The sequence below is a fragment of the Streptomyces griseus genome (assembly GCF_001715295.1).
GTDB classification, from domain to species: Bacteria; Actinomycetota; Actinomycetes; order Streptomycetales; family Streptomycetaceae; genus Streptomyces; species Streptomyces griseus_G.
On the sequence record NZ_MDKB01000001.1, the window covers coordinates 1,364,708 to 1,421,934 of the forward strand.

A 57,227-nucleotide genomic window follows, 5' to 3' on the forward strand; every position below is an offset into this window, starting at 1 on the left:
CAGGGACGCGCTCACGGGACGGGGCAAGGGTTCCTGACGGGCCCCGCAGCCGCGCAATCCCGCCGGTCGCGGTGGGCGGCCCGCAGGACGTCACCCCGGGGGAGAGGGGTGCGCCCGGTGCCCCGGGGGTAGGTGCACGTGCGTCGGCCCACGGTCCGGGCCGGCGCACGGATCGCGGGGCCGGCACGTCGTCATCCTGCCCGGCCGCCTCTCGCTCACGGAGGAGTCAGTACGTGGAATCAGGCGAGCACGAGGGACACGACGACCACCGGACGCAGGTGATCGTCGTGGGCGCGGGGCCCGCGGGATCGGCCGCGGCGTTGTGTCTGGCGCGTGCGGGTGTGGAGGTGGTGCTGCTCGAGAAGGGCGCCTTCCCCCGGGACAAGGTGTGCGGGGACGGTCTCACCCCGCGCGGTGTGCAGCAACTGGTCCGCATGGGCGTCGACATCGACGCACCGGGCTGGACCCGGACCAAGGGCATGCGGTGGGTGTGTCAGGGGCGCCAGGTGCACATCGACTGGCCCCGCTCGGGTAGCCAGCCGGACTTCGGTCTCACCCGCTCCCGGTACGACTTCGACGACATCCTGGCCCGGCAGGCCGTGGCCGCCGGAGCACGCCTCCATCTGGAGACGAAGGCGACAGGCCCGCTGACCGACCGCGCCGGGCACATTGTCGGGGTGAGTGCCGTCGCCGGGCCGGACAGGCAGCCGGTGACGTACCGCGCCCCCGTGGTGATCGCCGCCGACGGCGCCTCCGCACGCACCGCCCTGGCCATGGGCCTGGAACGGGACCGCAGCAGGCCGGTGGCCACCGCCGCTCGCCGCTACTACCGCAGTGAGGCCCGCAGCAACGACCCCTACCTGGAACTCTGGGCCGACCTGCTCTGCTCCCGAACCGGCCGCGACCTGCCGGGATACGGGTGGATCTTCCCGCTCGGTGACGGCCGCGTGAACGTCGGCCTCGGCGCCCTGCCCCACCGCGGCCACGGCACGGTCGATCTGCGGGCCACCCTGGAGCAGTGGCTGACCCGGTTGCCCCCGCAGTGGGGACTCCGGGAGGAGAACGCCGACTCTCCCCTGCGCAGCGCCGCGCTGCCGATGGGGTTCAACCGCCGACCGCAGTACCGCCGCGGACTGCTCCTGGTCGGCGACAGCGGCGGCATGGTGAGTCCGTGGAGCGGTGAAGGCATCGTCCAGGCCATGGAGGCGGGCGAGGTCGCGGCCGAGACCGTCGCTCTCGCTCTGCACCGGCCGGGTGGACCCGGGCGTGAACAGGCCCTGCACCGGTACGCGAAGGAGGTGAACCGCCGCTGGGGGCGCTACTACCGGCTCGGCAACACCGTGGCCGATCTGGTGTTCGCCCGCTACGGCTACCGGCCGCTGCTCAACCGCCGCGTCATGGCCTCGCCCGCTCTGGTCCGAACCCTCGCCCGGCTGCTGACGCACGGGACGGACGCACCCTCCGACGACCTGATCGACACGGTCGTCCGCGGCCTCGTCCGGATGGTTCCGGCGCCGGCGCCGGGGCCGGGCACGCGGGCCCGCGGAACGCGAGGTGGGGACACGGGGCGGCGGTGACCCGTGACGGCGAAGGCGTCGAGTCCCTCCGATACAGCCGGCAAGCGTCTTTCCGTGCTTTGATTCCCAGAACTGACAAAACGTCATGAAAGGGAACAGATATGCCGTCTCGCCTCAATCCCTACATCAGCTTCTCCGGTGACGCACGGCAGGCCATGGAGTTCTACCGGGGCGTTCTGGGTGGCGATCTGACGCTGCACACCTTCGGTGACATGGGGGGAGTCGGCCCGGGCCACGACGAAAAGATCATGCACGCCCAGCTCGAGACGGCCGGCGGGTTCGTGCTGATGGGTGCCGACAACCCGCCGGGGGTGGAGCACCGGCCCGGCACCGGCATCGCGGTGAGCCTGAGCGGGGACGATCCGGAGGAGCTGCGCGGCTACTGGGAGGGACTGACCGACGGCGCTGACGTGTTCATCCCGCTGGAGAAGCAGATGTGGGGAGACGTGTTCGGTATGTGCACGGACAAGTTCGGCGTCCGATGGATGGTCAACATCAGCGGCCGCTGATCTCGGGAAGCGCGCCCCCCGGCCCGCTAGGATCACGCCGGCCCCGCGCGTTCCGGCGTCCGCACGCGCCCGTGCCGTCCCGTGGCCGGACTCCTTCTGGTGCTACTCCAAGGTCGTCCCGCTCCTCACCGATCCCGGTGCGCACGGTGCGGACCCCGCAGACACGTTCGACGTGGTGGTGCCCGACATGCCTGGCTACGGGTACTCCGACCGCCCCTCCGGCCCGCCCCTGGACTCCATCGCCGTCGCCGCTCTGTGGGCCGAACTCATGGACGTACTCGGCTACTGCCGCTTCGGCGCGGCAGGCGGTGACATAGGCGGGCAGCCACGTGAGCCGCTACCTCGGCCTCGACCACGCCGACCGCGTCGTGGCCGTCCACCGCACCGACGGCGGCCTGCCCGTCCACGACGGCGACCCGGTGGATCTCGTCCGCTTCCCCGAGCATGGCCGCGCCCGGCCGGACCACCGGTACCGCACGCCCGAGGTGCCGATGCGAGCCGGTGAGGCGGTAGATTCGCACCATGCGATCACAGAGTGGCTCCGCCCCTCGTCCGCCGGAGGGGCGGGGCAAGCTCCTCGCCGTGAGCGACCTCCACGTCGGAATCGCCGACAACCGCCCCCTCGCCGACCGTCTCCACCCGACGTCCGACGAGGACTGGCTCATCGTCGCGGGAGACGTCGCGGAGCGGGCGGAAGAGGTGGAGAACACGCTCGCGCTGCTGGCGGGGCGCTTCGCGCACGTGGTGTGGACCCCCGGCAACCACGAACTGTGGACGGTGGAGCGGGACCCCGTACGGCTGCGCGGGCAGGCCCGGTACGAACACCTCGTCCAGGTCTGCGCGGAATTGGGCGTGACGACTCCCGAGGACCCCTACCCCCTGTGGCACGGAGCCGGCGGACCCGTCGCCGTGGCCCCCCTGTTCCTCCTGTACGACTACACGTTCCGCGTCCCCGGAACGGCGACCAAGGAGGAGTCCCTGGCCCGCGCGCACGAGGCGGGCATCGTCTGCACAGACGAATACCTGCTGCACCCCGATCCGTATGCCACCCGGGACGACTGGTGCCGGGCACGGGTGGCGCGGACCGAAGAGCGGCTCGCCGCGCACGATCCGGACATCCCGCTCGTCCTCGCGGGCCACTGGCCGCTGCTGCGCGAACCCACCGCCGTCATGTGGTACCCGGAGTTCGCCCAGTGGTGCGGCACGGAACTCACCGCCGACTGGCACCGCCGCTTCAACGTGGCGGCCGTCGTCTACGGCCACCTCCACATTCCGCGGACGACGTGGCACGACGGAGTCCGCTTCGAGGAGGTCTCCATCGGCTACCCCAGGGAATGGCGCAAGAGGGGTCACCCCCGTGGCCTGCTGCGGCAGATCCTTCCGTACGAGGGCGAGCAGCCCCCCGTCCCCGAGGAAGAGGCGTCATGATCGAACGGCTGCTCCCCGCCGAAGTGGCCTGCGCGGACACCCACGAGACCGAGGCTCCCGCAGGAGCCCTCTACCCCGAGGAAGCCGCACTGGTCGCCACGAGCGTGGACAAGCGCAGACACGAGTTCGCAGCCGTACGAGTCTGTGCGCGGCGGGCCATGGGGGCACTCGGCCTGCCACCGTCCCCGGTGCTGCGCGGTCATCGGGGCATGCCGCTGTGGCCCGAGGGATGCGTCGGAAGCATGACGCACTGCGAGGGCTACCGTGCCGCGGTACTGGCCCGGGCGTCGGAGGTGCGCGGGCTGGGCATCGACGCCGAGCCGAACGAACCGCTTCCGGCCGGTGTATGGGACGTGATAGCACTGCCGTCGGAGAGGGAACGGATACCCCCGGCGGCCCCGGACGCGACCCACCACTGGGACCGGCTGCTGTTCAGCGCCAAGGAGAGCGTCTTCAAGGTCTGGTTCCCGCTCACCAGGGTCGAACTCGGCTTCGACGAGGCCGACATCACCTTCCACCGCGGTACGGAGACCTCCTCCGAGGGCACCTTCACCGCCGAACTGCTGCGCACCGCACCCGGGGTGCCGCGGTCGCTGCGCGGGAGATGGCTCATCGACGACGGCTTCGCGGTGACCGCGATCGCGCTCCCGGCCGCCTGACGCAGGGGCCGGCCGGCCGTGTCAGCCGAGAGGCCGGCCGCACCGCAGGTTCCACCGTCCCGCCCGACCGCTGAGTTCGGTGAGGCCGAGCGGCGCCACGTCCAGCCGCCAGAACGCCGTCACGGGGAGGGCCAGGGCGTGGACCACCGCGGCGCGCACGACGGCGGGTTCGACCACGGCCAGCACCCGGTTTCCGGCCGCCCCGGCCGTGCTCCCGGGCACCTGGACCGTCCCGGCGGCGGTCGCATCCAGGAGGTCTCCGACGCGGGCGGTCAACTGCAGCAGCGACTCGCCGCCGTGCGGAACGGCAGAGGGATCGGCCAGCCACTCGGACACCGCCTCCGGCTCCGCGGCGCTGACCTCCGACAGCCGCCGCCCGCTCCAGCGGCCCAAGTCCCAGTCACCGAAACGGGGTTCCGCACAGGCAGCGAGACCGAGCACTTCGGCGGTCTGACGGCACGGCTCGGAGGGACCGTGCGCGTACACATCGGCGGCGGGCACCTCACCGGCCGCCGCGACCGCCGCAGCGCCGCGTACCCCGGCCGTGTCCAACGGGGCGTCGTGCGCGAAGCGTGCCTCCCGCACCCCCGGGTTCAGGGCCGGTGCGATCAACATCAGCCGTACCGTCATCCTCCGGCTCCCCTCCTCGAACAGCGGCCGCACAGCCACCTCGCCCCATGGGACCACGGACCGCGTCACCGGCCTTTGCGGCCCACGCACCGTGGCGGGGGCGGAGCCGCAGGCGGTATGGTCACGGCAACCACGACGAAGGTGTGACGGAAGCCCGGTGAGAGTCCGGCACGGTCGCGCCACTGTGTACCCGTTTCGCTGCGGGAAGTCAGACCCGGCATCTTCGTCTCAGGCACCACGACAGGGACGCGTGTTCCCGCAGGAGGTTCTGCCATGGCTCAGTCAGCCAACCCCACCACCGTCACACCCGCCATCACCCCCGTCCCGGCCAGGGCCATCGCCCCCTGGGCCGTCTTCTTCGGCGTCCTCATGCTCGTCCTGCTGTACTTCGTCGGCGCCGAACAGGGTGCCACCGCGGTCATCTCGGGCGAGGCCGTGCACGAATGGGTCCACGACGGCCGGCACCTGCTCGGATTCCCCTGCCACTGAGAGCCGGCGGCACAGGAGAAGCTCCCATGAACTCCGTACCGATCCGAGCCCTGCTCGTCCGCGGCATGATCGCCGGTCTCCTGGCAGGAGCGCTCGCCCTTGCCGTGGCCTACTTCCTCGGCGAGTCCCACGTGGACGCAGCCATAGCCTTGGAGGAGTCCCACGCCCACACCCACACCCACGAACACGGCGAGGAACTGGTCAGCCGTACCATGCAGGCCACCGGCGGGCTCGCCACCGGCGTCCTGGTCTTCGGCGTCGCCGTCGGAGGCATCGCCGCACTCGTCTTCTGCTACGCCCTGGGACGGATCGGCGCCTTCGGTCCCCGGGCCACGGCCGCACTGGTCGCCGGAGCGGCCCTCCTGACGGTGTACGTCGTGCCGTTCCTCAAGTACCCCGCCAACCCGCCGGCCGTCGGCGACCCCGACACGATCGGGCAGCGCACCGGGCTGTTCTTCCTGATGATCGCCCTCAGTGTCCTGCTGGCCGTGGCGGCCGTCCTCGGGGGCAGACGCCTCGCCCAGCGCCTCGGCAACTGGAACGCCACCGTCGCCGCCGGTGCGGGCTACGTCCTGGCGATCGGGCTCGCCTACGCCTTCCTGCCCTCGTTCGACGAGGTCGGAGCGGACTTCCCGGCCACTCTGCTGTGGCGGTTCCGGCTGTCCACACTGGCCGTCCAGGCCACGCTGTGGACCGCTTTCGGACTTGTCTTCGGCTACCTCACGGAGCGGTTGCTGCCGGCGGGGGCAGGGGGTGGTACAGCAGTCCGCCCGGTCCCCCACGGGGTGGGGGCGGGCTGAGGAGCCACGCTGACGGTCGAGGACCGATGGCGGACGGACGGAACACCGAGGACCTCCGTCGGCGGCCTCCGTGGGACGGGCGGGACCCGCCGGGCCGACCCGGCGGGTCCCGCCCGTCACGGCGGGGCCGAGCTCCGGGGCCGCGTCGCGGGGGGCCTGCCGGACCGTGGTACGGCGGCGGGGGTGGAGACCGAGGCCTTCACCCCCGCCGTGCCGCTGTCAGCGGTCGGACCGGCCCTGCGGAGTCGCGTCCGGGCCGAAATCGCCGGTCATGGCGGCGGCGATCCGCAGGTAGGGGGCCGCGTCCGCCTGCCTGCCCTGGCGCTCGAGGGTGCGCCCCAGCATGAGCTGCGCGTAGTCCTCGACAGGGTTCAGCCTCAGGACCTCACGCAGCTCCGTCTCGGCCTTCGCGAGCCGCGCCGAGTGGTAGTAGGCGCGCGCCAGCAGCAGACGCGGCGCGACCTGCTCCGGCGCCTCCTCCACCAGCCCGCCCAGAATGCGCGCCGCGGTGAGGTACTCCTTCGCCACGAAGAACAACTGCGCCCGGTCCCAGCGGTCGGCGGGGGTACCGAACTCGTAGTAGGTCTCGCTCACTTCTCCTCCTCGGCCACAATGTCCAGCAGACCCGTCAACCGGTGGGCATAGTTTAATATTCCACTAACTTCTCGGCGTGGGGACCGTTGCTCCGCGTCCGCACGGGAATAGGTTGAACGCCATGAGCAATCTCGATCGTCAGGCCGCACTCTCCGTCTGTGGCGGCCGGGGGTTCGTCGTCGGCGAACCGGTACGTGAACTCCTCACCCCCCGCCACGTGCAGCTCGGAGAGTCCACCGAGGTCCGCAGGCTGCTGCCCAACCTGGGGCGCCGCATGGTCGGCGCGTGGGCGTTCGTGGACCACTACGGCCCTGACGACATCGCCGACGAGCCCGGCATGCAGGTGCCGCCGCATCCGCACATGGGCCTGCAGACGGTGAGCTGGCTCCACGACGGCGAGGTTCTCCACCGGGACAGCCTGGGCAGCCTCCGTACCATCCGGCCGCGTGAGCTGGGCCTGATGACCTCGGGCCGGGCCATCAGCCACTCCGAGGAGAGCCCGAAACCGCACGCCAGGTTCCTGCACGGCGCCCAACTCTGGGTAGCCCTGCCCGACGCCCACCGGAACGTCGAACCCCACTTCCAGCACCACACCGACCTGCCCACGGTCACGGCGCCCGGTCTGGAGGCCACGGTGATCCTCGGTGAACTCGACGGCGCCAGGTCGCCCGGCACGGCCTACACCCCGATCATCGGCGCCGACCTGGCCCTGACAGCCGGCGCCGAGGCCCGGCTGCCCCTGGACCCCGACTTCGAGTACGCGGTGCTGTCGATGTCCGGTGAGGCCGAGGTGGACGGCGTCCCGGTCCTCCCCGGCTCCATGCTGTACCTCGGCTGCGGACGCGCCGAACTGCCGCTGCGGGCGGGCTCGGACGCGGGCCTGATGCTGCTCGGCGGGGAGCCGTTCGAGGAGGAGATCGTCATGTGGTGGAACTTCGTGGGGCGTTCGCACGAGGAGATCGAGCAGGCCCGTACGGACTGGACGACCGGCACACGGTTCGGTGAGGTGGAGGGGTACGACGGGGGTCGCCTCCCCGCTCCCGCGCTGCCGCCGGTGGCGCTGAAGCCGCGGGGTCGCGTTCGCTGACCTGGGGTGATGCGCCCTTGAGCGGTCCCGCCCCGCAGGACCGGGCTGCCTCCCCCGTCGACACGGCGGGGGAGGCGGTGCGCTTTCTGCGGATCGGCGTCCCGGCCCGCCGTTCACGTCCGAGACCGAAGCCGGCCCTTGCCTCAGGCAGCACGGTGAGGCGTCGTACGCGGACCGGGTCCGTGCCCGACGCCTCACCGTGCTCAGGGGATCAGCCCTTGACGGGGCCGCCGTTGATGGCGACGCGCCGCCCGTAGCGGGCGTAGGGGTAGTAGTCGTACGTCGCATGGTGCTGGACGCACCGGTTGTCCCAGAAGACGAGCGTGCCGGGGGTCCAGCGGACGCGGCAGTGCAGCACCGGCCTGCGGGCGATCATGTCGAAGAGCATGTCGAGCAGGGCCCGGCTCTCGTCGGCGGAGAGCTGCGGGATGCGGCTGGTGTAGGCCTTGTTGACGTAGAGCAGTTTGCGGTCGGTCTCGGGATGCCGTGCGACGAGAGGGTGCTCGCTCTTGGGGATGACGTAGTCCGCAGGCGGTGTGTACCCCGCCAGAGCCTGCGCGCCGTCGTGGATCGCGGTCAGCGGGTCCAGCAGGGCGCGCATCGCCGGTGAGAGCATGCCGTAGGCGAGGTGCATGTTGGCGAAGAGCGTGTCGCCGCCGCACCCGGGTTCGGGAGTCTCGGTGATGTAGAGCATCGAGCCCAGTGACGGTTCGGCGTCTGCGGTGCCGTCCGCGTGCCAGCCGTTGCCCGCCACATCCGCCGCGGCCGACTTCGTGCGGATCTCCAGGACACAGGGATCGCCCTCGGGCGGCGGCGGGTTGACGGGACGCAGTTCACCGAAGGCGCCGGCGAAGCGCTTGTGCTGCTCGGCGCTGATCGTCTGATCGCGGAAGACGAGGACGTGATGGTCCAGGAAGGCGGTCCGAATCTCCTCCAGTTGCTCCGCCGGAATCTCCCGCGACAGGTCGACGCCCGATACCTCCGCTCCCAGGACGGGCGTGATCCGTTCGACGGTGAGCGTGCGGTAGGCACGCGCGGGACGTGTGGTCACCGCTTCCAGTGCTTCGAGTTCGTATGACTCCATGCCATCCTCCAAAGACGGGGCGGAATTTACAGGTCAGTGGTCCCGTGGACACCGGCACCGGGGGACGCCAGCGTCGCCCTGATGGTCGCGGCCACCGTGTCCACGTGGGGTGCCGCGACGATGCCGTAGTGGTCCGTGGGCAGATGACTGCGTACGGCGGACGGGGGCAGGCAGTCGTTCCACTGCCCGTCCAGGGCCTGAGGGTCTGCGGGAGCGGGCATGCCCGCCGTGGGGTGTTCGGCCAGCCAGAGATACGTGGGCACGGAGACGATCGGCCGTACGTGGTGCTCCCCGAGACTGCGCAGATTCGCGCGGCAGCAGCGAGCCAGCCTCTCGGCGTACACCTGTGCCTGCTCGGTCGGCAACGAGGACGCCCCCGCGCCGAGTTCGGCGGCGAACACCTTCTCCAGGTCAGCCTCGGCATAGGAGGTGACCAGCGCTTCTGCCTGGGGCGGGGGAGGATCCAGAAGGTATAGGGCCTCCAGTGGCCGGCCGGCCACCTCGGCGAGGCCCGCCATCTCCATCGCCACACGGGCGCCGTAGGACCATCCGGCCAGGTGCAGCCGGTGGGCCGGTCCGCCGAAGCGCGCACGCAGCGCCACGTCGTAGTGATGGGCCCGCTCGGCCAGCGACCACGCGGGCATCCCGGCGTCGCGGAGTGCCGGGTCGGCTATGAGGCACACCGTCGGTGCGGGTCCGAGGGCTGCCACCAGGGAGCGGTACGCCTGGATGTCCCCGCCCACGGGGTGCACCAGGCACAGGACGGCCGCACCGGTCCCCTCCTGCCAGATGTCGAGGACGACCCGGGAAGCGTTCGCGGCCGTCCCGGCGGGGGGCTCGGCGCAGGTCAGGGCCTCCAGGTGCTTCAGGATCTCCGTGAGACTGACGCGGTGGCTGAAGGAGGCCAGGTCGACCTCGACGCCGTAGTCGTCCTCGATCTGGGCGATCAGGCTGATCAGGGTCAGTGAGTCGGCCCCCAGGTCGTAGAGGGAGTCCTCAGGGTCCAGCTCGTCCACGCCCAGCAGACCCTTGACCACCCCGGCCAGGGCCTCCGCCCGCTCCAGGCTGCCGCCGGTGGCGGAGGCGTCCTCCTCTCCGCCCGTCGGGTGCACCCCGGAGCGCGAAGGCCGGCCCTCGGCCCCGGCAGGAGCGTAGAAGGCGCGTGAGGCATCGATGTCGGTGGTGGATACGAGGAGTTGAGGCAGTTGCAGGGCCAGGGCGTGGGCGAAGACGGCTTGGCCCTCCTCGACGGTCAGCCCGATCGCGAGGTGCGCCTGATGGCGGCTGTCCGCGTCCAGGACCCGGGTCGCCATTCCGGTCTCGCGCCAGATGTCCCAGTCGATGCCGATCCGTACGGTCGTCTCCGTGTCGCCGGCGCGGTGGTGGGCGAATCCGTCGAGGAGGCTCGCGCCGGCTGCGTAGTCGCTCTGGCCGACGCCGCCTAGCAGGGCGGACATGGACGAGCAGTAGACCGCGATCTCCGGGCGGAAGGCTGCGATCAGGTGCTCGACGACGAGTGCGCCCCTCTCGCGGACCGCGGCGGCGTCGCGCATCGCAGCGGCGTCACGGCGTACGAGCAGCCCTCCGTGTCCGAGCCCGGCTGCGTGGACGACTCCGTCCAGCCGTGACGTGTGGGCGGCGACGGCCTCCGCCACTTCCTGCACCGTCAGGGCCGTGAGATCGGCCGGGACGAGGCCGACGCGGTCGGACCATCCGCTCAGCTCCTCGGGCAGCCGCGGCTCTCTCGACAGCAACAGGACGCGTCCGCGGGTGTGCTCGAGCAGCCAGGCGGCGACGGCGCGGCCTATGCCGCCCGTGCCGCCGAGCACCAGGTGGACGGTGTCCGCTCCGGCCGGTACGAGGGGCCGCGCACCCTCCGGCTCCGGTATCGCCGTCGTGCCCTGCCGCCACCAGTAGCCCTGCCGCAGCGCGAGCTGGCGCGGTAGGACCGTTCCGTCGCCCGGACCGGCTTCATGTGTCTCGGCGACGATCGAGGCCACGTGTCCGGCCCAGCGCGTGAGGTCGCCGTCGGGGAGGTCGAGCCAGTGGCCGTGCAGGACGGACTCCTGAGGGGCGACCTCGACCGGCCCGGCGAGGAGCCCCAGTTCAGGTCGGTCCACGGTCCCCGTCACGGGCCGTGCGCCGTAGGACAGCCACCACACCCGAGGGGATCCGTTCCGCCCGGTCAGTGCCTGGACCAGTGCGGCCGTGGTGTCGATGCAGGTGTGACGGGCGAGCTCCAGGGTTCCGGGACCCACCGGGCCTGTCACGTCGAGGGGCAGCGCGTGCACCCATTCCAGGTCGGCACAGGCGGGAACGCCGTCCTCGGACAGTGCGTCCAGCAGCTTGCGCAGAGACACCGGATCGGCGGGGTCCACGTCGTAGGCGTCCGGTCCTCCGCGGGCGAAGGCGCCGGCCGGGCGCACCCGGATCACTCGCGACGCCACCGCCTCGAAGGGCGCGAGCGCTGTCCGTGGAGTGTTCCCGGAGGCCACCACGACCACGGTGGGCGCGCGGCCGGCCGGCACGGTGGTGTCCGCGACGGCGGCACGGCGCACTCGGACCCAGTGCGGTTGGTGCAGCCAGTTCTCACGTGGGAGCCGCCGGGGTGTGGCGGCCGGAGCCTCGCGCGGCTCCTCGGGCAGCCGGCCGAAGTCGTACGCGGCCAGGGAGAAGGACGGGGGTGGGAAGTCCCAGGGCGCCGGAGCGGAGCCTGCCCCCCAGTCGACGGAGTGCCCGGCGGCCCAGTCCCCGGCGAGGTCCCCGGCCGTGCGACCGGCCGCGGAGACCGTTACCGCATCCGGGTCCGCGGTACCGGGCGGCACCTCTCCCGCGGCCACCGCGCGCAGCCACTGTTCGGCCGCGGCGGCGTCCGTCACGGGTGCCGCGGTCCGCAGACGGCGAGCGACCCGGCCGGACTGGAGGTGACGCAGCACCGGTTCGAGCCCTTCCGGGTGCAGCCGGAGGTAGTCGGCGATCCGGGCGGCGTCGGAGGCGAGGGCGTCCGCGCCGGAGGCCGACAGCACGAGGCACCCGGGCACCTCGCGGGCCGCCACCGGTCCGGGCGCGGTGTCCTGCTCGACGATGACGTGGGCGTTGGTGCCGCCGATCCCGAAGCTGCTGACCGCGGCGACCCGTTCGTGTTCCCCGCGCCAGGGCGTGGCCTCGGCCGGGATGTAGAAGGGGGTGGGATCGGGGCCGATCTCCGGGTTGAAGGAACGGAAGTTGAGATGGGGCGGGAGCGTGCCGTGGTGCACGGCGAGGACCGCGCGTACGAGTCCCACCACGCCGGCGGCCGCGCCCATGTGGCCGAGCTGGCTCTTGACGGAGCTCAGAGCGCAGCGGCCGGACTCGCTCACGCCGAACGCCTGCCGTAGCGCCCCCACTTCGATCGGATCGCCCAGCCGGGTCCCGGTGCCGTGGGCCTCCACGTATCCGAGGTCGGCGCCCGTGCGTCCGGCGCGGGCCAGGGCGGTCCGGATCACCTCGCGCTGTCCGGCCAGCGACGGCGCGGTGTAACTCATCTTGGCCGCACCGTCGTTGTTGATCGCAGAGCCCGTGATCAGTGCGTAGACGGTGTCTCCGTCGCGCCGTGCCTGCCGCAGCGTCTTGAGGACCACGACACCGACGCCGCTCGCGCCGACCGTGCCGGTGGCGTCGTCGCTGAAGGGGCGGCAGTCGCCGTCCGCGGAGAAGATGTGCTGCGGGCGGTAGCGGTAGCCGCCGGTCAGCTTGGGGTCGATGAGTACTCCTCCGGCGAGCATCACGTCGGCTTCGCCCTGCCGGAGCAGCCCGGCGGCGAGGTGCACGGCCACCAGAGAGCTGGAGCAGGCGGTCTGGGCGCTGAAGGCGGGACCGGTCAGCCCGAGGTGGTACGCCACCTTGGTGGCCAGGAAGTCCTTCTCATGGTGCAGGGCGAGCTGGAAGCCGTCGGGCAGGTGCTCGGGGTCGGCCTCGCGCAGCAGGGACTGGAAGTAGGTGTTCTCCCCTGCGCCGGCCACCAGGCCCACCCGGGCGGCCGCGGTGTCCGCCACTCCCGCGTGTGCCAGGGCCTGCACCGCGGCCATCAGCAGGTGCCGCTGCTGGGGGTCCATCAGACGGGCCTCCTGCGGGCTGATGCCGAAGTGGCCCGGGTCGAAGTCGAGCATGCCGTCGAGCGTGCTGTGCGCACCGACGAATCCGTCCGGCGCGTCGATGCGGCGGATGCCGGTGCCGCCGGAGACCACGAGTTCCCAGAAGGCGGCCAGGTCCGGGGCGCCGGGCACCCGTACCGCCATGCCGACGACCGCGATCGGCTCGGTGGGGCCGGTGGCACCGTTGTCCTTCTCCGCAGGCGGGGTGAGTGGCCGCGGGGCGGTGAGATGGCGGGCCAGGGAGCGGACGGTGACGTGCTCGAACAGGTCCGCGACACGGAAGCGCAGCCCGAGTGCCGTGGTGCAGCGCAGGTGGAAGCGCATCAGGGCCAGACTCGAGGCACCCGCCTCGAAGAAGGTCTGGTCCGGTGCGATCGAGGACCCGGTGACCTCCTCGAAGGCGGTGGTGAGGCGTTCCTCCGCGGCCGACAGGCCCGTACGGGCGCTCGCGGAACGGCGTATCTCTTCCCCCGGTGCCCGGATCACCGCCTGCCGGTCCAGCTTGCCGCTGGGTGTGCGGGGAAGTCTCTCCAGCCTGCGGTAGCGGTCCACGCGCACGTAGGACGGCAGCAGACCGGACAGATGGGCGGTCAGGTCGTCGGCGGACGGCGCTTCGCCACGGATCTCCAGGCCGGCCGTCAACCGGTCTCCCTCACGAGTGACGACCGCGTTGACCACCGCCGGATGGCGCAGCAGGGCCGCCTCGACGGAGCCGAGTTCCAGCCTGTGCCCGCTCAGTTTGATCTGGTCGTCGTCGCGGCCCGCGTGGTGCAGCAGGCCCGCACGGTCGAAGAACGCCAGGTCACCGCTGCGGTAGAACAGGCCCGCGCCGGGGAGTTCGACGAAGCGGGTGTCGTCTTGTGCGGTGTCGGTGAGGTAGCAGCGGGTGGCCATGGTGCCGCCGATCAGCAGCTCGCCGGTGCACCCGGCCGGGACCGGGTCGCCCTGGGCGTCGACCACGCGCAGGTCGGCGCCTGCCACCGGGAGTCCGACGGCAGGCCGCTCGGGCCACTGCTCAGGATCTCCCTCCAGGCACAGCGCGCTGACCACATGTGTCTCGGTCGGCCCGTAGTGGTTGAACAGGCGCGCTCCGGGAAGACCGGCGAACCAGCGCCGGATGCTGTCGGTGCACACCAGCTGTTCCCCCGCGGTGACCACGTCGCGCAGCCGGGAGGGATACCTGTTCAGGCGGACGGCGTACTCGGCGAGCAACTGCAGGGCCACGTACGGCATGAAGATCCGCTCGACACCCGCGGATTCCAGCCGGTCCAGGAGCGCGGGCGCGTCCTGACGCCACTCGGGCCGTACGAGCTGGAGGCTGCCCCCCGTGCACAGCGTCCCGAAGATCTCCTGGAAGGACACGTCGAACGACAACATGGAGAACTGCTGGGTGACCGCGGGGCCTGTCAGGCCGCCGGGACCGGACTGCCACCTGATCAGGTCGCACAGAGTGCGCTCGTGGATCTGTACTCCCTTGGGCACGCCTGTGGAGCCGGAGGTGAACAGCGTGTACAGGGGGCGGATGCCGTCGGGTGCTGCCGCGTCGGCCGTGCGCCGAGGACACGGGTGCCCGTCGTACGGGGCACTCGTGTCGTCGCTGTCGCCTTCGCCCGGCACCGGGTCCACCGGTGCGACGAGGTGGCGCACCACACCCTCCGGGAGCAGCGGGTCCAGCGCCGGCGAGCCGTCCTGGGTGACCAGGACGCACAGCGGGTCGATCTGCGCCAGTACGCGGCCCAGCACGTCGGCAGGGTAGGAGGGGTCCAGGGGGACGGCGGTGACGTTCAGCCGTGCCAGTGCGAGCAGCGCAACCACGTGTTCGGCGGAGGGGGTCAGGTACAGGGCCGCCCGGCAGGGGCTGCCGTCGTCCGGGATCGGATAGCGGTCGGCCAGCTCCGCGGCCAGGGCTGCGGCGCGGGCGTCGAGGGTCGCGTAGCTCAGGGTGACACCCTCGGCCGTGACGACGGCGGGGGCCTCCGGCGTGAGAGCGACCTGCCGGGCGAAGCCCTCGGCGACGGTGGTGAAGCCGGGGTCCGGGGCGGGCCCACGCCCGTGCTGCGGGAGGGAGTGCCGGTATCGCGCGACGAGTGCGCGAGCGGTGCAGTCGCCACCGGCCGCGAGGGCGTCCACGCCCCGCCGGAACAACTCCGCCATCGCCTCGACGTCCTCGCCGGTGAACCGGTCCTCGGCGTACTCCCACAGCACGTCGAGTCCGTTCGCATGCTCGACCACGGAGACCGTCATCGGGCACTTGGCCTCCGGACCCGCCCACCACAGGGGTTCCTGGGCACAGCCGGGCAGCCGCAGCGCCCCGAAGTCGGTGTTCTCCAGGACGAACAGGAAGTCGAACGGTGTGCTGTCGCCGACGCCCTCCCAGCCGGTCAGCACGTCCGAGAGTGCCACGTCCTGGCGTCCCAGGACCTGCCCTGTGGCGGTCCCGGCGCGGGCGAGGTGCGAGCGCAGGTCCGCACCGGGCGTGACGGTCAGGGGCAGCAGCACGGTGTTCGCCATCATGCCCGCGGTGTTCTCGAACTCGTGCACCGGGCGGCCCGCGACCGGAGCGGCGATGCGCGGGCGGACCAGGCCGGTCACGCCGTAGAGGCACCAGGTGAACACGGTCAGCAGCACCTGGAACCGGGTCAGTCCGAACGCAGTGCACAGCTGGTCGACCTGGGCCCGCCGCAGCACGTCGAGCGACGTGTGCAGCAGGCGCGCCCGCGGTGCCGGTCCCGCCGCCCGGGCGGGCAGCGGCTCCTGCGGGTCCTCCAGACCCTGGTAGAACGTGAGCAGTTCGTCGCGCTGCACCTGGTAGTCCGTGCTCGCGAACCGATCCCGCTGCCAGACGGCGAAGTCCAGCGGGGTCGGTCCCGGCTCGGCGGGCCGGTCGCTTCCGGCGTAGGCCGCCGACAGGTCGTGCAGCAGGACGCTCAACGACCAGCCGTCCACGGCGATGTGGTGCAGGTGCAGCAGGAGCGTTCCGCCGCCGTCACGGGGCAGCCAGCAGGCTCTGAGCATGCGGGGGACGGCGAGGTCGCAGGGCTCGGAGAAGAAGGTGTCGGCGAAGGAGTGCGCTTCGTCCTCGCTCCAGGACTGCCGGTGGCCGGGCTCGTACCAGGGGTCGTACGGCTCGCCGACAGTCTGTTCCAACCCGTCCGGCCCGAGGCCGAAACCCGTCCGCAGCGCCGCGTGGCGATCCACCAGGCTGCGCAGGGCTCGCCGGAGGACAGCGGCGTCGACGGGACCGTCCACGCGGTAGGCCTGGCCGACGGAGTAGGCCCGGGAGCCCGGGGTGCGGCGCTGTACCAGCCACAGCCGCTCCTGCTCGCTGGTTGCGGGCGCCGTGCGGGCACCGGAGACCACCGGCCCCCGCAGGGTGCTCTCCGCACCCGGGGAGACCGTCACGAGGGACCGGGCGACGGCGGCCAGGTCGCCGTGGAGGACGGCCGCCGGCGTCAGCTCGCGGCCCCAACGCTGTCGTACGGCGAAACAGAACCGGAGCGCCTTCAGCGAGTCACCGCCGCTGGCGATCCACCGGTCACCGAGCCCGAGGCCGGTGGCGCCGAGTATCTCCTCGGCCAGCTCGACGACCCGGCGCTCCGTCTCTGTCGCGGCCGGTCCCTCGGAGGGGGAGGCGGCGGGCCGCCAGGGCTGCCCGGCCTGCCGCAGCAGAGCGGCCTGGTCGACCTTTCCGTTGGCGTTGAGTGGCAGCTCGGCCACGCGATGGATGTGGTGGGGTCGCATGTAGCTGGGCAGGTGAGCCGTCAGATGGCCGTCGAACTCCTCGTAGGACAGCTCCTGACGCAGGACGACGAACGCCAGCAGTTCGTTGGGCCCCTCCCGGCCCGCGCGGCGGGTGCACACGTGGGCCCGCCGGACCGCCGGGTGGGTGAGGACGCGCCGCTCCACCTCGCCGGGCTCGATCCTGAAGCCACGGACCTTGACCTGGCGGTCGGTCCGTCCGATGTAGACCACCAGACCGTCGTCGTCGGCCCGTACGAGGTCTCCGGTGCGGTAGTGCGGCTCCTCGCCGCCGTCGAGCCACGGCAGGCGTACGAAACGCCGCTCGGTCTCCTCGGTGAGGTTGCGGTATCCGGCGGCGAGTCCGGCTCCGCTGAGCAGGAGTTCGCCGACCTCACCGGGCGCTGCGACCCGCTCCTGGCCCGGCACGACCACGACCGCGCCGGTCTGCGGCAGCGGTCGGCCGATCGGCACCACGTCCCCGTCGAAGTCCCGCGGGATCGGATGGCACAGGGCGAAGGTGGTGGACTCCGTCGGTCCGTACGCGTTGAACAGACGCGTGCTGCTGCCCGCGTTGTCCCGGTACCAGCGGCGCATCACCTGGGCGTCGAGCTGCTCACCGCCCACAAGGACCTCGCCGGCCGCGGCGAAGCAGTCCGGCACGGCCGTGACCATCGCGTCGAACAGTGCCGTGGTGATGAAGACGGTGTCCACGCGTCCGTCCCGCAGGGCCGCGGCGAGCCGCTCGGGAGTCTGCACGTCCTCCTCGCCCAGGATCACGCAGCAGCCACCGGTCAGCAGGGGCACCCAGACTTCGAAACTCAGCGCGTCGAAGGCCGGATTGGCCAGGCAGGCATAGCGCAGACCGGGGTCGACGCGGATGTAGCCCGGTTGTGCCAGTCGCCGGACTCCTGCGTCACGGACCTCGACTCCCTTGGGCTGCCCCGTCGTTCCGGAGGTGTAGAACAGGAAGGACACCTCGCCGGGGACGGACGGAGCCTCCACGGTGCCGGAGGCCCCCGCACCGGGGGGAAGGGGCAGAAGGGTCTCCACGGTGAGGGCCTGCACGTCCTGCGGCAGCCCGGTGACACTCTCGCCCGGCCGGTGCACCAGGGCGACCGCCGCGGAATCCCTGAGGATGAAGTGACGGCGTTCGGCGGGGCTCTGGGCGTCGAGCGGCACGACCCGTGCCCCGAGTCGCAGTACGCCCAGCATCACGCAGACCAGCCGCCACGACCGCGGCAGCGCCACTGCCACGGCCTGTCCCGCGGTGACGCCCTGACGCCGCAGCTCCCGGGCGACCGCGGCGGCTGCCGTGTTCAAGGTCGCGTAGTCGAGGCTGACGTCGCCATCGACCACCGCTTCGGCGTGTGGTGCGAGAAGAGCTCGGCGGTGGATCTCGCGGGCTGTCCCGGTCGGGGCGCCCACGCTCTCGGCCACGTCGGTGGGGGATGTCTCGACGTGCGGTTTCATCGTGCCTCCGACGTGCCCGAAGGCATGGTGCGTTCCAATGTGCGCTGATCGTGTTCGGTGGTCAGCCGGTGCAGTTCCGCGGTGAGGACGGCGGCGACGCGCGGTAGTTCGTCGCTCTCCAACATGTCCCAGTGACCGCAGGCGACCGGCTCGGCCACGAACTCACCGCTGACACGACGCCTCCAGAACGCGCGTAGGCGAGCGGCAGCACCCTCGGCGTCCGCGTCCTCCACGGCCGTCGCCTGCATCAGCACGACACGGGCGGGTGAATCGGGTACGGCGTAGTCGCGCGTCGTCTCGCGATGGTGGTTGTACACGTTCAGGTACCGGGCCACCTGGTCGTCGTCGATACCCGGGTACATGCCGTTGAAGCGCACCAGTTTCTCCCTGAACTCCTCCATGCCGACCGGCGCGATCGCGGTGCGCTGCTCGTCGTCCTCGGCGCCGTGGGTGTCGAGGAGGACCACGCTGACCTTTCCGTGTCCGGCCGCCATCAGGCGGCGGCCCATCTCGTAGGCGATCAGGCCGCCGTAGGAGAGCCCGCACAGCACCACTGCCTCCTCGGGACGGGGGTCGACGAGCCGCAGATACTCCTCGGCCATCGCCTCGATACCGGGCAGAGTGGATTCACCGGGATTGATGCCGGGCGCCTGAAGCCCCACCACGCCGACCTCGTCGGGCAGTTCGGTGGACAAGGGCAGGTAGCAGAACGCGGTTCCGCCGGCGGGGTGCACACACACCACGCGCTGTCCGCTGCCGCCCGGGCGCAGTTCGACCAGGCTGCTGAGTTCCGAGGACTGCGCGGCATCCCCGCCGCCCGTGCGCACCCGCTCGGCGAGCGTCTCGATGGTGGGGTGCAGCATGACGGCCCGGACGGGCAGGACGACGCCGAGTTCCTCCTGGACCGCGGACGCCATCTTGATCGCCGAGATCGACGTGCCGCCCAGGTCGAAGAAGTTGTCACCTATGCCTATGTCCGGGTGCAGCAGCACCTCGCGCCACACCCGGTACAGCGCCATCTCCACGTGGTCCCGGGGCGCGGCCGCGTTGACCCGCCCCGCACGGGTGGCCGCCGCGACGCGCAGCACCTCTGCCCGGTCCACCTTGCCGCTGCGGTTCAACGGAAGCCGCGGGAACTCGGCCACCACGGTGGGGATCATGTAGTCGGGAAGACGGTCCTTGAGGGCCGTACGCCACTCGTGCGGCATCCGCGCACCCTCGGCGTCACACCCCACGCCGGCGACCAGGTGGGGGCCTCCGGGGGTGTCCCGATCGGCCAGGACGACGGCCTCCCGCACCCCCGGGACCGCGAGCAGTGCCGCCTCGACCTCACCGGGTTCGACACGGAAACCGCGCAGCTTGAGCTGGTCGTCGCGGCGGCCGACGTACTCGGCGTTTCCGTCCGGCAGCCAACGCGCCAGATCACCGGTGCGGTAGAGGCGTTCACCGGGGACGAACGGGTCGGGCACGAAGAGTTCGTCGGTGATGTCGGGCCGGTTCAGATACCCACGGGCCAGACTCGCTCCACCGAGGTAGACCTCTGCGGGAACTCCCACGGGTACCGGTCGCATCCGGCCGTCGAGCAGGTAGAGGCGTGTGCCACGCAGCGGCCGTCCGATGGGACACGGCCGCTCGTACGGCTGTGGGTCGGTGTAGGCGGTGGAGTAGAGCGTGGCCTCGGTCGGGCCGTAGCCGAAGCAGATGCGCAGGGAGGGCAGCAGCTCCCGCATGCGGTGCAGGGTGCTCTCGGGCAGGGATTCCACTCCCGTGAGGAGCTGACGCAGGCTGGAGCCTGCCAGGCGTGCGACCGGATCCTCGCCTATCCACAGGACGTAGGAGGGAGGCAGAAACGCCTGGACGACGCTGCGTTCGTGCATCCAGTTCATCAACGCCTCCGGGTCCCCACGTAGTTCGTCGGGGACCAGATGGAGCACGGCGCCGGTGGTCAACGGGACCAGGAGTTCGTGCACCGATGCGTCGAAGCCGATGCTCGACCAGGCCGACGACGCCTCACCGGGGGTGTCCCCCATGAGTTCACGCCAGTGGTCGAGGAGATTGACGATGCTGCGGTGCGTCACCGCCACGCCCTTGGGGCGGCCGGTCGATCCCGAGGTGTAGATGACGTAGGCGAGCCGATTCGGGTCGACGTCGAGGGCAGGCGCCTCGTCGCGCGTCCCCTCCGCCTCCACCTTCGCCAGGTGTTCCCACAGCTGTGTGTCCTCGTCCGTGGTGTCCTTCCGGTCGGTCAGGACGAGGAGCGCTGCGGCGTCGCTCACCATGGCGGTGAGCCGCTCCGGGGGCTGGGCGGGATCGAGGGGCAGGTAGGCGGCTCCGGATTTGAGGATCCCGAGCACACCGACGACGAGTTCGGCCGTACGTCCGGCGTGCAGGCCCACCACGCGATCGGGGCCGGCACCGCGCGCGACGAGCGCCTGGGCGAGGTGGTTGGCGCGGCGGTCGAGTGCCGCGTAGTCCAGCTCCGCCTCGCTGGCCACCACCGCACACTGCCCGGGTCGTTCGCGGACCTGCGCGGCGAAGCGCTCCAGTACGCCCGGCGACGCCGGGCCGGTCACGATGGGCCCTGTGCTGAAGGTGGCGAGGAGCGCCTTCTGCTCCTCCTCGTCGAGCAGCGTCAGTTCGGCGATCTCGGCATCGGGTTGCTCGGTCATCAGACGCAGCACCCGGAGGAATTGACGTAGGTACCGTTCGATGGTCTCCCGGTCGAAGAGCGCCACCGCGTAGTCGATCTCCCCGGCGAGGTGCCGGCCCTCATCGGCCAGGGCCAGGACCGTGTCGAACTTCGCCGGGACGTGGGCGGCGTCATCCCGCAACGCGACGTCCAAGTCGGGGAGTTCGAGTTCCCTCCGCATGGAGGGCACCCAGGCGAACATGGTCTGGAACAAGACTGTGCAGGCGGGACTCCGCGGCGGGTTGACCAGTTCGACGACGCGCTCGAAGGGGAGGTCGACGTGTTTCAAGGCGTCACGGATCCGTGTGTTCACCTGCTTCAGTACATCCTTGACCCGGGGCGAGCCGGAGAGGTCCGCGCGCAGGGCGAGGGTGTTGACGAAGAAGCCGATCAGCCCCTCGACGTCCCCGCGCCGGCGATTCGACGTAGGGGCGCCCACCACGACGTCCTCCTGCCCGGAGAGCAAGGACAGCAGCACGGACCAGCCGGTGAGTACGGTCGCGTAGAGGGTGACATCGTTGTCCGAGGCCAGGTCGCGCAGGGCCTGCGTCAGGCTCTCGTCGACGGTCACCGGCAACCGGGCGCCGCGGAAGTCCTGTTCGGGCGGGCGGAGCCGATCGGTGGGGAGGGTGGTCACAGCCGGCGTCCCGGCCAGTGTGGTGGTCCAGTAGTCGGCGTGCGGGACCGGCTCGTCTCCCGACATCCACTCCCACTGCCAGCGCGTGTAGTCGCTGTACTGCCACGTCAGTTCCGGCAGCGGGACCTCCTGCCCCTGGAGGAGCGCGGAGTACACCTGGCCCAGCTCTTTCAGCAGCAGGGAGCGGGACCAACCGTCGAAAACGATGTGATGTACCGTCAAAATCAGGACATGGTGGTCGGCTCGGAGCGCTACCAAGCAGCCGCGCGCCATGGGTTCCTCGCCCAGACGGAACGGGGTGCCCTCCACCTCCCGCCGTATGCGCGTGAGCCGTTCGGCCGCGTCGGCCAGTCCTGTCAGATCCTTGAAGGTCACCGGGAACCGGGTGTCCGGCGGATCGACCAGTTGAAGCGCCGTGCCCTCCGAGGGGACCAGTCGGGTGCGCAGGGCCTCGTGCCGGGCCGTGAGGACGTGGAGCGCCTCGACGAGCAGATCCCGGTCCAGGGGTCCCCGGATGTCGAAGGGCATGGGCTCGTTGTAGGCGGCGCTGGCGTCCCCGTCCATGCGCGCCATGACCCACAGGCGTTCCTGCGCCAGCGACAAAGGCGCGGAATTCTTCTCCTCGCCGGAATGGTTACTGACTGCGATGCGGGGTAAAGACACGAATTGCCCTTCACGAGAGGAGAGCGTGACGGAAATCGGATGCGAATTTCTCGGAATCGTCGCGCCGAAGTCCGGAACGTATGCGCTGTCATGGAAGTGTGTGTGCTTTGAAACAACGCCTTACGGATTCAGGGTCTTCGACGGGGCCCGGGTCGGGGTCGTCGGCTGAGCTGCCTGGTCCGCGCTCCGTCCGCGCTGGTGTGGGGGCAGCGCGGAGGGCGTGCTGATTCAGGTTTCGAACCGGACTTTTACGGACTCGGCGGCGTATCGCGCCGCGCTTCTGGGAATCGTCACCTGTCTGCCCAGGCTCCATAAAGTTGCGCGAGGTGCACGAGGAGTAACGGTTGCGTACGCTCCTGTCCAATTCGGCCGTCCGTGCGGTGGCTCATTTCCGTTGATGCTATGTGCGCTCGGATTGCATGGTCAACTGTGACCAACGCCACACCGATTCGGCGACGGAATACTGTTTGGGCTCGCCGTGCGAGGTCAAGGGGGGTGCCCGAAGAGGTTGGACCGCATGAGGACACGTGCGTGGGTGTCGCCGTGCCTCGCTCGGCCGACCGGGCGGTGGCGTGGACGGCCGTCGCCGGGGGACTCCTCCCTGCCGCCCGCCGACCTCGGCTCCGGCCCCGGGTCGGACGCCTGAGGGCCGTCCCGCACTGCACGGCGGGCGCGCGACCACAGCCCCGGCATCGCGCGACGTTGACGGCACGTCCGCTTCCGTCAAGATGCGGACATCCCTCCGCCGTGCGATGGGCCGCATCCGATGCCATGCACTGATCCACCGGGACCTGCGGGGCAACCCGTGAGCTGCTGAACGCGCCGCGGACGGGTTCTGACCGGCCGGCTCCTCCCCGGCGGACATACGCGAACTCTCCCGGGCTTCCGCGCACCGGCCTGATCCCCGAGCTTCCGGTACTCGGGCGCCCTCCCCTCACCCGCGACAGAGGTGCTGCCACGTCAGGTGTGGGGCGCCGCTTGCCTCTCCGGTGCGGATCCACCGGCTTCGGACGGCGGTCCCCCCTGCCCACGGCGTCCAGCCGAACCGGTCGCCACCGAACGCCCGGAGGGGTTCAAGGGGCGGCCGGGTGGTGCAGGACGCCACACATGACGGGGGAACGTCCGGATCGCGCACGCCCGGCGGACTCCACGGGGGCGTACTCCGACCGGGAGCGGGTACACGCAGGGGCGGCGGTACACGCGACGACGCGTTGCCCGCATCCGGAGTGATCGATCACCGAAGGAGAACCTGCTGTGCTGACACCCAGTCCTCAGGACCTGCGAGTAGCTCTGGCACGCTACGCCGACGCCCGTATCGAGGACGCACGCCGTTCCACGGACGTCACGGTCCGGGCGGTCGAGGACGCCACCCGCACCCTGTGCGTCATGACCGGCACCTGCGAGATCTCCGAGGCGCTGCACGCCGCCGACACCAGACTCGGTCTGCGTGCCGCCGGTGTCTCCGGTGGCGAGACCCTGACGGGGTCTCAGCAGGACAAGCGCCTTCGGGCCGCCTGATCGGCCGTCTCCCGTTCCGCCGTCGGCGGCGCGCCTGCGCCCACCGTTCGGGAAGCACTACGGCGCCACCGCCATGCTGTCGGTGGCGCCGCGTCATGTCTACTGCGAGACGGTGACCAGGGATGCGTAGTACGCGCCCAGCGAACGCAGGTAGAAGAGGTCGCCGGTGTCCTGATCGCGCTCGAAGCGCGGGGCGTCCATGATCTCGTCCTTGGTGCACGAGACCGTGATCACGCGCGCGGAGTCGTCGACGGCTGTCACCAGACCCACCGGTACGACGACGCTCCTGCCGAACTTCCAGACTCCTGCATCGACCACCACGTGGTCGAAGCCGGGAACCTGGGAGACCCTGACGACACTGCCCAGACCGCCGTCCTGGGTTTCCACTCCGTAGCCGATCATGTCCTCGCCCAGTACGCGGTTCAGATGCGCCGGGTAAGCCCAGACCGTGTCCATTGTCGCCTCCTCACGGCGGCCGCCGAATCCGGCCGCGGGACTTCCATATGCCCCTGCATACGGAAGTGAAGCGGCCTGGAAGCCGACCTCTGCCCAATTCACTCCGATGCGCCGCCGTGTACGCCGAGCCCGAGCCCGAGACCCGGCCGCGCGGGCACTCCTGGCGGCGGCCGGGCCCGGCCACGACTCCCTCATTTCCGCCCGCCGCTCGTCCCGCCCCCCGCGATCCCGTCGGCCCGGCCCGGGGGGCGTCGGCATCCCCCGCCGAGCCCGCACATGCGGTCCGCGCCGCTGCGGGTACCGCGCGGGGTGCGGGGCAACGGGTCCGACGGCACGATCACATGACCGACCGCCCCCGGATCGGTCGAACGACAGCCCGGCCCGCCGCTCTCGGTGCGCCCTCCGCCCACCCGGCTGTATAAGGTGTCACCCGTGCCTGGCGAGACTGACCTGCAACGACTTCTGACCTACATGCGGCCCGAGATGAATCCGGGACGCTACGTGTTCACCACCGTGGCCGGAGGCATTCCTCCCGGGGTGACTCCGGTCGTCACGGTGGCCGAACTCGAAGGCCTCACCCTGGTGCTGCGGCAGGAGGATGCCGAGGCGGCGGGGCTGACGTACGACTACGTGGCCGGGTGGTTGGTCCTGCGGGTGCACTCCGCCCTGGACGCGGTGGGCCTGACCGCCGCGGTCGCCCACGAACTCGCGCGTGCCGGCGTCAGTTGCAACGTGGTGGCCGGATTCCACCACGACCACCTCTTCGTGCCGTACGAGGCGGCGGAGCGTGCCATGGAACTGCTCGAAGGGCTCTCCCGGAGATCCGCGGCAGGCGTCGCGTAGTAGCCTCAGTGGTTCTCCGGGAAGGGCATTCGAGGTGCTCGGGACGAGAATGCCCCGGCTCCCGCCGGGCGCTCCGGACCCCGTACGTTCCCCTTCCCGCCGTCGGGAGAGGACTGAAGACATGACAGAGAACGCGCGTACCTCGGAGTCCATCGAGGTGGTGGGGGCGCGGACCAACAACCTCCGCGATGTCACCGTGAGCATCCCCAAAGGACGGGTGGTGGCCTTCACGGGGGTCAGTGGCAGCGGCAAGACCTCGTTAGCGATCGACACGCTGCACAGCGAGGCCCAACTCCGCTACCTGGAAGGGCTTTCCCCGTTCGTCCGGCAGTACATCACCCAGCGCAACCGCCCCAAGGTGGACCGGGTCCTCGGTCTCGGCGCCACTCTCGCCGTCGACCAGCGCCGGCTCAACCGCAACCCTCGTTCCACCGTCGCCACCATCACCGGCATCGACGGCCACCTCGGACTGCTGTACTCCCGGCTGCCCGGCATCGGCCCGGACGTGGTTCCCGGCGACGGCCATCTCAGCACGGCCCACTTCGACCGGCACAGTCCGGAGGGCAGCTGCCCGGACTGCCACGGCGTCGGCGGACGCTGGCAGGCACGGGAAGAACTCGTCATCACACACCCGGAGTTGCCCCTCTTCGACGGCGCCTCTCCCTGGTACGCGAAGTGGCGCTCCGGCGAACACGCCTTCATTCCCGCGCTGGCCGAGAAGCGCGGCGTGGACCTGGCACAGCCCTGGCAGTCGCTGCCCGAAGGCTTCCGGCACAACGTGCTGTACGGCACGGGTGACGAGAAGATCGAGGCGACCGTCGAGATGCCGAACAAGAACGAGACCTCCTCCTGGACCTACACCTCCAGCGAGCCGCTGCGCGGGGCACTCGCCGAAGTGGAGAGGGTCTTCGCGAACGCGGCGACACCCAGCGCCAAGGAGCGGTACCTGCCGTACATGCGCAAGATGCCCTGCACCACCTGCGGCGGCACCGGCTACGACGCGATCGCCCGGTCGGTACAGCTCGGCGGGCTCGCCTACCCCGAACTGCTGGAGGTCGACGTCCGCGAGGTCCGCGCCTGGGGGGACCGGGTCACCTCCGGCCTCGGCACCGGACAGCGCGCGGTCGGCGAACCCCTCCTCCAGGACCTCGCCCGCAGACTCCGGGTGCTGGACCGTCTCGGCCTCGCCCACCTCCAGCTGTCGCGCGGCGCGGCCACCCTGTCCGGCGGCGAACTCCAGCGCACCCGGCTCGCCGCCCAGCTCAGCACCGAACTCAGCGACATCATCTTCGTCCTGGACGAGCCGGGCACCGGCCTCCACCCCGCGGACAAGGCCCATCTGCTGGACATCGCGCTGGAACTGCGCGCCGCCGGGAACACCGTGCTGCTGGTCGAGCACGACCCGGAGCTGATCGCCCGCGCCGACTGGGTGATCGACATGGGCCCCGGCGCCGGACGGCTGGGCGGCGAGGTGCTCGTCTCCGGCACTCCGGCGGACGTAGCCGCGCACCCGACCTCGCTCACCGGCCACTACCTCGCCGGGAAGGGACCGCGCCTGCGCCGCGCCCGCCGGCCGGTCGGGGACGGCACCCGCTGGGTCGAGCTGCACGGGCTGTCCGCGCACAACGTGACCACCGACCTGGTCCGCTTCCCGGTGGGCCGGCTGACCTGCCTGACCGGGGTCAGCGGCAGCGGCAAGAGCAGTCTGCTCGGCGCGCTCGGCGCAGGGACGGAGGCGGCTCTGACCGGAACGGCGGCCGACACCGTCCGCCGGGTCACCGGCAGCGAGAGCTTCAGCTGGGTCGCCGTGGTCGACCAGGAGCCGATCGGCCGGACACCCCGTTCCAACCCCGCCACGTACAGCAAGGCGTTCGACATCGTCCGCAAACTGTTCGCGGAGACCGACGAGGCACGCAAGCGGGGCATCAAGTCCTCCTGGTTCTCCTTCAACGCGGCGAACGGCGGACGCTGCGAGACCTGCACCGGATACGGCCGCAAGCTGGTCAACATGCACTTCCTGCCGGACGTGTGGGTGGTCTGCGACGCCTGCGAGGGCCGCCGTTACACAGCGGAGGCCCTGGAGATCACCTACCAGGGTCTGAGCATCGACGGGGTGCTGGAACTGACCGTCGCCGAGGCCGTCGAACGCCTCACGGACCACCGCCAGCTGGCGGAGGCCCTGGAGGCCATGGACCGGGTCGGGCTCGGCTATCTGCAACTCGGGCAGAACGCCACCGAGCTCTCCGGCGGCGAGGCGCAGCGCCTGAAGCTGGCGTCGGCGATCCAGCGGGGATCCGCGGGCCGTAAGGCCGGACTGGTCGTGCTCGACGAACCCGTCTCCGGACTGCACCCCTCCGACATCCAGCGCATGGTGGACGCCTTCGACCTGCTGCTGGACTCGGGCAACACCGTGGTCGTCGCTGAGCACGACATCCCCGTCGCCGCCTCCGCGGACTGGGTGATCGACCTGGGGCCGGGCGCCGGCCCGGACGGGGGCGCGGTCGTGGCCGTGGGAACCCCGGACCAGGTCGCGGAAGCCGACACCCCGACCGCGGGCTTCTTCCGCCGGTACGCGGCCGGGCTGCCGCTGCTGGGCGGGCCCGCCGGCCACTGAGGCACCGGTGGCGCCCCGCGCCCGGCCGTGGGCGTGCACGGTCAGGCGTGGGGCGACACCAGCTCCACGACGGTGATGTCCGGGTCGGCGCCCAGCCGGACGGGCGGCCCCCAGAAGCCGGTGCCCCGGGTCACGTAGAGCAGGGTGTCCCGGTACCGGCTCAGCCCCGCGACGTGCGGTTCGGCCAGGGTCGCGAGCTGGGTGAAGGGCCAGAGCTGGCCGCCGTGGGTGTGCCCGGACAACTGGAGGTCCACCCCGTACCGGGCAGCCTCCGTGACCTGCGCGGGCTGGTGCGCGAGGAGGACGACGGCCCGGTCCCGGTCGCGTCCGCCGAGCGCGGCCTCGTAGTCGGGGCCGTCGCCGTGGTCGACGCCGCTCGCGTCCTCGACCCCGGCCAGGTCGAAGCCGGGCAGAGCCACCCGCTCGTTGCGCAGGGTGCGCAGCCCGAGTCCGCTCACGAAGCGGACCCACTGCTCGGCACCGGAGTAGAACTCGTGGTTCCCGGTGACGTAGTACGCGCCGTGCCGCGCCCGGAGGTCCGCGAGCGGTTCGGCGGCCCGCCCTTGGGTGGCCACGTCGGCGTCCTCCACCAGATCGCCGACCAGGGCCACCAGATCGGGTTCGATGCCGTTGAGGAGGTCCACCAACTGCCGGGTCCGGGAGCGCCCCACCAGCACGTTGAGATGGATGTCGCTGATCAGGGCGATCCGGAAGCCGTGGGCCTGCCGGCCGAGCCGGGCGAGCGGCACGGTGAGGTGCTTGATCCGCGGCGGCCCGAGCGCGGTGTACGCGCCGTACCCCACCGCTGCGGTGGCGGCGGTCCCGGCGGCCAGGGCGACGGCCCGGTTCACGAACATCCGGCGGGAGGGGGTGAGGTGGTCGACGGCCGTACGCCCGGGGGAGTCCGGAGGGGACGAGGGCTCCTCGCCGGTCACGGACGCCCTGCCCGGGTCCCCGGGCGCCGTGTCACCGGCGGAACGCCTCCGCCGGGCGCGCCGCAGGAACGGGCGGACCACCTCACCCACCAGCAGGGCCAGCGTCAGATAGAGGATTCCCGCCATCCAGGTGAAGCCGGGCCAGCCCACCGCCGTGGCCAGCGGTGCGGGCAGCGCGCGCTCCCCGGGCGGCGCGGCGACCAGCAGCAGGGCCAGCAGGACGATCAGCGCCGTGCCGGCCCGGCGCCACCACGAACCGGGAGACGTGGTGTCGCGGACCGTCCGCCGCCACACGTAGTAGTGGACACCGGCCAGTACCGGCAGTACGAGCGCGACGAACAACGCGGAGGACACCGGACCCCCGGATCAGCCGGCGAGCGGGCGCGGGGCTCCGCACCAGCGACGCAGAGCCCTCGTCAGCCCCCGGCCGGGTTCGACGCCCGCCCAGGCCACATATCCGTCGGGCCGGATCAGCACATGGGGGGGCCACCTGTCGCCGAGGGGTTCGGCGAGCACGCCCGTACGCAGCCGGGCCTCCCAGCCCGTGGCGGCGGGCGGACAGCCGTGCGTGCCGGTCAGCACGAAACCGCCTTCCCGGAACAGCTCGTACAGCCGCTCCGGGCCGCCGGGAGCAGCTACGAGGGGCCGGTCCGGGACCCGCAGGCCCGTCCACCGGTCCTGCCCTCCCGCCGGGTAGCGCAGGGCCAGCCCCGACAGGTGCAGTACGTTCAGACGGTGGACCGGCTTGATCCGCATCGACCACATCGCGGCCTTCCGCAGGGTCCGTGCCGGAAGACTGTCGGAGGTCTCGAAGCGGAAGGAGAGATCCGTCTTGCGCAGCGTCTCCGCCGCGATCGGGTACCGCTCCGCCTCGTAACTGTCGAGCAGCCCCTCCGGCGCCCACCCGTCGAGTGCCGCCCGCAGCTTCCAGCCCAGGTTGAACGCGTCCTGGATACCGGTCTGGAGCCCCTGCCCACCGGACGGGATATGGGTGTGCGCGGCGTCCCCGGCGAGCAGCACCCGGCCGACCCGGTACTTCTTCGCGTGCCGCTGCGAGCTGCGGAACCGGGACAGCCACAGGGGATCGTGGATGCCGATGTCCAGGCCCAGGATGGCGGCGCAGCTCTCGCTCAGATCCTCCAGTGTCAGCGGCTCGTCGGCGGGGACGGTGAACTTCTCCCGGTCCAGCACGATGACCCGGTACGTGCCGTCGCGGAACGGGAACAGGGCCGCCATGCCGCGCCGGGTGATCCGCGCGTACTCGGCGGGCCCCGGCGGACTGCTCAGCCGGGCGTCGGCCATCATCAGCGACTGGTCGTAGTTCCAGCCGTCGAAGCTCACGCCGATGGCGTCGCGGACGGTGCTGTTCACCCCGTCGCAGCCGACGACGTACCGGGTCCGGACGGTGGTCTGACCCTCCGGTCCGGTCAGTTCGACGTCCACCCCGTCCTCGTCCTGCGACAGCCCGGTCATCTCGGTTCCGGGCAGCAGGACCGCGCCCGCCTTCTCGGCGGCGGCCTGCAACGCCTCCTCGGTCCGCACCTGCGGGATGGACAGGCTGAACGGGAATCCGGTGTCGAGCAGTCCGTAGTCCAGATAGCCGTCCTCGTTGCCGAGCGGCGGATGCGGGCACTCCCGGCCCCCGGCCAGCACGTCGCCCACCCGCCCCCGCATGTCGAGGAGTTCCAGCGTGCGGGGCTCGACCGTGCAGGCACGGGACAGCCGGCTGCGCCCGGTGCGCTTGTCGACCACCTGGCAGGAGACGCCGAAGCCGGCCAGCTCCGCCGCGAGCGCGAGCCCGGCGGGTCCCGCGCCGACGATGATCACCTGTGGGGACGGCGGCATCTTCTGACTCCTTCGGATCGGCCGGACCCGCCGCACGGGGGGTACGCGGGTGTGCCGGGCGCAGATCGACGGCAGGGGCGGCCGGACGAGGACCACGGAGCCGCTTCCCGTCGGGATGCGAGCCAGTTAACGGGCGGGTCCGTGGCGGGCGCAACCACGTTGAGAACGAGGTGAGAGGCGCCGGAGAGCGAGGGCCCGCGGATGAGACCGGATCGAGCACCGGATTGAGAACGGGGAGTCCTAGCGTGGCGACCGATCAGGTGGTGTCCATGTAGTCCAGCCCGCAGGGGGAGTCCCGCCATGACCGCGCGTCCGCCGGAACCACGCCGCACACCGGCCGCCCCGGCCCCCGCGCACCCACCGGGCGCCCTGTCCCTGGCGGAGTCCCCGGCCGTTCCCGGCCGTGAGGACCTCGAATCGCTGCTGGTCATCCGTCACTTCGAGAACCTGCTGCTGCGGATGTTCGCCGAGGGCAGGCTCAACGGCACCACGCACACCTGTTTGGGACAGGAGTACGTCCCGGTCTCCCTCGCCCCGCTGCTGGCAGGTGACCACGTCCTCAGCAACCACCGGGGCCACGGCCACTACCTCGCCCTGTTCCGGGACCCCGCCGGACTGCTCGCGGAGATCATGGGCCGGGCCGGCGCGGTGTGCTCGGGCGTCGGCGGCAGCCAGCACATCCGCCGCGACGGTTACCTCTCCACCGGGGTGCAGGGCCAGAGCCTGCCGCTCGCCGTGGGCATCGGACTGCGCTGCAAGCGCACGGGGTCCGGCCGGATCGCCGCCGCCTTCGTCGGCGACGGTACGTGGGGCGAGGGAGCGGTCTACGAGGCACTCAACATGGCGGCGCTGTGGCGGGTGCCGGTTCTGGTGATCGTCGAACACAACGGGGTCGCCCAGTCCACCCCGACGCATCTGCAGATGGCCGGTTCGATCGCCGACCGGGCCGCCGCCTTCGGCATCGACTTCGTGGAGATCACCGGCCACCACGTACCGGAGATCCGGGAGCGGCTCGCCCCCGTCGTCCGCCGGGTCCGCGAGGAACACCGCCCGGCCGTCGTGCAGTTCACCACCCACCGACTGGGCCCGCACAGCAAGGGCGACGACACACGCGACCCTGCGGAGGTGGAACGGCTCCGGGCCGGCGACTGGCACCGGGAGCTGACCGACCGGCTGGGCGCGCCGTTCCGGGAGCTCGACGCGCGCATCCGTGCCGACCTGGAGGAACTGGCCCGCGAGGTGGAGGCACGGCCGCCCGCCACCTGGACGGGGTCCGGTCTCCCGGACCCGAGGATGGAGGACCGATGGCCGAACTGACCGAGCCCACCGACCTGAGCGGACTGACCGACCTCGTTGCCGATGTGCTCCGGACGCCCGCCGCCGAGGTGACGGAGGAGACCGGGCCGGCCACCACGGCGGCCTGGACCAGCCTGCGGCACGTCCAGATCGTCTCCCGTGTCGAACAGACCTACGGCATCAGGCTCACCGCCCGCGAGGTACGCGCCTGCCGTAGCGTCGGCGCCCTGCGCGCGGTGCTGACCGCGAAGCGGGGGACGCCGTGACCCGGCCCGCACCCCGTGTGGTGGAGACGCTCAACGCGGCCCTGCACCGGCTGTTCGAGGAAAGGCCCGCGCTGCACCTGCTCGGCGAGGACGTGCTCGACCCGTACGGCGGTGCCTTCAAGGTGACCCGCGGGCTGTCCACCCGCCACCCGGACCGGGTGTTCGGCACCCCGATCAGTGAGGCGGGCATCACCGGCGTGGCGGGCGGTCTGGCCCTCGCGGGCGACCAGGCGATCGTGGAGATGATGTTCGGCGACTTCGCCGCCCTCGCCTTCGACCAGGTACTCAACCTGATCTCCAAGTCGGTGACCATGTACGGCGACCGGGTGCCCATGCCGGTCGTGGTGCGCTGTCCCGTCGGTGGAAACCGCGGATACGGCCCCACCCACAGCCAGAGCCTCCAGAAGCACTTCCTCGGCGTGCCCAACCTGGCGCTGTACGAGACGAGTCCCTTCCACGACCCGTACGCGCAACTCGCCGAAGGCCTCGACCGGGGGCCCGCGATGCTCTTCGAGGACAAGGTTCTCTACACCCGGCGGATGTTCCGCGACGGGGCGGTGGACGAGCACCACGGGTACGCGCTGCTGGGCGGGCCGGCCGGCTGGGCGCACGTCTCCCCGGTGGACGGCACGCCCGCCGACGTCGTGCTGATCTGTCCGGGCGGCACCGCGCACCGGGGCCTCGACGCCGCCCGGCTGCTGCGCGCCCGGGGGCTCACCGCGCACGTCCTGGTGCCCGCCCGGCTCTACCCGCCCGACCTGGAACCGGTACTGCCGCTGCTGGCGGGTGCCCGGCTGGTCGCCGTGGCGGAGGAGAGTACCGAGGGCGGTACCTGGGGCACCGAGATCGCGGCCCGGGTGCACACGCGCCTCTGGTCACACCTGCGGGCGCCCGTCCTGCTGTTGTCCTCGGCCGACTCGGTGGTTCCGACCGCCCCGCACCTGGAGGCGGGTGTGCTGCTCGGCGCGGAGCGGATCGCCGCGGAGATCGAGGCCGCCGCGGCCCGGCCCCTGCCGCCCCGCGCGCCAGCCGCGCTGCCCGTGGCAGCCGCCGGGACGGATGCCGTCGCCCCGGCGGCCGGGGAACCGCGGGCCGCCGTACCGGAGAGTGCCGAGCCTCTGGGCGGGGTGCCGGTCGCCGTGCCCAAACTCAACAACAACGACACCGCCTACCTGGTCCTGCGGTGGCTCGCCGACGAGGGCGTCCACGTCGAGGAGGGCGATCCGCTCGTCGAGGTGGAGACCTCCAAGGCGATCGAGGAGATCACCGCCCCGGCCGCCGGGTACCTGCGGGTGCGTGCCGCGGAGGACACCGAGGTCGGTGTCGGGGAACCCCTCGCCGAACTGCTCGCCGAGCGGCCCGCCGTCCGGGCGCCCGGCACGCCGGTGCCGACCGGGCCGGGGCCGCGCGTCACCCGGCCCGAGTCCGCCGCCGCGCCCGCACCCCCGCCCGCCGAGGGGCCGGGCGCCACCCGTACCCAGGTGCTCGACCGGGCTCAGCAGGGGACTGCCGCCGTCGTCACCCGTGCCCACCGGGAGGTACCCGCCGCCTTCGCCGCGGTCGAGGTCACGGCCGACGCGGTGCTGGCCCGGCTGCGGACGCTGTCCGACGAGACCGGCGCCGAGGTCGGACTGCCGGAGGCGGTGGTGAAGGCCGTGGCCTCCGCGCACCCCGCGTTCCCGCACCTGTTCGGGAGCCTGCAGGACGAACGGACCGTACGGCTCGCCGACACCGTGGACATCGGCGTCACCATGGACGCCGGGAACGGCCTCTACATCCCCGTGCTGCGGGACTGCGCCGCCCGTTCCCTCGCCGACCTCTCCGACGATCTCATGGACTTCCGGATGAAGGCGTTCCGCGCCGAGTTCACGGCGGGAGAGCTGTCCGGCGGCGCCCTGAGCGTGTCGCTGAACACGGAACCCGGCGTCCTGCTGGTCCAGCCGATCGTCATGTGGCCGCAGCTCTGCATGGTCTCGGTGGGCGGCCCGCTCACCCGGCTCGTCCTCGCGGACGGGGTACCCGCACCCACCACCGTGGTCACCCTCGGACTCGCCTACGACCACCGGGTGGTCAACGGCCGGGACGCGGTCGCGTTCCTGCGCACCGTCGCGGACGCCCTCCACGACCCGGAACAGCTCGTCAAACTCATCGACTGACAGCGAGGACGTGACGTGGTGAGACTGCGCCAGGGTCCGGCCCTGCGACGGACCGACGCCCCGGCCGCCCTGTCCGGAAGGGACCGGACCCGCCGCGCGTCACCACGCACGACGGCCGGCGGAGCACCGGCGGCCGGGCCACCCGGCCGCATTTACCCCGCCGCCTCGAGCGATGCGCCGCCCCCGCGGTCCGCCGCGGCCTGAGCGGCACACCGCCCGTACGAACTGCCCGGACCGGTCCGGCTCCAGCGGCTCGACAGCCGCAGGAGCATCTCAGTGAGGAGTTCTCGTGGCGTACGGGTTGACCGCCTTCGGTACCGCCCTCGGCGAGGAGACCGCCGTGAAGGACGTCGTGGCCGAGTACACCGAGGACGTGGAACGCGTCCTCGGCTACGGCTACGACTACATCCACCGGGCCGCGCCCGGCACCAGCGTCACCGATCTCGCCGTCGAGGCGGGGCGGCAGGCGCTGGGCTCGGTGAAGCCGCGCGAGGTGGATCTGCTCGTCCTCGCCCTGACCGACCTCGCCGACCACCTGTACTGGGACGCGGCGGCCCGGGTCCAGTGGGAGCTCGGCCTGAGCCGCGCCGAGGCGGTGCTCGTCGACCAGGGCTGCGTGGGCGGGGTCACCGCGTTCGACACCGTCGCGGGACGCTTCGCCACGCACCCCGGCTACGGTACGGCGCTGGTCGTCGGTGCCAACCGGACCGTAGAGGCGTACTGGAACCGGCTGGACACCCACTCGCTGCTCTTCTCCGACGGGGCCGCCGCCGCCCTCGCCGTACGCGACGCGCCCACTCTGCGCTGGCGGTCCTCGTACGCGGAGACCGACGGCCGGTACGCCGACTTCTTCCGGATGGACGTCGGCGGCGCCCGGCAGCCCTTCGTGCCCGGCAGCGACACACCCGCTGTGCGGGACTCCTGGGACGTGGTCGAGCACTTCGAGCACGACGCCGAGCGACTGGCCGCCTATGCCGAGGAGATCGACGACCGCACCGCGCGCGCCGTGCACCGGGCCTGCCGTCAGGCCGGGTGCGCCGAGGAGGACCTGGCCCGGCTGCTGCTCCTCAACGACAACGCACGGGTCCTGACGGCGCAGGCGGGACTGGTCGGGGTGCCGCTGGAGCGCACCAACGCCCGGCTGGCGGCCCGGTTCGGGCACTTCGGCGCCGCCGACCACCTGTTCTCCCTGGCCCGGACGCAGGAGGCCGGGGAGCTGTCGCCCGGGGACCTCGTGGCCCTCGCCGCCAACGGCCGCGGCATGCACTGGGCGTGCGCGGTCCTCCAGTGCTGAACCCCTCCCCAGGCCCTGGCGGGGGAGCCCTCTCCCGCCCCCTCACAGATCGGAGTAACACGCTATGAGTCGTCATCCCGCCCGGCGTGCTTTGCTGGCTGCCGCGCTGGTCTGCGCCGGCCTGGGGCTGGTCTCCTGCGGGGGCGACCCCGACACGGCCGTCCGGTCCTCGGACGCGGCCGACACCCCCGCCTGCAAGCTGCTCCGGCCGGTGTCCGTCGAGTTCGGCCTCGGAGAACCCTCGGTGAGTCAGATGTCCGGGGAGGGCTGTACCGCACACAGCCACGAGTTCGGCACCCTCACCGTGACCATGCGGGACCGGCCGCTGGAAGCGGCGGCCACCGGACAGGGCAAACGGAGCACCATGCGCTTCGGCGACCACGACGCCGTGATGCTGATGGGTTCGCTGAACGGTGTCTGCAAGATCTTCCTGGACTCGGGGGAGAAGAACACCGTGGAGCTGCGGCTCGGCCGGACCACGGCGATGACCCCGCAGGTGTGCACCTCGCTGAAGAAGGCGACGGCGGACGTGGCCGACGGGCTCGACGCGCAGGCCTCGGCCTCCGCGTCCGGCTGACCCGGCCCGAGCCCCCGGGGGTGGTGCCTTCGGCGCCACCCCCGTCGATGTGTCCCGCGCGGCCCCTCCTTTCCGGGATGCCGCCGGTCATGAGCACGATCCTCCGCCGTACGACGTCACGCACCGGCCGCCGGCGCGATCCGCTGCCGCACGGTGCGGCGTCCACGACCCGATGCCGCGGAGGTGTGTGCGCACGGACGGTCCCTGTCGGCCGAAGCCGTCGGTGCGGTGGACCGCAGCCTGACGCACGGGCCGACGGGGGCGCCCCGTCCCCGAGACCGGTCTCCGGGACGGGGCGCCGCCGTCCGCTCCCGCCGTGCGGGGAGCCGCGCCCCGCCCCGGAGCGGAGGGAGGGCCCCTGGTCCACGTGCCAGGCGGGACACGGAGACCCGCGGATACCTCGTTCCTCACTCCAGTGTTCGCGTGGTCGTGGCCAGGGACGCCTCGCCGAGGGAGGCGACCCCGAGCGCGGGCGGCCGCGCGCCGTCCGGTCGGTCGGCCGCCGGACCCGGCAGGCCCGGGGTCCGGTCGATGACCCGTACCGTCGCCGGCCCCGCCCCCAGCTCCAGTACCAGCTCCGCGCCGCCCGGCGGTACCTGGCGGACCCACAGCTCCCACGGGGCGTCACCGGCCGGGTCGTCGGCGTGCTCCCCCGGCACCCCGGAAACGGACCAGGTGCGGACGGTGGCCCCGCTGACGAGGACCACCAGTTCGTGGGCGCCGCGCCCGGAGGCCGCCGTCAGCCGGACCCGCCGCCCGCCGTCCGCCGTGCCGCCGACCACGGTCGTGGTGACCCGAGGACCGGGCAGCGGGAACGCCTCGGCCGGGCCCCGCCGCACCGGCACCCGCCAGCCCGGCCAGAGATCCGATACCGAGCCACGCTCGGTGCCGGCGGGCAGGAAGCCGTCGCTCCAGTCGTCCGACGGGGCCCCGCTGATCCAGTGGGCCGTGCTCCGGTCCGCGTCCCACAGGTACAGAAGGTCGGCGCGCACCGGGTTCTCGCGTTCCCTGGGCAGCAGCGCGGTACCCGCCAGCACGGCCGTCGCGACCACGGCCGCGGTCACCGGCACCAGGCGGGGCAGGACCGGCAGCACCCCCGGCAGCAGAGCCGTGAGCAGTGCCGCCACGGCCACCGGCGCGGCCACGAGTCCCAGGCCCAGCGCGTTCGTGAGCAGGGGGACCAGCGGGAACACCAGCAGGGCGGCCGGGACCGTACCCACTGCGGCGGCCAGCAGCCGGCCCCGTACCGTTTTTCCGGCCCGCGAGGTGAGTACACCGGCGGCGGTGAGCAGCCCCAGCGTGGGCCAGACGAACACGTGGCTGCCGCCGGGCAGCATCACCGCCGACACGAGGGACAGCAGGATCCACAGCAGTGCGGCCCCCGCCACCTGCGCCCCGGTGCCCACCCACCGGCGGGCGAACAGCGCCAGCCCGCTGCCGACGGCCAGCGTCAGCACCAGGAACCCGGCGAGGGCCGGACCGTGCCCGCCGATGTCGTAGTAGTGGGCGAACTCTGGGTGCCCCGCAGCGACCAGCGGGGCCAGGGCGTACGCGGCCCCCGCGGCGATCACCAACTGGCCGAGCGCGACGGCGAATCCCCGCAGGACGGCACCCACCGTGAGCGTGCCGCGCGCCCGCAGCCGCAGGAGCAGCGCCAGACCGAGCGCGGCCGTCGCCAGTGCGGCGGGCACCGCCGCGCCCAGCGGGTAGGAGACGAACCACCCGGCCGCCTGGAAGTACGCGGAGTCGCCGGCCGGGGTGCGCGCCAGGTCGGCCGAGGCCAGCGCGCGGGCCAGGCCGAGGGCCTGTGCCCCCTGGTGCTGGACGGTGGCCGGGTCCACCTGCTCGGGGCTGTCGTCGGCCCCGTGGTAATGGGTGTAGCCGTCGAGATAGGCCAGGTTCAGGCCCTGGTGCCCGGCCTCCTGGAACACCGTGAAGTCGGTGAGATTGGGCATGTACTCGTACGCGGCGTCGAGCAGCGAATCGGTCCGTGCGCCCGGTACCCTCCCGGCGAGGGTACTCACCAGCCAGCCGGCGTCCGGGCCCGCCTCGAACATCAGGCTGGGTCCCCGGCTGCCCCGGGCCTCGAAGTTGAGGACCACCGCGTCGGACGGCAGGGTGCCCGGCTCGTTCACCAGGGCCTGCGCGCCCAGCAGGCCGCTCTCCTCGGCGTCGGTGAACACGAACAGGACGTCGTTGCGCGGGGGCGGCCCCTCCCGCAGCGCGCGGGCGGTCTCCAGCAGGACCGACACCGGGACCCCGGCGTCGTTGGCGCCGGGCCCGGCCTCGGTGGAGTCGTAATGAGTGACCAGGACGACCGGCCGCGTGTTCGCCGTGCCGGGCACACGGGCGACCACGTTCTCCAGTCGCAGGTCCGCGTACCGGGAGTCGGCTCCGGTGGGGGAGAGATCGGGGCGGTGGGACGCCGCCGCGCCGGTGTGCACCCGGGTGTCGATGCCCAGCGCGGTGAGGGTACGGACGATGTACTCCCGGGCCCGCGTGTGTGCGGCGGACCCACTGGGCCGGGGGGCGGCGGCGATCTCCCGTACGTGTGCGGTGGCACGGGCCGCGGAGAAGGTGTCGGCGGGCGCGTCCAGCCCCTGGGCGGTGGGCATCCGGCTGTTCCAGCCGACCAGGGAGAGGCAGAGCGCGGCGAACACGGCGACGGCCGCCGGGAAGACCCAGCGTCCGCCGGTGGCAGGGGCCGAGCCTTCCGGCTCCGAGCGGTCGGTGGGGTGGTGCCCGGAGGTGTCGCCGGCCCCCGCACCGGGGCGGGGAACCCTCAGGCCGGCCGCACCGGCCCGGTCCCCGTCCCCGGCCCGGGAGCCACCCGCACGGCTGTCATACCGTCTGAGTGCCATAGACCGTGCACTCCTCGTCCGACCGGTGTGCGCCGGACACCCCGGCGGTGCTCTCCCGCCCGCCCAGCGCCGGCGCGATACGCTCCACCACGTCCTGTCCCGCGACGGGGCCGAGTTCGGCCGCGGCGCGCTGCCGGGCGTGGTCGCGGACCAGCGGGTTGAACGAGTACGTGGGACTGCCCGGCGCAGCGCCCGGGGCGACGGTCAGCAGATGGAGGCTGACCAGGGTGTCCAGCAGTCGCTGGGTGTCCTCGCCGGGGCGGTCGGAGACGGCGGAGGCCATCCACTCCGGGACGAGGTCCAGCTCGCACAGACTGAGGCGGAGCCACAACCGGTACGCGGCAGGGGACAGTTGCTCCAGGGTCGAGGCGAGTCTGGCCCCCATGTCCAGACAGCCGATGGAGAGTTCGGCGATCCGGTCCTGTCGTGTCGCCAGTCGGTCGGTGAAACTGCGCAGGGTGCAGTGCGGGCGGGCCCGCAGCCTCGCTCCGGCGGCCCGGAGGGCGAGCGGCAGATGTCCGCAGAGCTGGGCGATCCGCCGGGCGCTGTCCACCTCGGCGAAGACCCGCTCCACTCCCACCAGGGAGGCGAGCAGGTCCAGCGCCTCGTCGGTGGGGAGGCCGTCGACGCGGTACTCGGTCAGGCCGGGGATCTTCAGCAGACTGGCCCGGCTGGTGCACAGGACCGCGCTCTCGCCGCTGGGCAGCAGGGCCTCGTAGCGGGTGGACTCGGCCACGTCGTCCAGCACGATCAGCAGTCGTTTGCTGGCGGTGATGCTACGGAACAGCGCGGCGCGGGCGGCGAGCCCCGCGGGGATCCGCTGTTCGGGGACCCCGAAGGCGTCGAGGAATCCGTTCAGCACCTCCTGCGGGGACGCGGGGTCGGTCTGCCCCCGAAGGTCGGCGTAGAGCTGGCCGTCCGGGAAGTGCTGCTGAAGGGCGAGACCCGCGTCGATCGCGAGGGCCGTCTTGCCCGTGCCGCCGCAGCCCGCCAGCGCCACCACACGTGGCCCGCCGCCCGCGCGCAGGTCCGAGGTGATGCGCTGGAGCAGGTCGCGTCGGCCGGTGAAATCCTTGGTCCGGGGAGGCAATTGGGCGGGAACCTTGACCGACGGCCACGGCTGTGGTGTCACGACTGCGGGTGGTGGGGAGATCGGCTCGCCGGAAAGGATCTTCTGGTGCAGTTCCTGAAGTCCCGCGCTGGGTTCCAGGCCGAGGTTCTTGATCTGGGCCAGACGGCTGTTGCGGTAGACGGTCAGGGCCTCCGCACGGCGCTGGGACTGATGCAGCGCGGTCATCAGCTGTGCGCACAGCCGCTCACGCATGGGATATTCGGCGACCAGCGGTTTGAGTTCGCTGATGAGTTCGGCATGCCGGCCGAGGCTCAGTCCCACGTCGAGCCATTCCTCGAGGACGGAGAAACGGTGTTCCTCCCAGTGCGCGGCCACCGCATAGGTGAGCGGTCCTGAGATGTCGGCGAGCGGCTGCCCCCGGTAGAAGGCGAGGGCCCGCTGGTATTCCGCCCCGGCCGGCTCCAGTTCCCCGGCGGCCACCAGTTCCCGGGCCCGGCGGACGGCCTTCTCGAACGCGTGGGCGTCGAGTTCCTCCTCGTCGAGACGTATGCGATAGCCGCCCTGTCCGGTCTCGATGAGATCGACCGGCGCACCGGCCGCGGTGAAGGCGTTCCGCAGCCGCCAGACGCAGGTCTGGATCTGCTTGTCCGCCGTCGCGGGTGGCGCCGAACGCCATACGGCGTCGATGAGTGAATTAATGGGGACGATGCGGTTCGCGTGAATTAATAAGGCAGCCAGGACGGTCAGTTGCCGATTTCTTCCCACGCGAATCGGTTTTCCGTGGACGATTGCCTGCAGCGGTCCGAGAATGCGAAAGAAAACTTCGCGACCATTGTCGTCGAGCCCCTCTTGTGGACGACCGGTATGGAGAGAAGAATACTCATTGCGGATCGGCAAGATCATCCTCCAGGTGGGGGGTCCTTTTGGGGCCGATGGGGAATCTTACAGAGCAGCACTTGGCATGTCTATACCCAACTGGGAGGCCGGTATGGGGTTCTCTTGGCCAGAACTTTCCCGTGCGGGAGATTCCATGCATTGCGCAAGAAGATGCACTGGCTTGAATGTGCCGGCTTACCGCATACGGCTATCGGCGATGCCCGAATCGACTCCCGCCCCTGCCCGTCTGGCCTGAAACCGACATCGTGCGAAGAGCCAGTGCGTCCACCTTCCCGCCTGGTGTTCTCGGTAGTTCCGGCAGCACGGTGATGTGATCGGGGCGCATCTGCTCCGGTATCACGTCGGCGATTTTCCGCTGCAACTCGGTGACGGTCGCACCGGATCCCAGCACCACGAAAGCGATCAGCCGTTCCCCCGCGTCGTCCTGCCGCTGCAGCACCACGCATTCGCTGACGGCCGGATGGCTGCGGACCGCCGCCTCGACCTCACCCAGCTCGATCCGGAAGCCGCGTACCTTCACCTGGTGGTCCATCCGGCCGAGGATGCGCAGCCGCCCGTCCTGCCCCCACAGACCGCGGTCCCCCGTCCGGTACAGCCGCCCCCCGGCCTGGTACGGATCGGGCAGGAACCGTTCGGCGGTCAGCGCCGCCCGCGCGTGGTATCCGCGGGCCACCCCCGGCCCGCCTAGATGGATCTCGCCGGGCACCCCGGGCGGCACCGGCCGCAGCCCGCCGTCCAGAACGTACGCCCGGTAGCCGGGCACCGGACGCCCGATCGGGATGCCCGCGCCGGCCGCCTCCGGAGCGCCACAGCGGTGCGTGGTGGCCCACACCGCGCACTCGGTCGGCCCGTAGTCGTTGAAGAGCGGCGCCTGCGGGCACAGACGCAGGTGCTCGGCGACGATCTCCGGGCTCAGTGGTTCCCCGCCCACGGCGACCATGGAGAACCGGCCGAGCACCTCCCGGTCCGCGACCTGGAGCACGATCCGGTAGTGCGAGGGCACGGCGTGGACATGGGTGACGGCCGCGGACTCCAGCAGCTTCCGAAGCGCCATCGGGTCGTGCGCCTCGTTCTCGGTGGGCAGCACCACGGCGCCGCCGGAGGTCAGCGCCCAGAACATGCCGCCCGCCGCTCCGTCGAAGCACAGCGGTGGCAGCACCAGGTCCCGTCCGGGAGGCGGACCCGTCACCGCGCGGGCCGCCGTGGACGCCACGATCGCCCGGTGGTGCACGCCGATGCCCTTGGGCGTGCCGGTGGAGCCCGAGGTGTAGATGACATAGGCCAGGTCGTCCGGGGTGACCGGTACGCCGAGCGGGGTGCCGGGCAGCCCGGCCGACTCCTCGGCCGTCAGCACCGGCACGGGCACCGCGAACTCGGGCACCCGGCGGACGAGCAGCGCCACGGCGCCCGAGTCGGCGAGGATGTGCCGGATGCGCTCGGGCGGATACGTCGGCTCGATCGGGACGTAGGCGGCGCCGGCCTTCAGGGTGCCCAGCATCGCGGTCACCGACCAGGCGGCGCGTTCGGTCAGCAATGCCACGAGCTTTCCGGGGCCCACTCCGGCCGCGCGGAGCCGGCGGGCCACCCGGTCGGCGGACTCGTCCAGTTGTCCGTAGGTCAGTTCGGTCTCTCCGCACAGCACGGCCGGCGCGTCCGGGGTCCGGACGGCGTGTTCCTCGACGAGTGTGTGCAGGCAGACGGGGGGAAAGGCCGGCTCGGCACCGAGCGACCACGCGGCGAGCGCGGTCCGCTCCGAGGTCCCGGCGCCGACGATCGCGTGCACCGGCCGGTCGTCGAGCAGTGCGTCCAGGACGGCGAGCAGCCGCGAGGCGAAGGTGGCGACGGCACCCTCCTCGTACAGACCGGTGTCGTGGTCCATCCGCAGCAGCTCACCCTCCAGCCGGAGCAGCAGCCCGTGGTGGGCGACCGCGTCCGGCGGCCGGACGGCCAGCGTGCTGTACCCGCCGACCTGGTCCGGTTCCGGCTCTCCGCAGGGGGCCACCGCGAGGGCCGCGTGGAATCCCGGGTGGAACGGTGCCCCGGAGGCGACCGCCTGCGCGACCGTCCGCAGCGCGACCGACCCGGACACGCTCTCGGCCACCCGCGGGGTGACCCCCACGGGCGCGTCCGACGCGAGGACCAGCCCCGTCCCAGGCGATCCGCCGCAGCGGACCAGCAGCACCGCCAGGGCCGTGGCCAGCGAGGCCTCGACGGGCACGCCGGCGGAACGCAGCCGTGCGGCTACCTGCCCCGCCGGGATCCGTACCGTCCGTGCGTACCCGGAGGCCCGGTCGCCGCCGCCCGGAAGGCCGGGCAGCCCCGGCACCGTGGACTCCGCCTGTACCTCATCCGCGTCCACGGCCGACCGTGACAGGTCCTCAGGTACCGCGCCCGCCGCAGGGAACGGGCCGTCGTCCGTCAGCAGCCACCGCATCACCGCCGCCGGAGACAGCGCGTCCTCGGTGACCACCACCAGGAGGAACCGTTCCTCACCGAGCCGGGCCACCAGCACCCGGGCAGGACCCGGCTCCGCCTCGGCGGCGGCCGTCTCCTCCCGGACCAGCTCGCCCCACTCCGTAGGGTCCGTCCCCCCGCTCCCCAGGTCGTACATGGTGAGCGGAACGTTTCGGCCACCGTCCGTGACCCGCGCCCGCAGCGCCACCGGATCCGGGCGGCCGTCGACCACCCAGCAGCCGGCGGTGAGCCCGGTGCGGCCACCCGCCGGGACACCGGCCGGTCCGGCCGGAGGAACCTCCCCTGGACCCGCTGCCGGAACGGGCGGGTGTACGGACACGGACACGGGCACGGACGGGGACATGGTTCGTTTCCTCCTGGTGTGCGGTCGTGGTGAGGCGACCGGGCGGTGCGCCCGGTCGCCTCGGTGTGCTCACACGCCCGTCAGAGCAGAACGCGCTCCGCCGGAGTTTCCCGGTGGGCCCGCGACTTGCGCAGGTCCCGGGTGACGACCGCCTTCTTCAGCCAGCGGTCCGTCCCGTCGAACCGGGCCTTGAAGGCGGCTCTGCCGTGCACCGCCCGGTAGTTGTCGATCACCAGGAGGTCACCGGGGTTCAGCGCGATCCCGGTCAGGTTCCGCTGCAGCTCCCCGGTCAGCGCCTCCAGGGCCGCCGACGCCTCCGTATCACCCGGCAGCGGTGACATGAACGCCGGATCGATCCGCAGGTACGGCCGGTCAGGGTGCCCGAACAGCACCGCGCACGGCTCCGGTTCGTCCTGCATCCGCTGCACCGCGTGCAGGATTCCCCGGTTCGTGGTGAGCTTCCGGGCGTGCCTGAGGTGTTCCGTGTCCGGCCGGATCAGGAACCGGGGCTGACTCAGCACCTCCCGATGCCCGTCGCTCAGCACCACCTCGTCCACCCCGGCCACGCCCGTGGGGACCGCGTCGTGGTTCCGCAGCCCCAGCAGGAGCAGATAGTCGCAGCGGTACGGGTGGAAACCGTCCTCCGTGTGCCAGGCCAGCTCCACCGTGCCGTGACCGCTCTGATCGTTCTCGTGCGACGGGACGGGCAGCACGTCGTGCACCAGCCGCCCGTTCTGGAGGGTCGACCAGCCGAAGACGTCACCGAGGTGCGCCGTCGCCAGCATGAGGAACACCTCGTGCACCTCCGACTCCGGCTCCCGGGGCGGCTCCCTCCAGTCCAGCGGAGTCGGCCCGAGCCGGCGGTCGTCCACCGGAAGGCCCCGCACAACCAGGCAGGAAGCCTCCTCGTCGGTCCGGAACCGCCGCAACTCCCTGATCAGGCGCGGTGGCAGCCGGTGGGCCACCACGGACAGGTCGTCCAGCAGGGCCGGGGCGCTGCTCGCCCCGTGCTCCCGCAGGACCGAGCGGGTCAGTTCGTCCAGCGCGGCTCCCTCGGCCGCGTCCAGGTCCACGTATCGGATCACCGGTGATCATCTCCCGGTCGGTCCGTACGGGAGTGTCCTCGTGCTTTCACGAGTTCTCCTTGTCCTGACGGTCAGTTGACGGAGTCCTGAGCGACGACGACGTCCTCGGGCGCGGGCAGGTAGCCACCGTCCACCAGGAACCGGAAGCAGGCGTGTGCCCAGTCCTCGGCCACCGGCGGGCAACTGATGCCCGACCCTTCGAGGGCCTCGGTCAGCACCCGGCACTCGTCCTGGGGGTTGATCTGCTTCTGCAGCTCCGGGTCGAGCGCGGCGTGCCGCATCGAGGCGACGCGCAGCAGCGGGGTCATCGGGAACAGGACGTGGTCCTCGCCGACGCCCAGCGCCCGCTGCCTGGCGTCCTCCTCGTCGATGACGTTGAGGTCGTAACCGAACGACCGCAGCCACTGGTAGCACTGCGTCATCGTGGTGGGCGCCGGGTTCGTGATGTTGAAGTTCTTCCCGAAGTTCTCCTCCCGGAGCGACGTGTAGACGATGGCCTGCGCCGTGAAGTCCACCGGCACCGCGTTGATGACGTCGTTGTAGAGCGGCAGCACCCCCAGGTCGAGGAAGCCCCGCAGATACACGTACAGGTAGTCGGTGTGGTGCGAGGCGCCGGTCTGGGTGTGGCCCGTGATCATCCACGGGCGCTGCACGGTCACCGGGATGCCCCGGTCGCGGGCCAGGTAGACGATCTTCTCGGCCAGCCACTTGCTCCGCGGGTAACCGGTGGGGATCCGGATCGGACGGCCGTCCAGGTCCTCCTCGGTGAACGGCCGCTCCGCCCCGGTACCCATGAACACGTCCACACTGGAGACGAAGTGGACCGACTTGAGCGTCTCGGTCGTGGCGAGCCGCAGCACCTCCTTGGTGCCCTCGACGTTGGCCGGCCGGGCCGCCTCGTACGGGTAGGTGAAGTTGACCACCGCGCCGCTGTGGTAGATCACGTCCAGCTCGGCCGCGGCGGCGGCGAACTCCTCCTGGTTCCAGCCGAACCGCGGCTTGGCCAGGTCACCGACCACCATCCGCATCCGGGACCGGTACGACTCGTCCCACGCGTGGTACTTGCGGAGGGTGGCCTCCATGCGCTCCCACGCCGCCTCCTCGTTCTCCGCCCGGATCAGGCAGTGCACGAGCGCGTCGGTGCGCAGGATCAGCTCCACCGCCAGGAACGCGCCCAGATATCCGGTCGCGCCGGTGACCAGCACATGACGGGGGTTGAACCACTCCGAGTGCGGCAGATCCCCGGGCGTGATCTCCTCGGGCAGCGTGATCTCCGCGTGGAGCTCCTCGAGCTGCTGCGCGTACAGGACCTCGCTGTCCACGTTGTCCCGCTGCCGCCGGTCCTCCTCGATCGCCGCGGCGACGCCGGCCACCGTGGGCACCCGGAAGATCTGCTCCACCGGAAGCGTCACGTCGTGCGTCCGGGAGAGCTGTGCGGTGAGCCGCGCCACCAGAAGCGAGTTCCCGCCGAGTTCGAAGAAGTCGGCCATCGCGCTGACCTTGGGGACGCCCAGGAGCGAGCAGAACGTCTCCGCGATCTCCGCCTCCAGCTGCGTCCCGGGCTCCACGAAGTCCTCGATGCCGAGGTCCGGGGCGGGCAGCGCGGCGGTGTCGATCTTGCCGTTCGGCGTGAGGGGCATCCGCTCCAGCGTCACGAACGCGCTGGGCACCATGTAGTCCGGCACCTGCGCCAGTACATGCTTGACCAGGGTCTCCTTGGTCAGCACCCGGCCGACGACGGGCACCACGTACGCCACCAGACGGGGCACACCCGGCTGGTCCTCCCGCGCGATCACCGAGGTCTCGGAGACCAGCGGGTGGCGCAGCAGGACGTTCTCGATCTCGGTCAGCTCGATCCGGAATCCGCGGATCTTGACCTGGGTGTCGGCCCGGCCCAGGAACTCGATGCTGCCGTCCTGCCGGTAGCGGGCGAGGTCCCCGGTCCGGTACAGCCGGGCACCGGGCTCCTCGGAGAACGGGTCGGGCAGGAAGCTGCCCGCGGTCATCCCCGGCCGCTTGACGTAACCACGGACCACACCGCCACCGCCGATGTACAGCTCGCCGGGCACACCGGGCGGCACCGGGCTGAGCCGCTTGTCCAGCAGGTGCAGGCGGGTGTTCGGGATCGGGCGGCCGATCGGCACCCGGCCGGCCCCGGCGTCCTCGGCGGTGACCGAGTGCACCGACGCCCAGACGGTCGCCTCCGTGGGACCGTACTCGTTGAACAGCGCCACGTCGGGAGAGCGCCGCCGGTGCGTCTCGACCAGACCGGGTGGCAGCACCTCACCGGCCAGCACGGTCGTCCGCACCGAGGGGAACGGCTCCGACTCGGCCTCGAGCAGCACCGAGTACTGAGACGGCACGCCGTCGACGTGGGTGACGTTCTGGGCACGGATCAGCTCACCGAGCAGCCGCGGGTCCAGCACCTCCTCCTCCGAGGGCACGACCACCGTGCCGCCGCGCCGCAGCGTCCAGTACAGACCGCCGCCCGAGGCGTCGAACGTGAACGGGGCCAGCACCAGGTAGCGTTCCGGCAGCCCCGGCTCCTCGATGACCGAACGGGCCAGTGTGGAGTGCGTGATCTGCCGGTGTTCCACCGCCACGCCCTTCGGGCGGCCGGTGGAACCGGAGGTGTAGATGACGTACGCCAGGTTGTCCGGCGTGACCTCCACGGCGGGCCGGTTCACCGGGCCGTCCGGGTCGGCGGTCGGCACCTCCACCCGCTCCAGGCCCTGCGCCTTGCCGTCGAGCCCGTCGAGCGTCGCCCGGCTGCCGACGAGCACGCGGATTCCGGCCTCCTCGGCGATCGCCGCGATACGGTCCGCCGGGTACGACGGGTCCAGCGGCACGTACGCGCCGCCCGACTTCAGGACACCGAGCAGCGCGACCATGGTGTGCACCGACCTGTCGGCCAGCACGCCGACCAGGGACTCCGGACCCGCACCGAGTTCGGTGAGCCGCGCGGCCAGTGCCTCCGCCCGCAGATCCATGGAGGCGTACGTCAGCTCGGCCGTGCTCGACGTCAGCGCCGGCACGTCCGGATGGGCCGCCGCCGCCTCACCGACCAGCTCGTGCAGCAGCCGGGTCCCGGTGTGCTCGGTCGCCGTGGCGTTCCACGCCGCCAGCCGTTCCCGGTCCGGGCCGGACAGCAGCGACAGGTCGGACAGCGGGCGGTCGGGGTCCGCGATCGCCGTCTCCAGGAGCAACAGCATCCGCTCCAGCAGCTGTTCGGCGGTCGCCCGGTCGAACAGCGAGGTGTTGTAGTGGGCGCGCAACGACAACTCACCGTCACGGCGCACCGCGTACAGGTCGATGTCGTGCGGGGTCCAGGTCACGGGCAGGTCGAGCGGCCGGGCGGTGGCACCCGGCAGCTCGCGGCTGCTCCACTCCTCCTCGAACCCGAACAGGACCTGGAACAGCGGAGTGTGGCTGAGGTCGCGCGGCGGATGCGCGGCCTCCACGATCTGCTCGAACGGCAGCCGGGCGTGCTCCAGGGCTTCGTCCAGGGCCGAGTCGGTGCGCCGCAGCAGCTTGTTCAGGGACTCGCCGGCCTCCAGGTCGAAGCGCACCGGCAGGGTGTTCTCCAGCGGGCCGACCAGGTCCCCGGCGCCGTCCTGCCACGACGGCGGAACAGGCACACCGACCGCGAACACCTGCTGCTGGGCGTGCCGGGACAGCACCGCGGTGTAGCCGGCGAGCAGCAGCCGGGACAGCCGCCGGCCGGTGCCGGACGTGAACGTGTCCAGTTCGGCCCGAAGTTCCGCCGGGACGGGCACCGTCACCACGTCGGCGTCGATGGTCTTCACCGGCGGCCGCGGCCGGTCGGTGGGCAGCTCCAAGGTGCTCAGGCCCGCGGTGCGGTCGCGCCAGTACTCGATGTCCTTCTCGGCGTCGTCGCTGGTCAGCCAGGTGCGCTGGGCAGCGGCCAGGGCCTGCGGCTCGGTGGCGCGTGCGGTGGCCTCCCCGCTCCCGCCGAGCAGGTTCGCGTACCCGGTGAGCACCTCGTCGGTGAACAGCCGTACGGAACGCCGGTCGGCCACGAGCTGATGCACTGTCAGCAGAAGGACGTGGTCGTCCTCGCCGAGTCGCAGCAGACTCGCCCGCACCAGCGGGCCCTGCGCCAGATCGAACCGGCGGCGGGTCTCGGAGGCCGCTATCCGCGCCAGTTCGGCGTCGAGCCGGTCCGGGTCCACCTGGACCACCGGCAGCCGCAGCGACGCCACCGGCCTGATGGTGGCCAGCGGGTGGCCGTCCACGGTGCGGAAGGTCGTACGCAGCACCTCGTGGCGCTGCACGGCCGTCGACAGTGCCTGCTGGAGTACGGCCGCGTCGGTCCGGCCGGTCAGCCGCACCGCGGTGCTGGTCTGCCAGGGCCGCTTCTCATCCAGCTGGATGAGCAGCCAGAGCCGCCGCTGTTCCAGGGTCAGGTTGCTGGTGACGTTCGCGGAAGCGTCCAGAAGGCCCGCCAGGAGCGCGCGCTTCTCCTCGGACGTCAGGGAACTGATCTCGTGCTGCCCGCTCATTCGGTGGACTCCCGTCCTAGCTGTCGGATGCGGTCAGGCGGAGCGTTCGCGGATCGAACGAGGACGCATGTCGGTCCACACCCGCTCGATGTGCTTGAGGCATTCCTGCTTGGTGCCGGCTGGGCCGTCGGCGGCCCAGCCCGCGGGCACCGCCCGGTCGGCGAACCAGATCGAGTACTGGTCCTGTTCGTTGATGACGACCTGGAAGACGGTGTCGGCGTCGTCGATACCCATGAGGGCTCCTCGTGGTGTGTCGGATGACCGGTCCGGATGTCCCGGTCAGTTCAGATGGCGAAGGAGCTGGTCGACCTCGTCGTCGGACATCCCGGCGAGCTGGGCGAGCAGCGCCTCGTCGGCGGTCGGCCGGCGGTCGCGGGCCCGTTCGAGTTGCTCGATGGCCGCGGCCAGCCCGGCCGGGGTCGGCAGTCGGAAGAAGTCGCGCACCGGCACCTGGAGACCGAACTCGGCCCGGACGCGGCTCAGCATCTTCGCGGCGAGCAGGGAGTGCCCGCCGAGACCGAAGAAGTCGGCGTGCACACCGACCACCGACAGCCCGAGCACGTCCTGGAAGAGGGACAGCACACGGCGCTCCACCCCGTTGCGGGGCGGCACCTGCGCCACCGGGTCGCGCGGGGCCTGCGCGGGCGGTTCCGGCAGGGCACCCCGGTCGGTACCGCCGCCGGGGGCCAGGGGCAGTTCGTCCAGGACCCCGAAGACCGCGGGTACCCGGTAGCCGGGCAGTGCGGAGCGGGCCCGGCCCCGTACGTCGGCGGTGAACGCCTCGCGTTCCGCCTCGGTACCCGCCGCGACCGTGCCGTCCGGCACCAGCCAGGCGACCAGCCGGCTCCGCTCGGCGTCGGTGGTCACCGCCGAGGCCGCCACCCCGGGGAACCCGGTGAGCACCTTCTCGACGGCCGCCGCCGGTACGGCACGGTCCCCGGCGAAGAGCCGGCCCTCACCGGGCCCGACCACCTCCAGGGCCCCGTCCCCGGCCCGGCGGCACCGCAGCCCCACCGGCACCGCGGCACCCGTCCCGTCGGCGACGAACAACTCGCCGACCAGGCCGGCGGCCACGGGCCTGCCCAGCGCATCCAGCACACTGCGTGCCACACCGGCGGGGGCCGGTCCCAGCCGCCGCCCCCGCCCCTCGTCCAGCGCGGCGAGCGCGACCGGGGCCGAGGTCGCCCTGGGGCCGGGGCGGCCCAGGAACACCACGCGGCCGGTCCGCGTCAGCATGTCCACCAGATCGGGCGCCAGCACCTCACCGACACACACCAGCCGTGCCCCCGGCGGAGGCTCCCAACCCTCGGTCAGCACCCGCCGCCATGTCGGCGGATCGGCCAGGACGAACGCGCCGGGCGGCGCGGCCGGAGCCAGTTGCACCCCGGAGAGCATCAGGCTGCGGGCGTACGCCAAGGGCATCAGCAGATCCACCGGGGACGGCGGGGCGCCGCCGTCCAGCAGCAGTACGTCGTCCTCCGGGGTCACCGACAGCCGGTCCGCGACAGCCGCCACCGCGGCGGCCAGCGCCCCGTGCGTGAGTGCCGCCCCGGCGCCCTCCAGATCCGTGTCCTGGGCCGACCAGGCCGGCGCATCCGGCCCGGACGCCCCGGTGTGCTCCACCGGGTCGAACCGCGGACCGGTGGTGATCAGCCACCCGCCGTCCTCCTCCTCGGCGCGCCGGACGAAGGCCCCCGCCCGCTCGTGCCGCTGTCCGTACACGGGCACCGCGCCGACCTCGAACACCGCGAGCAGGACGGCGACCAGAGCCGCCGAGGGCACCGGGGGAGTGGTCACCCGCATGTCCGGCCCGGCGATGCCCTCGACGCGCAGCCGACCCGCCAGATCGGCGGCCCACTCCCGCAACTCGCCCAGCGTCAGCACGGCGTCCGCCGACGACAGCACCATGCTGTCCGCCGCTCGCTCCGCGAGCAGTTCCGCCACGGTCACCCTCGCAGGGACCCCGGCCGTATCCTGTCCGCCCGCCGTCTGTGCCGGGGCCGGGTCAGCGGCCAGGGGGAGCGCCCCCACCGGGACCGCGGGGTCCCGCAGCGCGTCCGCCAGCACCAGCCGGTGCAGCTCCACGATCCGGGCCGCCGTCGCCTCGTCGTACAGGCCCTTGTCGTAGTCCAGTTGCAGCCGCAGCCCGTCCTCGTCCGGCAGCACCGTCAGCCACAGGTCGAACTTGGCCGCCGTGCGCGTCAGTTCCACCGGCGCCATGGTCAGTCCGGGCAACCGCACCTCCGCTGCCGGGGTGTTCGGCATGGAGAACATCACGTCGAAGAGGGGGTTGCGCTCCAGCGCGCGGGTCTGCCGCATCTCCTGCACCAGCCGGTCGAACGGCATCCGGTCGTGCGAGAAGGCGCTCAGACAGGTGTCCCGCACCACCTCCGCCGCTGTCCCGAACCCGCCGAGCAGTGGCAGACGGGCACGTAGCACGAGGGTGTTCGCGAAGAACCCGACCAGTCGCTCAGCGTCCGGATGGTGCCGCCCCGCCACCGGCGTGCCCACCACCACGTCCTCCTGTCCCGTCACCCGGGCCAGTGTCGCCATGAAGCCGGTGAGCAGCACCATGAACAGCGTCCCGCCGGACCGCTTGGCCAGCTCCTCCAACGCGGCGGTCGTCACACCGTCCAGGCGCTCCTCCACCCGGCCGCCTTCCCCGCCGCGCCCCAGCTCCCGGGGACGGTCCACCGGTAGTTCCAGTGGCGTCGTGCCGGCCAGCGCCGCCCGCCAGTGCTCGATCAGCTGGTCCATCCGGTCCCCGGCCAACTGCTGGTCCAGCCAGCCGACATAGTCGGCGTACTGCACCGACAGCTCACCGAGACCAGCCTCACCCTGCTCCCGTAGTCCGCGGTAGGCGGCGGCCAGGTCTCCGTAGAACACGTCCATGGACCAGCTGTCACACACGAGGTGATGAATCGTCACAATCAGCGTGTGCCGGTCCGAGGCCTCCCGGACGAGGACCAGCCGCAGCAGCGGAGGCGAGTCCAGTGCGAACGGCGCCGCCGCTTGCTCGCGGGCCAGCGTCTGCACCCGGGCCTCGGCCGCCGCGGGCGACAGGCCCGTGCAGTCGACCACCGGCAGCGACACCAAGGCCTCCGGCAGCACCAGCTGGTGCGGATCACCGTCGACCAGACCGACCCCGGTGCGCAGACTCTCGTGCCGCCCCACCACCGCGTTCACCGCCTGCTGGAGCAGCACGACGTCCAGCTCACCGGTCAGCCGCACCGCGCTCACCACGTTGTACGCGGAGTTGCTCGACGGGTTCAGCTGGCAGACGAACCACAGACTGCGCTGCGCCGGCGCGGCCGGCAGCACGAAGTAGTCGCTGTAGTCGCGGGCTTCGCCGCTGCCGGTACCTCCGGCGTACGAGGAACTGCTCACTGGGTTCCCGCCTCCCTCGCGGCCGATACACCGAGCGCCGCCCCGATGTGGGTCACAACGCTCCTTTCGTGGTCCTGCACGAAGAAATGACCTCCGTCGAACTCGTGAACCGAACAGTCCGCCGAGGTCTGCCGGGACCAGCCCGCGTCCCCGTCCCGCACCAGCGGGTCCCGTCTGCCGCGCAGCACCCGCACCGGCACCGATAGCGGCGGCCCCGGCACGTACGCATAGGTCTCCGCCAGGGTCAGATCGGCCCTGATGGTGGGCAGCATCAGCGTGACCAGCTCCTCGTACGTGGAGAGGTCCTGCGGTTCCATCCCCTCCCAGGCCCGCAGCCGCTCCAGCAGCTCCGCGTCCGGCAGATGATGGACCTGCTCCTGGTCCCCGTACTGCGGGGCATCCCGCCCGGACACGAACAGCGCGGTGGGCAGCGGCAGTTCCAGTTCCCTGAACCGCCGCAGCACTTCGAAGGCGACGAGCGCGCCCATGCTGTGCCCGTAGAACGCGTACGGCCGCCGGGTCAGCGGTCCGAGCGCCGGCGCCAGGGCGTCCACGAGCGCCGTCATCTCCAGGAAAGGGGGCTCCCCGAGGCGTACCTCCCGGCCCGGCAACTGCACCGCGGTGATCTTCAGCTCCGAGGTGTACCGCTGCCAGTTCTGGAACATCGCGGCGCTGCCCCCGGCATGCGGAAAGCACACCACATCGCTGACCGGATCGGTGACATCGCCGAAGGATCGGAACCAACGGGAACTCAGTCGGGTCGGGCGCACCTCTACCTCCGTCGGAGATGGCGAACGCGGAACGCGGAATGCGGTGGACCGGCACCGGATCGGAATCTGTGACCGGACCGCGGCGTGCAATCAAATGCCGCCGACCTCATCCCTACCAGTTCCCTCGGAGGGCACTCAATGACCCCGTGCCCGACTGAGAGGCGAGCGATAAGGAAGTGAGAGCCGAGTGAGAGACAGCGCACTTTTAATTGCGTCGGCGCCGAAGTGTGTCGCCGTCATGCCGTCCCGTCACCGAGCCCCGCGCTCTCCTGCTCCGCCGATCCGACACCGGGCCGTCCGCGGCCGAGGGAATGGAGTCCGCCGATGTCGAGCCCCGCTCGCCCCACGCTCGTGCACACCCTCGTCGCGCACGCCGCCACCCGCGGCGACCAGACGGCCTACGAGTACCTGCACGACGACGGGCGGGTGGACAGCCTCACGTACCGGGAACTGCTGGTGCGAGCCAGCGGTGTGGCGCCGCGACTGCGCGCCGACACCGGCAACGGGCCCGCCCTGCTGCTCTACCCGCCCGGCCTGGACTTCGTCGTCGCCGTCTGGGCCTGCTTCCTGGCCGGGGTGCCCGCTGTCCCCGCCTACCCGCCTATCTTCGGTTCCACCGACCGCATCGCGGCCCGCTTCACCCGCATGCTCGAGGACTCCCGGGCCGGCACCCTGCTGGCGGACCCGGCGGTGCTGGAACTGTTCACCGCCGGCATGAGCGCCGAGGACATGCCCCGCGTCCTCACCCTCGACGACGCCGACAACGGACGGGGGACCGCCGACGGGAATCCCGACCCGGAGGTCCTGGCGGACCTCCTGCGCACCGCCGCCGCACCCGAGGACCCCGCTCTCATCCAGTACACCTCGGGCAGCACGGGACAGCCGAAAGGCGTCGTCCTGGAACACCGGAATCTTCTCGCCAACATCAAGGCGATTACCGAGGTGTTCCAGCTCGACGAAACCGCCCGCGTCGTTTCCTGGCTGCCTCCCTATCACGACATGGGGCTCATCGGATTCATCCTCACGCCAGTCCACGGTGCATTTCCGGTGCGACTGATGTCCCCCGTACATTTCCTCAAGAATCCGCTCGCCTGGCTGCGGCAGATCAGTGAACTCGGCATCACCCACACCGGCGGACCCAATTTCGCCTACGATCTGTGCGACCGGCGGGCCGCCACCGCCGACCTCACCGGACTGGACCTGAGCACCTGGCGGCTCGCCTTCAACGGCGCCGAACCGATCCGGCCCGCGACCCTCCACCGGTTCGCCGACCGCTTCGCCGCCCACGGCTTCCGCCCCGAGGCGTTCCTGCCCTGCTACGGCCTGGCCGAAGCCACCCTCATCGTCACCGGACACCACTGGACCGGGCCCGACAGCGGTGTGGACGAGGACGGCCGCGTCGACTGCGGCCCCGTCGTCGACGGACATCTCCTCGCCCTGGTCGACCCCGCCACCGGCACACCCGTCCCCGAAGGTGCCGAGGGCGAGATCTGGATCAGCGGCCCCAGCATCAGCAACGGGTACTGGAACAGCACCGGGACCCCCGACAGCGAACTCTTCGGCGTACTCGACGGCACCCGTCATCTGCGCACCGGCGACCTCGGCCGGCTGCGCGGCGGACACCTCACCGTCACCGGCCGTCGCAAGGACGTCCTCATCCAGAACGGCGTCAACCACCACGCCCACGACCTGTGTACCGCCGCCACCGAGGACAACCCCGCCGTACGGCCCACCGCCGCCGCCTTCGGCGGACCCGACGACGAAGTCGTCATCGCCGTCGAGGTCGCCGGCAACGACCATGACACTGCGGCACTCGCCGCCGACATCCGCACCCGCGTCCTCACCGCCACCGGCGTCCGCGTCCACACCGTGGTCCTCTGCCCGCCCCGCACCATCCCCCGTACCACCAGCGGAAAGGTCCAGCACTCCCTGGCCCGCACCCGCCACCTCGCGGGCGACCTCAGAGGAACCGCCGTCACCGCCACACCGGTCACCGCCCCGGCCGAGGACACGGAACTCCTCACCCTCTTCCTCTCCTCGATCTTCGCCGCCGTCTGCCAGGTCCCCTCCTGCGGACCCGACGAGACCCTCGCCGCCATGGGCGGGGACTCCCTGCGCGCGGCAGAGATCGCCGCCGTGGCCGAGGACGCCCTCACCCTCCAGGTCCGCGTCGAGGACGTGCTCCGCGCCCAGTCGCCCCGCGAGCTCACCGCCCGCCTCGCCCAGCGCTGGGCCGACCACGACGTGCCCTACGCCCACGCGATGGAACGCGTCAGGAGCCTGATGTCCCACGAATGAGGCCCAAGACGCCCACGCCCGGCAACCAAGCGGAGGACCACGTCCGGTGACAACACGGAGGACGACGCCTGTGTCAGACAACCTTCAGGTACCCGCCGACCTCGGCCGCGACCTCCTCGCCCGCTGGCGTGCCCGCACACCGGACGCCACCGCACCCGTAGTCCCCCAGGTCAGTCCCATCCAGCTCGGGCTGCGGCTGTTCGAGGAGATCCACCCGGGCACCGCCGCCAACATCCTCCGCTTCGACGCCGAGATCGACGGCCCCCTCGACACCGACCGCCTCGCCACCGCCCTGCACACCCTTGCCCGTCGGCACGCCGTGCTGCGCACCACCTTCCCCGACGGGGACCGGACCGCCTGCGCCGTCACCCCCGAGGCCGAGGCCGTACCCGACCTCACGGTCACCGACCTCGGTGAGCTCGGTACCGACGCCGGCCGTGCCCGGGCGCGGGCCGAGGCGGACGCCCGCGCCGCTGCCCCCATGAACCTCGCGACCGGCCCACTGTGGCGCGTCGCCGTCTGGACCCTCGCCGACGGAACCGCCCGGATGCAGCTCCTCGCCCACCACATCGTGGCCGACGGCTGGTCACTGGGCGTGTTCCTCGCGGAACTCGGCACCCTGTACGCCGGCCGGCCCCTCGGCCCGGCCCCTGCGCTGCCCGCGGTACCCGCCACCCCCGACCCCGCCGACCTCGCTGCCTGGCGGGACCGCCTGGCGGACGCCCCACCGCTCTCGCTGCCCACGGACCGACCCCGGCAGGGCAGTAGGCGCTTCCGCTCCGACCATGTCGGTGTCACCGTGGAGGCCGAGCTGATGGGCCGCGTCCAGGACGTGGCCGACAGCACCGGAATGACCCCCTTCATGGTGCTGCTCGCCGCCTTCCACCTGGCTCTCGCGCGGACGGCCGGTCACTCGGACATCACTGTCGGATCCCCCATCGCCACCCGCGAACGCCACCGTGCGCCGGGCGCCATAGGCCCCCTTGCGACCATGCTCGCGCTGCGCACCGACACCACCGGTGCCCGTACAGTCCGTGAGGTGCTCCATGCGGTCCGGGACACCTGTCTGGACGCGTACAGCGGCGCCCATGTGCCGATCGAGATCATCGCGGAACAGGCAGGGCAACGGGGCACCGCCCTGTTCGACGTGCTCTTCGTGCTCCAGCCGCAGCCGCCCGAGGCCCGCCTGGGAGACCTGCCCGTCCGGCCGATCGTGATGGCACCCGCCACCGTCCGCAACGACTGCGAGCTGTACCTCTGGCAGGGCGACGACGGCATCACCGGATTCCTCGGCTACGACACCGACCTGTACTCCGCCGACACCGCGGCCCTCCTCGCCGGCCGCTTCCACGCCGCTCTCTCCGCGTTGGTGGGGGATCCGGATGTGGTGCTGGCCGAGGTGGATGTGCGGTCGGTGGGTGAGTGTGAGCGGGTGGGTGTGTTGTCGGTGGGTGTGCCGTTGGTGGGTTCGGTGGTTGGTCGGGTCGAGGGTGTGGTGGAGGGGGTGGTTGATCGGTTGGGTGGTG

33 protein-coding genes and 1 pseudogene are annotated in these 57,227 nt (G+C 71.9%); 18 read left to right on the top strand and 16 right to left on the bottom strand.

The genetic code is table 11. From position 1 onward, the window contains the following. The first annotated feature begins 233 nt into the window (after positions 1–233). The 5 genes and pseudogenes from BA175_RS05430 to BA175_RS05450 all read left to right on the top strand — a co-directional run bounded on the left by BA175_RS05430 (position 234) and on the right by BA175_RS05450 (position 4,173). Complete coding sequence (locus tag BA175_RS05430) at positions 234–1,577, top strand: geranylgeranyl reductase family protein (RefSeq protein WP_069170044.1); 1,344 nt, start codon at positions 234–236, stop codon at positions 1,575–1,577. A 101-nt stretch (positions 1,578–1,678) separates the two neighbouring features. After that, complete coding sequence (locus tag BA175_RS05435; RefSeq protein ID WP_069170045.1) at positions 1,679–2,086, top strand: VOC family protein; 408 nt, start codon at positions 1,679–1,681, stop codon at positions 2,084–2,086. 79 nt (positions 2,087–2,165) lie between these two features. Then, a pseudogene (locus BA175_RS32195) lies at positions 2,166–2,514 on the top strand (alpha/beta fold hydrolase); the annotation flags it as partial. Between the two features lie 94 nt (positions 2,515–2,608). Continuing rightward, the gene (locus BA175_RS05445) at positions 2,609–3,514 is read left to right on the top strand and encodes a metallophosphoesterase family protein (protein ID WP_069170047.1); all 906 of its coding nucleotides are present in this window, start codon (positions 2,609–2,611) and stop codon (positions 3,512–3,514) included. Further along, positions 3,511–4,173 (top strand): 4'-phosphopantetheinyl transferase family protein, encoded by a 663-nt coding sequence (locus BA175_RS05450; protein ID WP_069170048.1) that lies wholly within the window; start codon positions 3,511–3,513, stop codon positions 4,171–4,173. The genes BA175_RS05445 and BA175_RS05450 overlap by 4 nt, the downstream gene beginning before the upstream one ends. A gap of 21 nt (positions 4,174–4,194) precedes the next feature. On the opposite strand, the gene BA175_RS05455 is transcribed toward BA175_RS05450, so the two are convergent. Further along, the gene (locus BA175_RS05455) at positions 4,195–4,803 is read right to left on the bottom strand and encodes a histidine phosphatase family protein (RefSeq protein ID WP_069170049.1); all 609 of its coding nucleotides are present in this window, start codon (positions 4,801–4,803) and stop codon (positions 4,195–4,197) included. Positions 4,804–5,076: 273 nt separating this feature from the next. On the opposite strand from BA175_RS05455, the gene BA175_RS05460 reads away from it, so the two are divergent. Both BA175_RS05460 and BA175_RS05465 read left to right on the top strand, forming a co-directional pair. Further along, positions 5,077–5,292 carry a CbtB domain-containing protein gene (locus BA175_RS05460; RefSeq protein ID WP_069170050.1) on the top strand — a complete coding sequence of 72 codons (216 nt, stop codon included), beginning with the start codon at positions 5,077–5,079 and terminating at the stop codon, positions 5,290–5,292. A 26-nt stretch (positions 5,293–5,318) separates the two neighbouring features. Continuing rightward, complete coding sequence (locus tag BA175_RS05465) at positions 5,319–6,092, top strand: CbtA family protein (RefSeq protein WP_069170051.1); 774 nt, start codon at positions 5,319–5,321, stop codon at positions 6,090–6,092. A 219-nt stretch (positions 6,093–6,311) separates the two neighbouring features. On the opposite strand, the gene BA175_RS05470 is transcribed toward BA175_RS05465, so the two are convergent. Then, positions 6,312–6,686: a tetratricopeptide repeat protein gene (locus BA175_RS05470; RefSeq protein WP_069170052.1), complete on the bottom strand. Its 375-nt coding sequence runs from the start codon at positions 6,684–6,686 to the stop codon at positions 6,312–6,314. Positions 6,687–6,807: 121 nt separating this feature from the next. Between BA175_RS05470 and BA175_RS05475 the strand changes: the two genes are divergently transcribed. After that, positions 6,808–7,773, top strand: a complete 966-nt coding sequence (locus BA175_RS05475) for a pirin family protein (protein ID WP_069170053.1) — start codon at positions 6,808–6,810, stop codon at positions 7,771–7,773. 211 nt (positions 7,774–7,984) lie between these two features. Here the strand turns inward: BA175_RS05475 and BA175_RS05480 are convergent, their stop codons facing one another. The 3 genes from BA175_RS05480 to BA175_RS05490 are packed head-to-tail and all read right to left on the bottom strand — an operon-like array spanning position 7,985 to position 22,130. After that, positions 7,985–8,857, bottom strand: a complete 873-nt coding sequence (locus BA175_RS05480; protein ID WP_069170054.1) for a TauD/TfdA dioxygenase family protein — start codon at positions 8,855–8,857, stop codon at positions 7,985–7,987. A 26-nt stretch (positions 8,858–8,883) separates the two neighbouring features. Further along, on the bottom strand, positions 8,884–18,201 hold the full coding sequence (locus BA175_RS05485) for a non-ribosomal peptide synthetase (RefSeq protein WP_069170055.1): 9,318 nt from the start codon (positions 18,199–18,201) through the stop codon (positions 8,884–8,886). Further along, positions 18,198–22,130, bottom strand: coding sequence for a non-ribosomal peptide synthetase (locus tag BA175_RS05490; RefSeq protein ID WP_254667810.1), 3,933 nt, complete (start codon positions 22,128–22,130; stop codon positions 18,198–18,200). Before BA175_RS05490 ends, BA175_RS05485 begins: the two co-directional genes overlap by 4 nt. 1,314 nt (positions 22,131–23,444) lie before the next feature. Between BA175_RS05490 and BA175_RS05495 the strand changes: the two genes are divergently transcribed. Continuing rightward, positions 23,445–23,708 carry a DUF5133 domain-containing protein gene (locus tag BA175_RS05495; RefSeq protein ID WP_069170056.1) on the top strand — a complete coding sequence of 88 codons (264 nt, stop codon included), beginning with the start codon at positions 23,445–23,447 and terminating at the stop codon, positions 23,706–23,708. 99 nt (positions 23,709–23,807) lie between these two features. On the opposite strand, the gene BA175_RS05500 is transcribed toward BA175_RS05495, so the two are convergent. Then, on the bottom strand, positions 23,808–24,164 hold the full coding sequence (locus BA175_RS05500) for a hypothetical protein (RefSeq protein ID WP_069170057.1): 357 nt from the start codon (positions 24,162–24,164) through the stop codon (positions 23,808–23,810). Between the two features lie 432 nt (positions 24,165–24,596). Here BA175_RS05500 and BA175_RS05505 point away from each other — a divergent pair, with 432 nt between their 5' ends. Next, the gene (locus BA175_RS05505) at positions 24,597–25,007 is read left to right on the top strand and encodes an ACT domain-containing protein (RefSeq protein ID WP_069170058.1); all 411 of its coding nucleotides are present in this window, start codon (positions 24,597–24,599) and stop codon (positions 25,005–25,007) included. A 121-nt stretch (positions 25,008–25,128) separates the two neighbouring features. Beyond that, positions 25,129–27,621, top strand: coding sequence for an excinuclease ABC subunit UvrA (locus BA175_RS05510; RefSeq protein ID WP_069170059.1), 2,493 nt, complete (start codon positions 25,129–25,131; stop codon positions 27,619–27,621). Between the two features lie 41 nt (positions 27,622–27,662). Here BA175_RS05510 and BA175_RS05515 read toward each other — a convergent pair whose 3' ends face one another. Both BA175_RS05515 and BA175_RS05520 read right to left on the bottom strand, forming a co-directional pair. Continuing rightward, positions 27,663–28,910: a metallophosphoesterase gene (locus tag BA175_RS05515; RefSeq protein ID WP_069170060.1), complete on the bottom strand. Its 1,248-nt coding sequence runs from the start codon at positions 28,908–28,910 to the stop codon at positions 27,663–27,665. Positions 28,911–28,922: 12 nt separating this feature from the next. Next, positions 28,923–30,401 (bottom strand): FAD-dependent monooxygenase, encoded by a 1,479-nt coding sequence (locus BA175_RS05520; RefSeq protein ID WP_069170061.1) that lies wholly within the window; start codon positions 30,399–30,401, stop codon positions 28,923–28,925. Positions 30,402–30,701: 300 nt separating this feature from the next. Between BA175_RS05520 and BA175_RS05525 the strand changes: the two genes are divergently transcribed. The 5 genes from BA175_RS05525 (at position 30,702) to BA175_RS05545 (ending at position 35,990) form a co-directional block, all read left to right on the top strand. Beyond that, on the top strand, positions 30,702–31,718 hold the full coding sequence (locus BA175_RS05525) for a thiamine pyrophosphate-dependent dehydrogenase E1 component subunit alpha (protein WP_107407512.1): 1,017 nt from the start codon (positions 30,702–30,704) through the stop codon (positions 31,716–31,718). Then, entirely contained in the window at positions 31,706–31,963 is a 258-nt protein-coding gene (locus tag BA175_RS05530; protein WP_069170062.1) for an acyl carrier protein, read from the top strand. The genes BA175_RS05525 and BA175_RS05530 overlap by 13 nt, the downstream gene beginning before the upstream one ends. Then, the gene (locus BA175_RS05535; RefSeq protein WP_069170063.1) at positions 31,960–34,119 is read left to right on the top strand and encodes a 2-oxo acid dehydrogenase subunit E2; all 2,160 of its coding nucleotides are present in this window, start codon (positions 31,960–31,962) and stop codon (positions 34,117–34,119) included. Before BA175_RS05530 ends, BA175_RS05535 begins: the two co-directional genes overlap by 4 nt. A gap of 289 nt (positions 34,120–34,408) precedes the next feature. Then, positions 34,409–35,413, top strand: coding sequence for a 3-oxoacyl-ACP synthase III family protein (locus BA175_RS05540; protein ID WP_069170064.1), 1,005 nt, complete (start codon positions 34,409–34,411; stop codon positions 35,411–35,413). Positions 35,414–35,477: 64 nt separating this feature from the next. Further along, a complete protein-coding gene (locus tag BA175_RS05545; RefSeq protein ID WP_139131370.1) occupies positions 35,478–35,990 on the top strand; it encodes a hypothetical protein in 513 nt (170 codons plus the stop codon). 407 nt (positions 35,991–36,397) lie between these two features. Here the strand turns inward: BA175_RS05545 and BA175_RS05550 are convergent, their stop codons facing one another. From BA175_RS05550 to BA175_RS05585, 8 genes are all read right to left on the bottom strand, one after another. Further along, positions 36,398–38,851: a M28 family peptidase gene (locus tag BA175_RS05550; protein WP_069170066.1), complete on the bottom strand. Its 2,454-nt coding sequence runs from the start codon at positions 38,849–38,851 to the stop codon at positions 36,398–36,400. Continuing rightward, the gene (locus BA175_RS05555; RefSeq protein ID WP_079159386.1) at positions 38,832–40,688 is read right to left on the bottom strand and encodes an AfsR/SARP family transcriptional regulator; all 1,857 of its coding nucleotides are present in this window, start codon (positions 40,686–40,688) and stop codon (positions 38,832–38,834) included. The genes BA175_RS05550 and BA175_RS05555 overlap by 20 nt, the downstream gene beginning before the upstream one ends. Positions 40,689–41,007: 319 nt before the next feature. Continuing rightward, positions 41,008–43,638 (bottom strand): amino acid adenylation domain-containing protein, encoded by a 2,631-nt coding sequence (locus tag BA175_RS32085; protein ID WP_069170067.1) that lies wholly within the window; start codon positions 43,636–43,638, stop codon positions 41,008–41,010. Between the two features lie 80 nt (positions 43,639–43,718). Then, positions 43,719–44,723 carry a guanitoxin biosynthesis L-enduracididine beta-hydroxylase GntD gene (gntD, locus tag BA175_RS05565; protein ID WP_069170068.1) on the bottom strand — a complete coding sequence of 335 codons (1,005 nt, stop codon included), beginning with the start codon at positions 44,721–44,723 and terminating at the stop codon, positions 43,719–43,721. Between the two features lie 71 nt (positions 44,724–44,794). Then, on the bottom strand, positions 44,795–49,246 hold the full coding sequence (locus BA175_RS05570) for a non-ribosomal peptide synthetase family protein (protein ID WP_069170069.1): 4,452 nt from the start codon (positions 49,244–49,246) through the stop codon (positions 44,795–44,797). Between the two features lie 33 nt (positions 49,247–49,279). After that, positions 49,280–49,480, bottom strand: coding sequence for an MbtH family protein (locus BA175_RS05575; protein WP_069170070.1), 201 nt, complete (start codon positions 49,478–49,480; stop codon positions 49,280–49,282). Positions 49,481–49,525: 45 nt separating this feature from the next. After that, positions 49,526–52,633 carry a condensation domain-containing protein gene (locus tag BA175_RS05580; RefSeq protein ID WP_069170071.1) on the bottom strand — a complete coding sequence of 1,036 codons (3,108 nt, stop codon included), beginning with the start codon at positions 52,631–52,633 and terminating at the stop codon, positions 49,526–49,528. After that, positions 52,630–53,403: a thioesterase II family protein gene (locus BA175_RS05585; protein ID WP_069170072.1), complete on the bottom strand. Its 774-nt coding sequence runs from the start codon at positions 53,401–53,403 to the stop codon at positions 52,630–52,632. The genes BA175_RS05580 and BA175_RS05585 overlap by 4 nt, the downstream gene beginning before the upstream one ends. Before the next feature lie 324 nt (positions 53,404–53,727). On the opposite strand from BA175_RS05585, the gene BA175_RS05590 reads away from it, so the two are divergent. Then, positions 53,728–55,701: an AMP-binding protein gene (locus BA175_RS05590; RefSeq protein ID WP_069170073.1), complete on the top strand. Its 1,974-nt coding sequence runs from the start codon at positions 53,728–53,730 to the stop codon at positions 55,699–55,701. Positions 55,702–55,771: 70 nt separating this feature from the next. After that, a partial coding sequence (locus BA175_RS05595) for a condensation domain-containing protein (RefSeq protein ID WP_254667811.1) occupies positions 55,772–57,227 on the top strand: 1,456 nt, incomplete at its 3' end.

Coding starts and splice junctions, on each gene's coding strand:
- BA175_RS05435 (WP_069170045.1), top strand. CDS start 1,679: ATGCCGTCTCGCCTCAATCCCTACATCAGCTTCTCCGGTGACGCACGG.
- BA175_RS05445 (WP_069170047.1), top strand. CDS start 2,609: ATGCGATCACAGAGTGGCTCCGCCCCTCGTCCGCCGGAGGGGCGGGGC.
- BA175_RS05450 (WP_069170048.1), top strand. CDS start 3,511: ATGATCGAACGGCTGCTCCCCGCCGAAGTGGCCTGCGCGGACACCCAC.
- BA175_RS05455 (WP_069170049.1), bottom strand. CDS start 4,803: ATGACGGTACGGCTGATGTTGATCGCACCGGCCCTGAACCCGGGGGTG.
- BA175_RS05460 (WP_069170050.1), top strand. CDS start 5,077: ATGGCTCAGTCAGCCAACCCCACCACCGTCACACCCGCCATCACCCCC.
- BA175_RS05465 (WP_069170051.1), top strand. CDS start 5,319: ATGAACTCCGTACCGATCCGAGCCCTGCTCGTCCGCGGCATGATCGCC.
- BA175_RS05475 (WP_069170053.1), top strand. CDS start 6,808: ATGAGCAATCTCGATCGTCAGGCCGCACTCTCCGTCTGTGGCGGCCGG.
- BA175_RS05480 (WP_069170054.1), bottom strand. CDS start 8,857: ATGGAGTCATACGAACTCGAAGCACTGGAAGCGGTGACCACACGTCCC.
- BA175_RS05485 (WP_069170055.1), bottom strand. CDS start 18,201: ATGAAACCGCACGTCGAGACATCCCCCACCGACGTGGCCGAGAGCGTG.
- BA175_RS05500 (WP_069170057.1), bottom strand. CDS start 24,164: ATGGACACGGTCTGGGCTTACCCGGCGCATCTGAACCGCGTACTGGGC.
- BA175_RS05510 (WP_069170059.1), top strand. CDS start 25,129: ATGACAGAGAACGCGCGTACCTCGGAGTCCATCGAGGTGGTGGGGGCG.
- BA175_RS05520 (WP_069170061.1), bottom strand. CDS start 30,401: ATGCCGCCGTCCCCACAGGTGATCATCGTCGGCGCGGGACCCGCCGGG.
- BA175_RS05525 (WP_107407512.1), top strand. CDS start 30,702: ATGACCGCGCGTCCGCCGGAACCACGCCGCACACCGGCCGCCCCGGCC.
- BA175_RS05530 (WP_069170062.1), top strand. CDS start 31,706: ATGGCCGAACTGACCGAGCCCACCGACCTGAGCGGACTGACCGACCTC.
- BA175_RS05545 (WP_139131370.1), top strand. CDS start 35,478: ATGAGTCGTCATCCCGCCCGGCGTGCTTTGCTGGCTGCCGCGCTGGTC.
- BA175_RS05550 (WP_069170066.1), bottom strand. CDS start 38,851: ATGGCACTCAGACGGTATGACAGCCGTGCGGGTGGCTCCCGGGCCGGG.
- BA175_RS32085 (WP_069170067.1), bottom strand. CDS start 43,638: ATGTCCCCGTCCGTGCCCGTGTCCGTGTCCGTACACCCGCCCGTTCCG.
- BA175_RS05570 (WP_069170069.1), bottom strand. CDS start 49,246: ATGAGCGGGCAGCACGAGATCAGTTCCCTGACGTCCGAGGAGAAGCGC.
- BA175_RS05575 (WP_069170070.1), bottom strand. CDS start 49,480: ATGGGTATCGACGACGCCGACACCGTCTTCCAGGTCGTCATCAACGAA.
- BA175_RS05590 (WP_069170073.1), top strand. CDS start 53,728: ATGTCGAGCCCCGCTCGCCCCACGCTCGTGCACACCCTCGTCGCGCAC.